The organism is Candidatus Methanoperedens sp. (assembly GCA_012026795.1).
Taxonomy (GTDB): Archaea; Halobacteriota; Methanosarcinia; order Methanosarcinales; family Methanoperedenaceae; genus Methanoperedens.
In genome coordinates, this window is record VEPM01000008.1 from 115,343 (window position 1) to 164,098 (window position 48,756).

52 protein-coding genes and 1 tRNA gene (1 of these 53 running past the window's edge) are annotated in these 48,756 nt (G+C 40.7%); 23 read left to right on the forward strand and 30 right to left on the reverse strand.

The window, feature by feature from the left end; translation table 11 throughout:
• From FIB07_04115 to FIB07_04140, 6 genes are all read right to left on the reverse strand, one after another.
• Positions 1–1,119, reverse strand: the 5' portion of a protein-coding gene (locus tag FIB07_04115; GenBank protein ID NJD52033.1) for a polysulfide reductase. Its footprint begins 60 nt before the window's first position; only the first 1,119 of its 1,179 coding nucleotides appear in the window; its start codon is at positions 1,117–1,119; the stop codon falls past the left edge of the window.
• Positions 1,119–1,910, reverse strand: a complete 792-nt coding sequence (locus FIB07_04120; GenBank protein ID NJD52034.1) for a 4Fe-4S dicluster domain-containing protein — start codon at positions 1,908–1,910, stop codon at positions 1,119–1,121. Before FIB07_04120 ends, FIB07_04115 begins: the two co-directional genes overlap by 1 nt.
• A 12-nt stretch (positions 1,911–1,922) precedes the next feature.
• Positions 1,923–2,372 (reverse strand): hypothetical protein, encoded by a 450-nt coding sequence (locus FIB07_04125; protein NJD52035.1) that lies wholly within the window; start codon positions 2,370–2,372, stop codon positions 1,923–1,925.
• A 49-nt stretch (positions 2,373–2,421) separates the two neighbouring features.
• Positions 2,422–3,375, reverse strand: a complete 954-nt coding sequence (locus tag FIB07_04130) for an ammonia-forming cytochrome c nitrite reductase subunit c552 (protein NJD52036.1) — start codon at positions 3,373–3,375, stop codon at positions 2,422–2,424.
• Positions 3,376–3,521: 146 nt separating this feature from the next.
• The gene (gene asd, locus FIB07_04135; protein NJD52037.1) at positions 3,522–4,550 is read right to left on the reverse strand and encodes an aspartate-semialdehyde dehydrogenase; all 1,029 of its coding nucleotides are present in this window, start codon (positions 4,548–4,550) and stop codon (positions 3,522–3,524) included.
• 1 nt (position 4,551) lies between these two features.
• Positions 4,552–4,725 (reverse strand): 4Fe-4S dicluster domain-containing protein, encoded by a 174-nt coding sequence (locus FIB07_04140; protein ID NJD52038.1) that lies wholly within the window; start codon positions 4,723–4,725, stop codon positions 4,552–4,554.
• 101 nt (positions 4,726–4,826) lie between these two features.
• Here FIB07_04140 and FIB07_04145 point away from each other — a divergent pair, with 101 nt between their 5' ends.
• The 4 genes from FIB07_04145 to FIB07_04160 all read left to right on the forward strand — a co-directional run bounded on the left by FIB07_04145 (position 4,827) and on the right by FIB07_04160 (position 10,077).
• The gene (locus FIB07_04145) at positions 4,827–5,972 is read left to right on the forward strand and encodes an aminotransferase class I/II-fold pyridoxal phosphate-dependent enzyme (protein NJD52039.1); all 1,146 of its coding nucleotides are present in this window, start codon (positions 4,827–4,829) and stop codon (positions 5,970–5,972) included.
• A 152-nt stretch (positions 5,973–6,124) separates the two neighbouring features.
• Positions 6,125–8,104 carry a hypothetical protein gene (locus FIB07_04150; protein ID NJD52040.1) on the forward strand — a complete coding sequence of 660 codons (1,980 nt, stop codon included), beginning with the start codon at positions 6,125–6,127 and terminating at the stop codon, positions 8,102–8,104.
• Between the two features lie 52 nt (positions 8,105–8,156).
• Entirely contained in the window at positions 8,157–8,768 is a 612-nt protein-coding gene (hisH, locus tag FIB07_04155) for an imidazole glycerol phosphate synthase subunit HisH (protein NJD52041.1), read from the forward strand.
• Positions 8,758–10,077, forward strand: coding sequence for a hypothetical protein (locus FIB07_04160; protein NJD52042.1), 1,320 nt, complete (start codon positions 8,758–8,760; stop codon positions 10,075–10,077). Before hisH ends, FIB07_04160 begins: the two co-directional genes overlap by 11 nt.
• 94 nt (positions 10,078–10,171) lie before the next feature.
• Here FIB07_04160 and FIB07_04165 read toward each other — a convergent pair whose 3' ends face one another.
• The 8 genes from FIB07_04165 to FIB07_04200 form a co-directional block, all read right to left on the reverse strand.
• Complete coding sequence (locus FIB07_04165) at positions 10,172–11,419, reverse strand: MFS transporter (GenBank protein ID NJD52043.1); 1,248 nt, start codon at positions 11,417–11,419, stop codon at positions 10,172–10,174.
• A 171-nt stretch (positions 11,420–11,590) separates the two neighbouring features.
• Positions 11,591–12,082: a 3-isopropylmalate dehydratase small subunit gene (locus tag FIB07_04170; GenBank protein NJD52044.1), complete on the reverse strand. Its 492-nt coding sequence runs from the start codon at positions 12,080–12,082 to the stop codon at positions 11,591–11,593.
• Entirely contained in the window at positions 12,079–13,326 is a 1,248-nt protein-coding gene (locus FIB07_04175) for a 3-isopropylmalate dehydratase large subunit (protein ID NJD52045.1), read from the reverse strand. Before FIB07_04175 ends, FIB07_04170 begins: the two co-directional genes overlap by 4 nt.
• Positions 13,327–13,331: 5 nt before the next feature.
• Positions 13,332–15,473 carry a hypothetical protein gene (locus FIB07_04180; protein NJD52046.1) on the reverse strand — a complete coding sequence of 714 codons (2,142 nt, stop codon included), beginning with the start codon at positions 15,471–15,473 and terminating at the stop codon, positions 13,332–13,334.
• Between the two features lie 106 nt (positions 15,474–15,579).
• Entirely contained in the window at positions 15,580–15,798 is a 219-nt protein-coding gene (locus FIB07_04185; protein ID NJD52047.1) for a sulfurtransferase TusA family protein, read from the reverse strand.
• Between the two features lie 78 nt (positions 15,799–15,876).
• The gene (locus FIB07_04190) at positions 15,877–16,308 is read right to left on the reverse strand and encodes a hypothetical protein (protein ID NJD52048.1); all 432 of its coding nucleotides are present in this window, start codon (positions 16,306–16,308) and stop codon (positions 15,877–15,879) included.
• Positions 16,256–16,636, reverse strand: a complete 381-nt coding sequence (locus FIB07_04195; GenBank protein NJD52049.1) for a sulfur reduction protein DsrE — start codon at positions 16,634–16,636, stop codon at positions 16,256–16,258. The genes FIB07_04190 and FIB07_04195 overlap by 53 nt, the downstream gene beginning before the upstream one ends.
• 10 nt (positions 16,637–16,646) lie before the next feature.
• Positions 16,647–17,009 carry a DsrE family protein gene (locus FIB07_04200; protein NJD52050.1) on the reverse strand — a complete coding sequence of 121 codons (363 nt, stop codon included), beginning with the start codon at positions 17,007–17,009 and terminating at the stop codon, positions 16,647–16,649.
• Between the two features lie 428 nt (positions 17,010–17,437).
• On the opposite strand from FIB07_04200, the gene FIB07_04205 reads away from it, so the two are divergent.
• Complete coding sequence (locus FIB07_04205) at positions 17,438–18,553, forward strand: hypothetical protein (protein NJD52051.1); 1,116 nt, start codon at positions 17,438–17,440, stop codon at positions 18,551–18,553.
• A gap of 398 nt (positions 18,554–18,951) precedes the next feature.
• Positions 18,952–19,167, forward strand: a complete 216-nt coding sequence (locus FIB07_04210; protein NJD52052.1) for a hypothetical protein — start codon at positions 18,952–18,954, stop codon at positions 19,165–19,167.
• A gap of 148 nt (positions 19,168–19,315) precedes the next feature.
• Here the strand turns inward: FIB07_04210 and rsgA are convergent, their stop codons facing one another.
• Entirely contained in the window at positions 19,316–20,080 is a 765-nt protein-coding gene (gene rsgA / locus FIB07_04215; protein ID NJD52053.1) for a GTPase RsgA, read from the reverse strand.
• A 136-nt stretch (positions 20,081–20,216) separates the two neighbouring features.
• Between rsgA and FIB07_04220 the strand changes: the two genes are divergently transcribed.
• On the forward strand, positions 20,217–20,870 hold the full coding sequence (locus FIB07_04220; GenBank protein ID NJD52054.1) for a biotin transporter BioY: 654 nt from the start codon (positions 20,217–20,219) through the stop codon (positions 20,868–20,870).
• Here FIB07_04220 and bioD read toward each other — a convergent pair.
• Genes bioD through bioB form a run of 5 tightly spaced genes read right to left on the reverse strand, consistent with a single transcriptional unit; the run spans position 20,867 to position 25,512 of the window.
• Positions 20,867–21,589, reverse strand: coding sequence for a dethiobiotin synthase (bioD, locus tag FIB07_04225; GenBank protein ID NJD52055.1), 723 nt, complete (start codon positions 21,587–21,589; stop codon positions 20,867–20,869). The two genes, FIB07_04220 and bioD, sit on opposite strands and share 4 nt — an antisense overlap.
• On the reverse strand, positions 21,586–22,734 hold the full coding sequence (bioF, locus tag FIB07_04230) for an 8-amino-7-oxononanoate synthase (protein NJD52056.1): 1,149 nt from the start codon (positions 22,732–22,734) through the stop codon (positions 21,586–21,588). Before bioF ends, bioD begins: the two co-directional genes overlap by 4 nt.
• Before the next feature lie 2 nt (positions 22,735–22,736).
• Positions 22,737–23,702: a saccharopine dehydrogenase-like oxidoreductase gene (locus FIB07_04235; protein ID NJD52057.1), complete on the reverse strand. Its 966-nt coding sequence runs from the start codon at positions 23,700–23,702 to the stop codon at positions 22,737–22,739.
• A gap of 48 nt (positions 23,703–23,750) precedes the next feature.
• A complete protein-coding gene (locus FIB07_04240) occupies positions 23,751–24,536 on the reverse strand; it encodes a 6-carboxyhexanoate--CoA ligase (GenBank protein NJD52058.1) in 786 nt (261 codons plus the stop codon).
• Positions 24,529–25,512: a biotin synthase BioB gene (gene bioB, locus FIB07_04245; GenBank protein NJD52059.1), complete on the reverse strand. Its 984-nt coding sequence runs from the start codon at positions 25,510–25,512 to the stop codon at positions 24,529–24,531. The genes FIB07_04240 and bioB overlap by 8 nt, the downstream gene beginning before the upstream one ends.
• A 94-nt stretch (positions 25,513–25,606) precedes the next feature.
• On the opposite strand from bioB, the gene FIB07_04250 reads away from it, so the two are divergent.
• The 4 genes from FIB07_04250 to FIB07_04265 all read left to right on the forward strand — a co-directional run bounded on the left by FIB07_04250 (position 25,607) and on the right by FIB07_04265 (position 29,023).
• Complete coding sequence (locus FIB07_04250) at positions 25,607–26,557, forward strand: Zn-dependent exopeptidase M28 (GenBank protein ID NJD52060.1); 951 nt, start codon at positions 25,607–25,609, stop codon at positions 26,555–26,557.
• Complete coding sequence (locus tag FIB07_04255) at positions 26,554–27,018, forward strand: NOB1 family endonuclease (protein ID NJD52061.1); 465 nt, start codon at positions 26,554–26,556, stop codon at positions 27,016–27,018. The genes FIB07_04250 and FIB07_04255 overlap by 4 nt, the downstream gene beginning before the upstream one ends.
• A gap of 125 nt (positions 27,019–27,143) precedes the next feature.
• Positions 27,144–28,040: a DUF362 domain-containing protein gene (locus FIB07_04260; protein NJD52062.1), complete on the forward strand. Its 897-nt coding sequence runs from the start codon at positions 27,144–27,146 to the stop codon at positions 28,038–28,040.
• A gap of 95 nt (positions 28,041–28,135) precedes the next feature.
• A complete protein-coding gene (locus tag FIB07_04265) occupies positions 28,136–29,023 on the forward strand; it encodes a mechanosensitive ion channel (GenBank protein NJD52063.1) in 888 nt (295 codons plus the stop codon).
• 97 nt (positions 29,024–29,120) lie between these two features.
• Here FIB07_04265 and FIB07_04270 read toward each other — a convergent pair whose 3' ends face one another.
• The 6 genes from FIB07_04270 to FIB07_04295 form a co-directional block, all read right to left on the reverse strand.
• Positions 29,121–29,342: a hypothetical protein gene (locus FIB07_04270; GenBank protein ID NJD52064.1), complete on the reverse strand. Its 222-nt coding sequence runs from the start codon at positions 29,340–29,342 to the stop codon at positions 29,121–29,123.
• Positions 29,343–29,529: 187 nt separating this feature from the next.
• Positions 29,530–30,459, reverse strand: coding sequence for a hypothetical protein (locus tag FIB07_04275; GenBank protein ID NJD52065.1), 930 nt, complete (start codon positions 30,457–30,459; stop codon positions 29,530–29,532).
• A gap of 66 nt (positions 30,460–30,525) precedes the next feature.
• Positions 30,526–30,598, reverse strand: a tRNA-Gln gene (locus tag FIB07_04280).
• 43 nt (positions 30,599–30,641) lie between these two features.
• Positions 30,642–31,121 carry a hypothetical protein gene (locus tag FIB07_04285; protein NJD52066.1) on the reverse strand — a complete coding sequence of 160 codons (480 nt, stop codon included), beginning with the start codon at positions 31,119–31,121 and terminating at the stop codon, positions 30,642–30,644.
• Positions 31,121–32,230 carry an AAA family ATPase gene (locus FIB07_04290; protein NJD52067.1) on the reverse strand — a complete coding sequence of 370 codons (1,110 nt, stop codon included), beginning with the start codon at positions 32,228–32,230 and terminating at the stop codon, positions 31,121–31,123. The genes FIB07_04285 and FIB07_04290 overlap by 1 nt, the downstream gene beginning before the upstream one ends.
• Positions 32,231–32,271: 41 nt before the next feature.
• Positions 32,272–33,294 (reverse strand): methionine synthase, encoded by a 1,023-nt coding sequence (locus FIB07_04295; GenBank protein ID NJD52068.1) that lies wholly within the window; start codon positions 33,292–33,294, stop codon positions 32,272–32,274.
• Between the two features lie 248 nt (positions 33,295–33,542).
• Here FIB07_04295 and FIB07_04300 point away from each other — a divergent pair, with 248 nt between their 5' ends.
• The 4 genes from FIB07_04300 to FIB07_04315 all read left to right on the forward strand — a co-directional run bounded on the left by FIB07_04300 (position 33,543) and on the right by FIB07_04315 (position 38,476).
• Positions 33,543–35,198, forward strand: coding sequence for a thermosome subunit (locus FIB07_04300; GenBank protein ID NJD52069.1), 1,656 nt, complete (start codon positions 33,543–33,545; stop codon positions 35,196–35,198).
• Positions 35,199–35,236: 38 nt separating this feature from the next.
• Positions 35,237–36,376 carry a hypothetical protein gene (locus tag FIB07_04305; protein NJD52070.1) on the forward strand — a complete coding sequence of 380 codons (1,140 nt, stop codon included), beginning with the start codon at positions 35,237–35,239 and terminating at the stop codon, positions 36,374–36,376.
• Between the two features lie 126 nt (positions 36,377–36,502).
• Complete coding sequence (locus tag FIB07_04310; GenBank protein ID NJD52071.1) at positions 36,503–37,567, forward strand: UDP-N-acetylglucosamine 2-epimerase (non-hydrolyzing); 1,065 nt, start codon at positions 36,503–36,505, stop codon at positions 37,565–37,567.
• A gap of 60 nt (positions 37,568–37,627) precedes the next feature.
• A complete protein-coding gene (locus FIB07_04315) occupies positions 37,628–38,476 on the forward strand; it encodes a DUF1616 domain-containing protein (GenBank protein NJD52072.1) in 849 nt (282 codons plus the stop codon).
• 22 nt (positions 38,477–38,498) lie between these two features.
• Here the strand turns inward: FIB07_04315 and FIB07_04320 are convergent, their stop codons facing one another.
• From FIB07_04320 to FIB07_04330, 3 genes are read right to left on the reverse strand one after another with little or no spacing between them, the layout of a single operon-like run.
• Positions 38,499–39,638, reverse strand: a complete 1,140-nt coding sequence (locus FIB07_04320) for a glycosyltransferase family 4 protein (GenBank protein ID NJD52073.1) — start codon at positions 39,636–39,638, stop codon at positions 38,499–38,501.
• Complete coding sequence (locus FIB07_04325) at positions 39,616–40,374, reverse strand: DUF2334 domain-containing protein (protein ID NJD52074.1); 759 nt, start codon at positions 40,372–40,374, stop codon at positions 39,616–39,618. Before FIB07_04325 ends, FIB07_04320 begins: the two co-directional genes overlap by 23 nt.
• Positions 40,371–41,189 carry a CPBP family intramembrane metalloprotease gene (locus tag FIB07_04330; protein ID NJD52075.1) on the reverse strand — a complete coding sequence of 273 codons (819 nt, stop codon included), beginning with the start codon at positions 41,187–41,189 and terminating at the stop codon, positions 40,371–40,373. Before FIB07_04330 ends, FIB07_04325 begins: the two co-directional genes overlap by 4 nt.
• 206 nt (positions 41,190–41,395) lie before the next feature.
• Here FIB07_04330 and FIB07_04335 point away from each other — a divergent pair, with 206 nt between their 5' ends.
• From FIB07_04335 to FIB07_04370, 8 genes are all read left to right on the forward strand, one after another.
• Positions 41,396–42,097, forward strand: coding sequence for a hypothetical protein (locus FIB07_04335; GenBank protein ID NJD52076.1), 702 nt, complete (start codon positions 41,396–41,398; stop codon positions 42,095–42,097).
• The gene (locus tag FIB07_04340; GenBank protein NJD52077.1) at positions 42,094–44,469 is read left to right on the forward strand and encodes a hypothetical protein; all 2,376 of its coding nucleotides are present in this window, start codon (positions 42,094–42,096) and stop codon (positions 44,467–44,469) included. The genes FIB07_04335 and FIB07_04340 overlap by 4 nt, the downstream gene beginning before the upstream one ends.
• On the forward strand, positions 44,466–44,891 hold the full coding sequence (locus tag FIB07_04345) for a hypothetical protein (GenBank protein ID NJD52078.1): 426 nt from the start codon (positions 44,466–44,468) through the stop codon (positions 44,889–44,891). The genes FIB07_04340 and FIB07_04345 overlap by 4 nt, the downstream gene beginning before the upstream one ends.
• Positions 44,888–45,766, forward strand: coding sequence for an exosortase/archaeosortase family protein (locus FIB07_04350; protein NJD52079.1), 879 nt, complete (start codon positions 44,888–44,890; stop codon positions 45,764–45,766). The genes FIB07_04345 and FIB07_04350 overlap by 4 nt, the downstream gene beginning before the upstream one ends.
• 145 nt (positions 45,767–45,911) lie before the next feature.
• Positions 45,912–47,063, forward strand: a complete 1,152-nt coding sequence (locus FIB07_04355) for a glycosyltransferase family 2 protein (GenBank protein ID NJD52080.1) — start codon at positions 45,912–45,914, stop codon at positions 47,061–47,063.
• Between the two features lie 311 nt (positions 47,064–47,374).
• Entirely contained in the window at positions 47,375–47,614 is a 240-nt protein-coding gene (locus tag FIB07_04360; protein ID NJD52081.1) for a hypothetical protein, read from the forward strand.
• Entirely contained in the window at positions 47,562–47,813 is a 252-nt protein-coding gene (locus tag FIB07_04365; protein ID NJD52082.1) for a DUF2283 domain-containing protein, read from the forward strand. The genes FIB07_04360 and FIB07_04365 overlap by 53 nt, the downstream gene beginning before the upstream one ends.
• Positions 47,814–47,936: 123 nt before the next feature.
• Positions 47,937–48,179, forward strand: coding sequence for a hypothetical protein (locus tag FIB07_04370; GenBank protein ID NJD52083.1), 243 nt, complete (start codon positions 47,937–47,939; stop codon positions 48,177–48,179).
• Positions 48,180–48,331: 152 nt separating this feature from the next.
• Here FIB07_04370 and FIB07_04375 read toward each other — a convergent pair.
• Positions 48,332–48,756, reverse strand: a 425-nt coding sequence (locus FIB07_04375) for a group II intron reverse transcriptase/maturase (protein ID NJD52084.1), incomplete at its 5' end; no start/stop codon positions are given.

The following is a 48,756-nucleotide window of genomic DNA, read 5'->3' on the forward strand; positions in this document are numbered from 1 at the left end:
AACTCGCAGTATTATGAATGGAAGCATAAATATTATTATTGCAGGTAAAACTCCTTCCTGGCTGAAGAATTCAGGAACATAAGTAAGTGTTCCTACAAGACTCTTTGAAATTTCCTGGCCTCCGATAACTACATTCCATCTCATGGCAAATACGCCTATTACGACAAAAATGCATGAAACGGAAATCATTATCAATTTCAGCGTATCCCGTTTCTTGATAAGGCTGACCAGGAGCAGAAGAATAAATGGTATAAATATGCCAAGAGTCAGTTGAATACCCCAGAAAGTAAAGCCGATTTTATCCGAAAGCAGCCTGTTAATAATATCGATATCCTCACGCGAAGCATATTTCATGCTTATTATCTCAAGTAATTCCAGTGTTACATCAAGGATCAGGAAGATCCACAGGTAATGTGCAAGTGATTGGAGACATTTATGGTCAATAGCATGTTTCCTGATTTTCATTGCGGCAATATAAAGTAAGATCAACAGGGCGATCCCTGATACTATAGCTGACATAAGGAATATGATTGGCATAAGCGGAGTTGACCACCATGGGTTTGCCTTGATGCCTCCAAATATAAAGCCAACATACCCGTGCAGGAACGCTGCTGAAGGAATGCCGATTATTGCAAGCTTTCTCGCAAACTTTTCATCATTGTGCAATGTTTCTTCAGAAATATCAAATGAAAACAGTGCAAGACTTGAATATAACAATTCTTTCCATCCATGTGAACTCAGGGCCTTTTTGACAATATCTTCCCTGAAAGAAAGCCATATCTCAAGAACCACAATTATCAGATAGAATGAAAATATGTAACCAAAACCCGACATCGCAGATGTAAGATGTGGGGTGAACATGATTTCAATACCACGCTCAGGACGTCCGAGATGAACAAGCAGAGGCATCATTGCGACAAGCAGGAATGACAATGCCGTAAGAAGGGCGAATCTTGCCACAGGCTTGATCTCCTTCTTGCCGAAAACATGGTATAATGATGAAGCAATGAAAGCGCCGGCTACAAGACCCGTAATATAAGGATACAATACGATTAATATACTCCATTGTATTTCAGATTCATTGGGATAAACATAACCCCATATCAGATTGTCTAACATTATCTCACTTCCCGGTCTAAGCCGATATAGAATACCTTGGGTTTTGTTCCAAGATCAGGTTTAAGAAGATTGATCCTTTCTTCGTCAATTATTTTATTCACTTCACTGTTTTTATCCTTCATGTCTCCGAATTTTCGTGCCCCTGTAGGACAGGCCTGGACACATGCAGGTAATAAACCTTTAGTTATCCTGTGATAGCACCATGTGCATTTGTCAGCGGTTCCCTTCTCAGTATTAAAGTACCTTGCCCCATAAGGACATCCCTGAATACAATACCTGCACCCGATACAATATTCATAATCCACAAGAACAACACCATCTTTTGTTGTATATGTCGCACCCACCGGGCAAACCTGGACGCATGGTGGATTGTCGCAGTGATTGCAGATCTTTGGTACAAAAAAAGCTTTTTTGATCTCTTCCGCGGGTATGTCATCCTCGAATCCTTCTATCCCCCCGTCCGGAGAATCGATTACAACTTCTTCTTCCCTTGTTTCAAGTGATGTTTTTTTCACCCTGTATCGTTCGATCCATGTCCTGTACACTTCTTCATCAAATGGTACCTTGTTTTCCAGTTTACATGCGTTGGCGCACCTTCCACAGCCGATACATTTGCGTGTGTCCACGACATAGCCCCAGAAATGTTCCTCCCAATTATACCCACCCTGCACAGGTGAGTTTTCAGCTGCAACGGTGTTTATAATAAAAGGTTCTACAATCGCAGCCCCGGCAGTTGCGCCTATAATGATTTTGCATCCGATCTTAGTAAATTCTCGCCTTGATAAATTCATATTATGCCTCCTTTATACAAACCACGGCTTATGCGGATTATGACAATATACGCATCTTAGATCCTCACCGTGTGTTTCCGGATCGACCTGCGGGAATTCTTCCGGTCTTGCTATCTCCTTAAAGTGGCATTTACCGCAATATTCTCTTGACTCGTTCGCTTTTTCCAATGGTTCCCTGGCATTAAGAACATGTTTTTCAGCAGGACCATGACATGTTTCACAATTTACAGTTTTATGCCTGTCCTTTACCCAGACCGAATAAATTATTTTATGACAATCCTCTTCACCGCAACTTGTCGAACCTGCATAATTGACGCTAAGGTTCCTGATCTCATTTACAGAATCTCCCCTGTACCATCCGTATTGTCCAAATGAGTCGGGGACAAGCAGGGACCTTACGAGAATAAAAGCAATTATTACAAGAGCTAATAATGTGAAAGCTCTTTTTAAATGTGGCTGCATTACTTATCACCTTTCTATAACTGGATATCGTTTCATTGTTTTTTGGCCTTTATTTTTTTCTCAGAATATAGAACACAGCTATCAACGAAACTAGTCCAGTCAAACCTATGAATCCAGGTACCTGGGGCGATTCAGTTCTGGTTGGCAAAGGTGTGGGTTTCACGATATCTTCGGCTTTTTTTACTTCCATATTGGCTGAATCTATTATATCCTCAAAATGTGTGAGATTGAATTCATGCCACATCGGAGCAAGGTCCTGGTATGTTTTCAGGGCATTGTCAGTATATTTTTCTGCAAGTCCTACATCTGTTCCGTTCTTCTTTGCCCAGAAAATATCCTCTCTCGCATTTTCTATATTGAATTTTAACTTGTTTACTTTCCTTAGCATATCCTCTGCCTTGAGCGGTATGTCGTAAGGCGCTACTTTTTTATAAACGGAATGACAGTTACCGCAGGAGTTCCTGAAATCTTCAGGGTTAAGAACTGTGAAAGTATGTGGATGATGGCATGTTGTGCATGTCGGAGCAAGCTCCAATGATTCAAGCTTTTTATAATGTGTACTGTTTTCAAAATTATCAAGTTCTTTTGGATGGCATTTGCCGCAGGTCTTTGGAACATTAGTATAATAAACGGGGCTTTCAGGGTCGGTAATGTTCCTGAAAGTGTGCGCTTTTTCTTTAGTAGCCTGTTTGACGTCTCCTCCATGGCATTGCTCACATGTTACTCCTTTCACAGCATGAAGCGATTCCTGCCATTGCTGGTAATTGGCGGTCGCAAGCTGTCTTACCCTGTCTTCATGGCACTCAAGGGAACACTGGGCATTTCGTTCAAGATGCTGTATCCTTATCTGGTTAAAGCGTTTTTGCTCTTCGATAAAAGGAGTTAACGTTTTATGACAATCAATGCATGAATTTTCAGATGCATTCGCTCCTGAGAGAAATACCGAAATTCCTGCTAAAATTAGTAATACAATTATGATTTTATTAAATAATACTATTCGCATTTTATTCTTACCTTCCGTTTTCAAATTGTTTTTTAATTTATACCCTTTATACCGTTTTAAATCTATCGTTTTTCTAATTTCAACTAACCCGTTATTTCGATATTTATATCTTTTGGTTTTAATTTTCTACCAGATCCAATAAATTTTTAAAGTTTTCCTTTCTTCCTTAGAAGCTCAGCATTCAGGACACTTGCACCTGCTGCGCCTCTTATGGTATTATGGCCCATGCAGATGTATCGTATGCCTGGCCGTATGCGTCCGACAGAAACTGTCATGCCCCCTCCGATATTCCTGTCCATGCGAGGCTGCGGTCTGTCTTTTTCTTCCTTTACTTCGATCACTGGTGTGGGTTCTGTCGGCAATTCGGATAAACCTGGATCAAAATCAAGGAATGCCTGTTTAACGTCATCAATTGAGGGATTATCTGCCATTTCCACCCATACAGCCTCAGTATGCCCATCTATAACCATAACACGATTGCAGCTTGCGCTTACCTTGAATGGTGCATCAATTACCTCACTGCCGTTAAATTCTCCAAGCAGTTTCTTTGTCTCGGTTTCAACCTTTTCTTCTTCCTGGCCGATATAAGGAATAACATTATCAAGGATTGCCATTGATGGAACCCCATCATAACCTGCTCCCGAGATTGCCTGCATGGATGCAAGATATATTTTTTCAATATTAAATCTGGCAAGCGGCCTCAGCGTGACGGCCATCATTATAGTCGTACAATTGGGATTTGTGACAACATATCCGTCCCATTTACGCTTATCCTGCTGAATATCTATCAGGCCAAGATGCCCGGGATTGACTTCAGGAATGACAAGAGGAACGTCTTTCACCATACGTAAAGCGCTTGCATTACTTGCGACAACAAAACCCGCTTTTGCAAATTCAGGCTCGACAGTTTTGGCAAGGTCAGTGGGAAGAGCAGAAAAAACAATATCTGCATCAACCTTCTTTGGATCAACAGGCACAACTTCCATATCGCCGACGTTTTCAGGGATTTTACTTTCAAGCCTCCAGCTGGCAGCATCACCATATTTTTTTCCTGCGCTTTTGTCTGAAGCTGCCAGAGATGTCAATTCAAACCATGGATGTTTGCTCAACAGTTCTATAAATCGCTGTCCTACATTGCCTGTTGCTCCAAGGACTCCTGCTTTTATTTTTTGCATATCATTCCATCGAAATAGCACTGCTCGGGCAGGCATCAACACAGGTGCCGCATTCGGTGCACTCTTCCGGGTCTACTTTTGCCTTGTCATCTTTCAGTTCGATCGCAGTTGCAGGGCATTCATCAACGCATGTTCCACAACCGGTACATTCATCATTGTTTACTTTTGCTGCCATTTAAGTCACCTTTTGCCTACCATTGAATACGTAAAATATAAACATAACGGTTTGACTCAAATGAAAGTCTAAATATACACCAAAGTCTTTTTAAGTGGTCTATGTTAGCCCGCAGAACCGGTTATTTTGTCGAGTCGGTCATTCGAGATATGACACGCCTTTCATTAAAACATAATGCAATCAATCTTGCGCAGGGGTTTCCCGACTTTCCTGCCCCGATTACGCTAAAGCAAGCAGCAGCCACCGCGATCATGGAAGATTATAACCAGTATTCTGTCACCTGGGGAGCAAAAGACCTGAGGGATGAGATATCACGAAAAGCACGGGAATATAATCATATCGAAGCGGACCCTGAAAGTGAGATCACTCTGACTTGCGGGTCTACCGAAGCAATGATGGCATCAATGCTTGCCCTGATAAATGAAGGCGACGAAGCAATAATATTTGAGCCATTCTACGAGAACTACGGGCCGGATGCCGCTGTTTCGGGGGCTGTTCCGAGATTTGTGCCCCTTAATGATGATAACAGCATCGATGAAGATGCCCTTGAATCTGCATTCAACAGGAAAACACGTGTCATAATCCTCAATACGCCCAACAATCCCTGCGGAAAGGTTTTCACAAAAGGCGAGCTGAAAATGATCGCCGACCTTTGCGTTGACAATGATGTCATTGCGGTTACTGATGAAATATATGAACACATCCTTTATGACAACAGGAAGCATATCAGTATCGCGTCCCTTGATGGTATGAGAGACAGGACAATAACGATAAGCGGGTTCTCAAAAACCTACAGCGTCACAGGATGGCGTATCGGCTACGCCCTTGCTGAAAAGAGTCTGACATCCGCAATAAGGAAGGTGCATGATTTTCTCACAGTCGGCGCACCTGCACCGCTCCAGCATGCATGCGTAACAGCATTGAGATACCCTGATTCTTATTATAAGGAGCTTGCAAGTATGTATGACGAAAAACGAAGGTTCCTCCATAGCGCTTTAATAAAAGCCGGATTCAAGTGCAATATGCCCGAAGGTGCATATTACATATTAGCTGACATCCCCGAAGGCGTAAATATGGATGATATGGCTTTTGCAAAATATATGGTAAGTGGAATCGGTGTGGCTGCTGTTCCCGGAAGCAGTTTCTACAAGAGCGAAGCAGGGAAACATAAATTACGCTTTACCTTTTCCAAAAAGGATGAGACGCTCATGGAAGCGGCGCAGCGGCTTGATAAGCTGGAGATTTAATAAAATAAGTGTTTTTAATAGAAGAACATTTGGTTTCTGTTCTTAAAAAAGTTTGTTTCAGAACAGTTCACTAAAGGTTTCTATACTACAATTGTAGCTCGTCAAGGCGCAACTTAATGAACTGCGATTGTTTGGACTCAAAAATTTAGAAACTGATTAATACCATAGAAAGAACACTCATAAGCTATTTGTATAATAATATTAATCTTGTTGGCGTGAAGCTACTTTCATTTGAGATCAAAAATTACAAGTGCATTGAATCGGTTATAGTTCCCGAATGCTTAAATTTGACAAATTTCATTGGCAGAAATAGTGGTGGAAAAACTAGCATTTTTGAAGCTCTTAAATATATCAGGAAAATTCACCAACCTCTTGAAGAAGCTGTCATGAGAGAGATTGTTCATGGAGGTATTGGAAAGTATGATAGTAAATTTATAATTATATCTTATTTATTTGAAATTCCTGAAAACTTAAGAAGGGAATATATCATTCATTTCCTTAACGTTGCTGAAAGTGCTTATACAATCCTTGTTGGTACTAATCTTTTTAAAAAAGTAGAAATTAAAATCAAATTAAGAGTAAGAGGAACCGAAAATCCCCTAACAAGTTTAGATAATATGTTTATATTAGATTCAATGAATATTTCTAATTCAAAAGGTGAATTTGTTCCCATTTTTATAGACTATATTCCAGATCAACAATTGATACGTTTTAGCTTATTTCAATTTATCCAAAATCCACAACCACGTCAGTTAACTTCGGCGATAATTGATAATGAGCTTAGAGAAGCTTTAGGGAAAAAATCTGGAAATAGAATAGATCAAAGATTAGGGAGTAGTTCATCTCTGCAGGGAAAAATAATTCACGAAATTATTAACACTATAAAATCGATCAGTGCAATCAGAGAGAGCAACAAACGAATTGGCATGGAATTTAAGGAAAATGTGGGGGAACGAGGAAGCGACCTTGTTGGATTAATGGATACATTATTTAGAAAAAATCATAATAGGTTTCTTCATATCGTGGATATATGTAAAAAAATCTTTCCCGATATTATCGATATACATCCTGATCCACTCCCAGGTAATCAAGTTAGGATTGTAGTGAAAAAAAGACTTCTTCAAAATGAAATTGATTTGGCACAAGAAGGTTCTGGAATAGATCAGCTTTTTATAATAATCTGGTCAATTGCCACCGCTGAAAAGGGTACTATATGGTTCTTGGATGAACCAGAATTGCATTTACATCCAGGAGCGCAGAAATTATTATATGACTTTTTCCACGAAGAATCTGAAAATGGAAAACAAATATTAGTAGCTACACATTCAATGGTCTTTATTCACAACAGTAAACCCGAAGAAATTTACATGATGGTGGATAACGAAGGCAAAACACAAGCAATTCGAATGTCTGATTTAGTTCCACCTGAACGAAGGACCTCAACAGAGGGTATAAATAAAATTAGAAATGAGATTTATAAAGTTCTTGGTTATGAGCCAATATTTTCATTTGAACCTAAAACTGTCGCCTTCATCGAAGGCTCTGCAGATGAAGGTATTATAAAAGCATTTGCCAAAACATTATTTAATAAAGAGATTGATGAAAATTCATCACGATTTGTAATTGCAGGAAGCTCCGGTGCCTTAGAATCTTATGGGCCGATGCTTGTTTATGCAATGATGGGGAAAAAAGTAATAATAATTAGAGATAACGATACAGCAAAATCGACAGAATTAAAAGATAAAATGCTTCGATTAGAAACACAATATAGAAAACAAGCAAGAATTAATACACCAATCTTATCCGATGAAAACTTTTATTTTTACCCTGATAACGTAAGTTCGATTGAATATTACTTATTAGATGCAAAGGCTATTGTTGAATCATACAATTTACCAGAACCAGAGAGAGAAGTAAAAATTAAAGAAATTTCAGATGAAATAGAGAGAACAAAAAGAACCCCAAGGCAAGGAAAATTCAGGGCGAAAACTTTTTTAGATTCATTATGTAAGCAATATTTTGGCTCATATAAAGAGGTTGATAACGCTATAGCTATTGCTGAGAGGATACCTAAAGAGGTTATAGAAACATATCCAGAACTTGTTACATTAATAAATAGAATATGCAGTTAATTATAATAAAATAACCCTTTAAGAATAAAATAAACTACACAATAGGAACAAAATGAAAACCATTATCATCGACTATGGACTCGGTAACCTTCGAAGCATCGAAAAAGCCCTTCAATACGTTGGCGCAGAGGTTGAAATATCAAAAGAAGCACACGTAATAGACAAGGCCGATGCACTTATTCTTCCAGGTGTAGGTGCATTTCGCGATGCTATGATGCATTTTTCAACGCTTGAACGTGTGGTAAAAGACGCGGTTGATGAGGGAAAACCGCTTCTCGGGATTTGCCTGGGAATGCAAATGCTGGCCACAGAAAGTGAAGAAGGGGGCCTGCATAAGGGCATTGATATAATCCCGGGGCGCGTAACTCGTTTTCCCGCTTCTGAATTAAAGGTACCGCACATGGGATGGAATTCTCTTATCAAAAAGAAGGACATACCATTATTGAGAGGGATTGATAATGGTTCATTCGTATATTTTGTGCATTCGTTCCATGTGAGTACTGATGAAAAGTATGAAGTTGCCATGTGTGACTACGGGCTTCAATTCCCGGCGATTATTGCCAGCGAAGCAGGAAATGTGATCGGGACACAATTCCATCCGGAGAAAAGCGGTGTAACAGGACTTCGGATGCTTCGTAATTTTGTGGAGAATTATGGACATTGAAGGATACGCAAAACGCGGTCTGATTCGTGGTGATAAGTCGTTAAAAGAGAAGCTTATACAAAGGATCCTTGAAATAAAAAATATCTCACAAAAGCATGCCGATGAAATAGCAAGTGCAGTAATAGTTGAGGCCAGAGCTACCCTTGATCCGAAATCTGAAATCATAAAACCCATATATTCCGGTGTAACAATGGGAGATTTCGGTGTGGGCTCACGCGGCATGGGGGATTTCTATACTCATGAGAAGATTGCGGAAGTGATAGGAAAGACCTCGGCTGTTGTGGATTCATCGCATCTTGATGATTCAGGGGTTGTGCGGGCCGCAGGGCAGTATCTTGTGGTCACGATCGACGGGATGCATTCGCGCCTTTCGGATTTTCCTTTCCTTGCAGGATTCCATGTTGCCCGTGCAGCGCTTCGTGATGTATATGTGATGGGCGCGCGTCCTGTGGCGATGCTTTCAGATATACATGTGGCAGATGATGGGGATGTGGCAAAGATCTTCGACCATATTGCCGGAATTACTACTGTTTCAGGATTGACAGGCATTCCTCTTATTACAGGCAGCACTCTGCGAATAGGCGGTGACATGGTGATCGGTGAACGGATGACAGGCGGGGTTGGCGCTGTTGGTTTGGCAGAGAAGCTCACTGCACGCATCCAGGCAAAGCCCGGAGATATCATAATCATGACAGAAGGAGCAGGAGGAGGTACTATTTCTACGACTGCGCTTTATTACGGGATGCATGAGCTTGTGGATGAGACTGTTAACCTCAAGTTCATAGATGCCTGCGAGGCGCTCCTTGATGCAGGATTGGTTGAAAAAATACATGCAATGACCGATGTGACAAATGGCGGAGTACGCGGGGATGCTAAGGAAATAGCAAGAACAGCACAGGTTAAACTCGTTTTTGAAGAAGAGAAATTACGTGCGCTTGTGAATGAAAAAGTGCTTAAGATGCTTGAAAAGCTTGAAATAGATTATCTTGGGGTTTCGCTTGATGCGCTTTTAATAATAGCGCCGCCTGAGTATGCTGATAATATCCTGGAATGCGTGCAAAGAAAAGGTGTTGCTATTGATATTGTCGGAAAAGTCGTGGATGGGGAAGGGGCAGAACTGATAGTAGATGGCAAACCAAATGATTTCACACCGCGCTTCCGGGAATCTGCATATACGCCAATAAAGAAGCTGGTTGGTGAGAAGACCCCGAAGAATTTTGATAAGATGAAGAAAGCAGTAGATGAGGCTGCGGTGCAGGCCATTGAGAAGAAGAAACGTGTTGTGGAAATATTGGAAAATAAAAGATAGATATGTATCAAAATATATATTACTTTATATATTACTTTTACTGTTTTACCAACCTCAAAACTTATGATAGTAATGATTGATTTAATATTGATGATCATACCGTTCTCCCGCCTTTTGCCGACCACACGAACACGCCCGTTATTACGAGCGCAAGCACAAAACTCGCATAAAAGCCGGCAGCGAACCCTGCCACTGTAATGATCATACCGGTCACGAGCGGGCCTGTTGAGTGCCCGATATCCATCGTCGATGACAATGCCCCCATGGATGCGCCGATCTCTTCCCTTCTGGCAATATCGGCGACATACGCGCTTGTAGCTACAGTGGACAGTGAAATGCCAAGGCCTGTCCCGATACTGATCGCGATGAACTGGGGGAAGGATGAAGAGAGAGAAATGGCCCCAATAGATATCCCTGACAGGAGGAGACCTGTGCATATCTGCATGCGCTTATCAATGCGATCAGCGATCCAGCCGAATACTGGTTTTGTGGTTGCGATCAGTAACACCTGCACCGCAAAGATGATGCCTGTTTGATAAGGATCAATACCCCTGGATGCGAGGAATAACGGCAGGAATGTTTCGAATGTTCCGAACGCAAAATAGGTCGCCATATCGACAAGAGCGATCGCACGAAGCCTGCGGTGGGAAAAGAAATTAACAAAGCTCTTCCTGAATACAGACAGGGTGATAACTTTCAGCGGCCTGTCGTTCCTCTCACTGTAGAACAGGGTCATCACAAAGACAGGAACCGCAGCCAGCGTGGCAGCAATATAGACCATCCGGAACCGAAATATACCAGGGTACGCAGCAAAGAATGAAAGGATCATGCCCCCGGCAAGAGGCGCAATAGTCCTGCCAATCAGGGTTGAGGATGCGTACTTACCGAGCATCTCTCCTTTTTTGTCAAAGAACCGTTCAACAATGATAGCAGAGATAACAGGACCCAGGATTGCAGTCGCAGTACCATGGAAGAACCGGACAGGGATCATCCAGAGGGGCGCTTCAATGAACAGGTATAGCAGCGGTGCGGTCATGAATATCGCTCCCGCAGTTATAAGCAGGCGTCGCCTTCCGAGACGGTCCGAGAGGACACCGACCGGAAAGCTGAACAGGATGCCTGCAAACGGTGATATCGCGGAAATCAGGCCGATCACTGCATCGCTTGACCCGATCGATTGCATAAAAAGGGGGAGCACAGGGTTTTTCGAGATCGTGGTTGAAAAAATCGCAAAAAAACCCAGAAGAGAGATGTAGTACATCAATCGGCGGTCGGTGGGTGTTGATGCTTGTGTTTCATCGGGTTCCGGGATTGTATTTGATTGCTTCAATTTAAGACTCATTTTGAATGTTTTTGGCAATTAAGCTTTTTCCTGACAAAGTTGTTTGGATTCAAGTCCGTAATGGCAGATAATCCGCTGGTTAAGAAAAACTGTGATAAAACGCTGATGACACTGATGGCGCGGATACAAACAAAATCTGATATTATTTCTTCACTATTTTTTAGCTATTTTTCATACCACACCAGCTCTTTTCCGGTGTTCCACCAATCCGCCATCAGCCAGTATTTCACGAAGGAAATCAGGAAGTTTCGTTGCAGTATATTCCACGCCCTCATGCACAATTATTCCATTTTCCAGATCTATCTCTATTATATCTCCTTCTTTGCAACCGATCTTAGCTTCAATAATGGGCAGACCCACATTGATCGCATTCCTGAAAAATATCCTTGCGAATGATCCTGCCACCACACAGGCCACTCCCACATATTTTAATGCCAGCGGCGCCTGTTCGCGGGATGATCCGCATCCGAAATTCTCACCAGCCACTATTATATCTCCCTTCTGTACTTTTTTTGAGAACTGCGGGTCTATTCCTTCAAGGACATGTGCTGCGAATATATTCAAATCAGTAGTGCGAAGGTATTTTCCCGGAATAATTACGTCAGTATCTACATTGTCGCCGAATTTCCATACTTTTCCAGTGATTTTATTAATATTCGTCATCTCAAAACCTCCCTCGGATCCGCTATCTTCCCACGCAATGCGCTTGCTGCTGCTGTTTCAGGCGACGAGAGGTATATCAATCCACCTGCGCCCATACGTCCCTTGAAGTTACGGTTGGATGTTGAAAGGCAGGTCTCTCCTTCGCATATCACTCCCTGGTGGGCTCCAAGGCACGGCCCGCATCCGGGTGGGGCGATAACAGCGCCTGCTTTCAGGAGAGCCGCAATTATTCCTGAGTTAGTGGCTTTTATTAGTACTGAACGCGAAGCCGGAAGAACAATTGTCCTGACTTTTACATGCTTTTTGTGCAGGATATTTGCAACAACCTGGAGGTCTTCGTATCTGCCATTCGTGCATGAACCTATGAAAACCTGGTCAAGAGGTGTCCCGGCGACTTCGCCTATATTGGAAACATTATCAACTTCATGCGGTTTTGCGATCTGCGGCTCAAGGTTTGACACATCATAATACAGATCTTCGCAGTATGCTGCGTTGTCATCAGCATAAACAGGCTCGTATTTTTCTTTTGCCTTTCCCTTCAGGTAATCGAACGTTTTCTCATCTGCCGGCACTATGCCGGTTTTTGCCCCCATTTCTATGGACATATTGCAAAGCGTCATGCGCTGTGCTATCGATAGATTACGGATCGTTTCTCCGTAATATTCGATGGCCTTATAATTCGCGCCATCGGTTCCTATGTTTTTTATGATATTAAGTGTCAGGTCTTTTGCCGATATGCCCGGTGGGAGTTTTCCATCAACCGTTATCTTGATCGTATGCGGCACGCGAAGCCAGAGTTTTCCGGATACGAAAACTTCTGCCATGTCAGTTGCACCGACACCTGTTGAAAATGCCCCGAAAGCCCCGTATGTGCATGAGTGCGAATCCGCGCCTATTATTAGTTTTCCAGGCATGGCAAATCCATTTTCAGGAAGCACCTGGTGACATATTCCTTCACCTATATCAAAGAAGTTAGTAATTCCCTGTTCGCGGACCCATTGTCTTATACCCTGATGCAGTTTTGCGCCAGTATCGGTATGAGCAGGCGTATAGTGATCAAACGGCACGATTATCCGGCCTGGATCCCATACTTTTTTTGCACTCATCTCTTTGAAGGCCTTTACGGCAAGAACACCCGTGCCGTCATGCGCCATTGCATAATCAATATTGGCAATCACAAAATCATCTGCAACAGCTTGTTTTCCGGCTGCGCGGCTGAGTATTTTTTCGCTGATCGTTGGCATGGTTATTAACCCTTTCTAAGAATCAGGTATCCTGTCCCAATCAGACCAGCTACCGCGAAAAATATCCAATTCCACTGCTCTGGTAAAGCTGTGGACGTTAATGGTTTTTCGGTCTGCGTTGTCTGGACATTTACAGGGGCAGTGGCGCGTAAGGGCTCAGATACAACTGCCGAACTTGCAGCCGTAGTTGTCGGCTGCGGGGATACAGGCTGCGCTTTTGCTTCAACTTTAGGTTCAAGGATTGAATATTCGAGCAGAGGATAAAACCGCAATGCTGTTGAGCTATCTGCTACCTTGAACTTCAACTCGCCATACAGCGGCTGGACCGAATTCTGGCCGAGGGTTATGGGATTATCCTTGTTGTCAAGAAGCACATAATTTTCATTTGCTTCCTTTACTTCAAATACACCGAACTTATCTCCTGCTTTTATTTCAAGAACATTCCGGGATATCAGCCATGTGTACCTGAGCTGGATAAACGTTGACATGCCTTCTGTACCTGTAAATATGCTTTCCACATAAGTCACGAATACGGGCACACTGGACTCTCCGCCTACGCTTTTCTCAATATAAGTATATACTTCTCCTTCCTTTACAACCCTGTAATCAAGGCTTTCGTTGTCCTTGCTTAAAGAGAGCCATGCTTGCCTTGGATTTGTTGCTGTATCAAGAGATTGAACCGTAAGGTTGTAACCTTCCCCAAGATCCCACGAGGTTCCCAATTTCAATGTCTTCTTTTCTTCTGCCTTCTGTTCTTTTATCAGCTTAGCTAACTTATTTGCTTTCCCGTTCACAGCAACATAGAGATCACCGAACCAGCCAAGCCGCGCATAATAACCACCTGTGGTACCCGGTTTGAAGGTTTTAGCGGTGCTGTTATACTCAAGACCATTCTCTACCTTCCTGTTTTTTTCACTGAATACCTTGAATTTCTGGTCTGAGCGTGTGGTATTGTACTGGAGTTTTTCTTTCTCAATCACCCGGTTATTGACGGTTAGACTTGATGCAGGCTGGTTAATGATCTTAAGACTCTCACTTGATTTTCCTCCACCTGGAGCATACCAGAAACCGGGGAATTTCTGGGCATCCCACTGAAGTGTAGTGTTATAAGTACTTGAACCGGAGTCAAAAACCATTCCGTGTATCTCATATTTCCCGGGTGCAGTCTTTTCAAGAATTGGATAGAACCTCAGAGCTGTCGAACTGTCCGCCACTTTAAAGCTCAAATTGCCAAAGAGTGACTGAACCGAATTCTGGCCGAGGGTTATTGGATTATCCTTGTTGTCAAGAAGCACATAATTTTCATTTGCTTCCTTTACTTCAAATACACCGAACTTATCTCCTGCTTTTATTTCGAGAACATCCAGGGATATCAGCCATGTGTACCTGAGCTGGACAAACGTTGACATGCCTTCCGCGCCTGTAAATATGCTTTCCACATAAGTTACGAATACGGGCACACTGGACTCTCCGCCTACGCTTTTCTCAATATAAGTATATACCTCTCCTTCGTTCACGACCCTGTTGTCGAATGTTTTACCGTCCTTGCTTAGAGAAAGCCATGCCTGCCTCGGATTTGTTGCTGTATCAAGAGATTGGACCGTAAGGTTGTAACCTTCCCCAAGGTCCCACGAGGTTCCCAGTTTCAATGTCTTCTTTTCTTCTGCCTTCTGTTCTTTTACCAGCTTAGCTAACTTATTTGCTTTCCCGTTCACAGCAATATAAAGATCACCGAACCAGCCAAGCCGCGCATAATAACCACCTGCGGTACCCGGTTTGAAGGTTTTAGCGGTGCTGTTATACTCAAGACCGTTCTCTACCTTCCTGTTTTTTTCACTGAATACCTTGAATTTCTGGTCTGAGCGTGTGGTATTGTACTGAAGGTTTCCTTTTTCAATCACCCGGTTATTGATGGTTAGACTTGATGCAGGCTGGTTAATGATCTTAAGGCTCTCGCTTGATTTTCCTCCACCTGGAGCATACCAGAAACCGGGGAATTTCTGGGCATCCCACTGCAAAGTAGTGTTATAAGTACTTGAACCGGAGTCAAAAACCACTCCGCGAATCTCAACTTTCGTGACATTAGCGGCTGTTGCCGGAGCTGCTAATAATAGCATAATAGCAAATACGATTAATATTTTTATCATTTTTATCACACCAGATCAAACAATTTCCCAAAGTTATATAACTATAGAGAAATCAGCAACAATTAACCCAATTACCCCAAAAAACGAATGATTAAGGCAAAAAAAATCAATGTTTTCGTATAGTTACTTTAAAATCAACGCCTGATTCCTCGATCTTGACAATTTCATGTCCATGTTCTTTTATCCATTGAGGAATAGCATTTCTTGCAGTAACGTCATCAGTTAACACTTCAAATTCGTCCCCGGTTTTTAGCCCATCGATATGTTTTTTGGTATAGAACAATGGCAGTGGGCATACTTTACCTCTTGCATCTATTCTGTGCATGTGTAACCACTATGGGTCCTGATATATTTTAAGTTTGTATAAAGGCAAAAAATGTAAGAATTATTCGTTTTCTTAATATCAGAATACCAGTGTCACTTCACTCTCCAGTATCCTGTCCGTGAGTTCATCGATGTTTTGTTTCAAGATCCCTTCGATTATCTCGCTATCGTTCACTCCTCTTTTTTTGAGGTCGGCATCCAGCGCATAGAATTTAACGCTGTCTTTCGCCTTCAGTATGGAAGCCTCAATGCTTGGCACATCTTTCTGCCATACTGCAACATCACCGTAACCTGTCTTCTGTCCTTTTACAGTTGAATGCACGCCTCCGCTCACAAAAGTGATAGAAGGCGAATTCCCTGCCGCAGCCTGCGTTTCGGCAAGGGGTATCGCGCTGTAAGCGTCCTCCTTGCCGTAAGGGGGCTGGGTAACGATTATGTTTACTTTCTTGCTCATGTTCTCATCCCAGTAATATTGTCTTGTCTGATTCTGCTGTCCACTCTCCAAGGTCATAAAGACCGCCGATCACTACACCTTCAGTCTGCTGTTTCGTTACGCCGCGCGCATCAGTGCATTTAATGCATGCTATTGCATCTGTTTTGGGATTTTTGAGCCCTTTTTTGAGAACGGTTCCAAACAGCTGCTCCACAACCGGGAATTCCTTTGGTCCCTGGTCACGATGGCCAATTATCGTTCCGTCAAGGTAGTTGAAAAAGTTGACATTTATCCCTTTCTCCTTTGCGGCATGAGCGAGCCTGACCAGTGTGTATGCCGACTCATCTCGATATGGCCCGTTTATCGATACGATCGTTAATGTTTTGTTGTTTCCATTGTTTGCCATTTTATCACCTTTAGAACCACGCCACCCTGTTACCGTCCTCGATAATATGGTCAAGGAGCGTACCTATTTCTTTAACTTCAACTCCTTCGACGAGCTTTCCAACAAGTCCCCGGGACTGGACGGCTTTATCATCAGTAAGTATCCTGATACCTTTCTTTTTTGCATCCAGCAGCTTATTCCCAAATTCGCTTTTCCGTGCTGCTGTAACCCCATCTTCGACAAGATACAGGGAAACATTGTTTTTCTTTGCCCTGGCATTTAGACCTATATCAAGCACCAGGTTGGGGATTTCGGTTGTATGCGGGTCTTTTGAAAGTACCAGTAATAGATTTGTCATGTTATCGACCTCTGAAATTAATTTCGTGTTTTTCATCTGCCAACTCAAACTCACGCCACTCTCTCAATGTATTGAGGACAGGAGTTTTTTTCAATATGTTGTCTTGTTTAGAGACAAAGACGATTCCTTCTTGTATTGTGACTCATTTTGTATCACCAGCGATTACAATGACAATTAATACTTATATTAGTTCAGAAATCAGCAACAATTGACAGGTTTGTTCCGGGATTGTAAGGATCGCGGCAAAATTATCTGCATTTTTCTTTTCTTTCATGACCATTGCCATGTCGATCATATGGGTATCGGTAAAAAATCTTTATATAACAAAACAACATAAGTATTAATCAGAGGCATATTTGCAGACCAAGGGGAAAAACGTAATTGCAAATTGCTTTCTATAGTTATATTTAATTGATAATAAAAAATTATATCAATTAAATATTTTCAGTTCGGAGGAGATAAGAATGGTAAACAAAAGTAATATTATGAAAGAAGAGAGTGAAGAAAAGCAAGATATTTTCAATACATGGGCTGACAGTTATACAGCAGTTTCCAAAATGTGGGGAGATTCATACGAGAAGCTATACAGGCCATGGCTTGAATCCACTAAAGAGATGTTTGACAAAACAGTTCTTCTTTCAAAAGAAGCGACACCACAGAAATACATGGAATTTTATGATGAATGGATCAACACATATCAGAATACCTTTGGTATATTTTATCCGATCCCTGCGCCACGGCCCAATAAAGAGATACTTGAAAAGTTCATAACAAGAGCCGATGAAACAAATAAACTATTCAGTTCCTGGATTGCCGAGCTTGAAAAAAATACCCGGATGACAAAAGACATACTTCAGGGTGAACAGACTCCTGCAAAATATAAGGAATACTATGATATGTGGACGAAGTCCTATGAAAAAATGTTCGACAGGATCCTTTCAATGCCTTCTGAAGAAAGTACAAAAGAGTTATTCGGGGAATATGGCGGCATGCCTGATTTCTACCTGGAGGGCTTTTTGCAGATGTCAAAATTATGGAGAAAATCATATAAGCAGATTTGCGGGCCAATGAATGATTCCATGATGAAACTTTCTGAGAAGATGGCAGAAATCTCAAGGGGAAAGACAAGCCCTGAAAGTTACAAGGAATTTTATAACTTATGGGTGGATACATATAAAGAAATATATGATAAATATGGAAAATCCACTGAACTTTCCAGGGAGATGTTTGAGAATTTTACAAAGGCCACCGACATTTACCTGAGAATGTATAAGTCATGGATAGCAGCACTGGAAGAAATGTCAGAAAAAGCGCAAGAGCTGTCGAAACAATCCGATCCTGAAACATATAATAAATTTTATAATCTGTGGGTTAAGACCTATCAAAAGGCTTTTGAGAATTTTTTTGAGGATATGCCGGCAGTAGGGTCTATGAAAGAGATCATGGAGCCTTTAAAGATCATAACCAAGATGTATACGGATACATTTACAAAGATGTCAAATATGTGGATGAAATCACAGGTCCGTTCAGCATCAGCATATCCTGGAAAGAATAAAAAAAGAGGGATTCATACGGCTTAAGCCGGAAAATCCATTTTTTTTAAACAAAAAAAGTTTTTAATAACAACGTTTTTAATAGCACATTTTTAATATATTAACCCCCACATCCCCCAACCTGCCTCTAACCCCACTCTATGATTTAAGTAAAACAAATTATTGTTTTACTCTATTACTATCAGAGTAGTAGCACTGATATATAACATGGTGTGAATAGAGTAGTACCGTAGATTTTGAGTGGAAATAAGGGATACAATATGTATTTCTAACTTGTTCATATACATTATTTTAGAGAGTATAATTATCGTAGTAAAAGGATAGCACTAATTCTAATAAACAGCAAAACGTTTTTATAATCATAGGAAGTATTAGCTTTTGTGGATCAGAAATTCCACATATGATTATTTGGAGGAGTGAAATATATGAAATACACATCAGAGATAGTTACAGATTCAAACATGGATACCGCTAAAAAAAAAGTGGTTGATATGAAAAGCGATAAGCGTTATAAATGCCCTAATTGTAAAAATACAATTCCGCTAAAGACTGCGGATTTTATCAAGGGAATTGCTGTTGTATCATGCATGGACTGCGGCAGGGATGCTTTTGCTGTTGAAGAAACCTTGTTGGGGTTATGAAAATGAAAACTGACAGGGAAGAAATACCCCGGGATCTGGAAATAGATGAAGAAGAAGACCTCCGGAGATTCCTTCGCGGTGGATTTGGGGCTAAGTGAATTCTAAGTTTATTAACGAAGTAATAAGGTAAATAATACAGTGTGAGGCACTAAACCAGAAGCAGCCCTTTTTGCCAATCATTGATTATTTTCATAGCCGCTCTTTCTTCATCGACTTCACCTTTCTTCTTCAGGAAGTTACATCCTTTTCCTATGAGTAGAATTACATCATAAGAATCCTGTCCTTCTATTGTGATATGGTATAAGGATTCCAGGGCAGTTTTATTTTCTGCGCAAAGTTTCTCTATAATCTTCATAGCTACCCCGATTTTATCTTTCAGGTGCGTTGCATCCTTCACCCCAAGAAGACCCTGGATATATTCGTCGTTCTCACCAAATGGTATCACACCCGGAGTATCGATGAACATGATTCGTGAACCTGCATCCACAAGCTGGACCCCTCTTGTAAAACCTGATATCGGGGACGTCCTTGCTGAATGCTTTCCTGACACACCGTTTATCACCGATGATTTCCCCGTATTGGGATAACCAATTGAACCCACCAGTATGTCACGCCCTTTTATGCCTGCGATTTCAAGGATTTTGTGTCTTAACAGCGTTGTCCCGAACTTTTCCTTATTGGACACAAAGACTGTGGGTGCGACCTGTGATAATCGGGATTTGTTTTTCTCAAGCGTCTCCCTTGATACAAGATCGCATTTGTTGATGACTATTATGAAAGGCTTATTTGCACGCATTATATCCCGCTCAATCTCGCTATTTCTGGTCTCGTCCGGGAACCTGGCATCAATTACTTCAAGAAGAATATCGGCTTTTTTTATAACATCCTTTACCATCAACTTGTAACTTGCCATGCATGTGCTATTATGCAGGATGATATAAGGATGTATTGTGAATGAGAACTCCGGAAAAATCCGGAAAAAATTCCCATGCGATCAATTTATAAAGGTTGTCTACCTGAAGAGAAAAGAAGTTGACAATGGTGATAATATGTCTGAATTTACAAATAATTTTAAAGATATATTCATAAAATATGAATCCGCGAAATATGATTTCTTTAAATGGAGATTTGAATCAAACTTAGTAAACAAACTTGCCCTGGCATTTATTTTTGCCGGCCTGACAGGAATATTTGCGCAACTGCGGTTCTATCTTCCTTATACACCTGTGCCGGTCACTGGCCAGGTCTTTGCAGTTCTTCTTTCAGGAGTCATTCTTGGGAAATGGTATGGCGGAATAAGCCAGGGATTATATGCAGTATTGGGCGTTGCCGGAGTTCCATGGTTCAATGGGGGAAAAGCAGGTTTAGAAATTCTCACAGGAGTCACCGGTGGTTATATAATCGGTTTTATTTTTGCTTCATTAGTAATCGGCTGGTTCACTGACAGGTATATAAAATCCAGGAGTTTTGCAGGTCTATTCAGCCTGATGCTTCTTGGTATTGCGATAATATACCTTTTTGGCGTTGTTCAGCTATTGTTTGTACTTGGAGTTAATGTACAAAAAGCCATTGAACTCGGGGCACTGCCATTCATTGGTATCGATATATACAAGGCATTGATAGTTTCGGCGATCGCTGCTGCAATCGTACCTGGAAAAGCATTCGGGAATGAAATCGATGCGAAATCCCGAAAAAAGACCTAAAAAGGGAAACTAATAATTCTATCCAGATCAACATTTTTCTCAATGAGGGATACAATATTCCCAGGTATCCCTCTTTCCGAGCATATAGAAGGATCATTGGGAATAACTCCTGATATGGGGATCCCGGTAAGTTCATTTATGATTCCGGGATTTTTGTCTTCAATAATACCGCCCCTGTAATTGTTTATTATTACCCCTATTATTTTAATCCCTGACCTTTTTGCATATTCTATCGTGAGAACTGTATGGTTTATAGTTCCAAGACCTGCTCTGGCAACGACTATGGCAGGAATATCCATATATTTTATTAAATCAGAAATAAGGAACTTTTTCTTTACAGGGACAGCAATACCCCCTGCTCCCTCGACAATTACAATATCATGTCTTTTTTCAAGTTCTATGTAAACATTTTTAATAATATCAATGTCTATGCTTATTCCTTCAATTTCTGCAGCGATCCCTGGCGCCATCGCTTCTTTCAGTAGATAAGGACATGTCAACATCACGTCAGCCTTTATTTCGATCACCTTCATCATGAGTTCGGCATCCGGGGAATAAAGTTTACCGTTTCTTATTCCTGCGCCGCTCTGGACAGCTTTCATCACACCTATGCTATATCCTTTATTTTTAATGGCTCCTGCAAGTCCTGCTGCTATCACTGTCTTTCCCACATTTGTATCGGTTCCTGTAATGAATATCCCGGTCATATTAATTATCATAGATTGAATTTTTCTTTTACAATTTTAATAGCAACAAGTGCATCGCTTATATCCTGCTTACTATGGGTTGCCATCAATGTAGTCCTTATCCTGCCTACACCTTCCGGCACCGTTGGAGGCCTGATTCCCTGGACAAAAATACCCTGTTTTTCAAGCAAAAGAGCAGCTTTCATGGTTGTATCCGTATCTCCTGTTATTATGGGAACGATCTGGGTTTCACATTGAATATTAAATCCCACATCAATAAGCCCTTTTTTATAGATCGCGACATTCCTCCAGAGTTTTGTTGCCGGATTTTCTTCCCGGATAATATCAATGGCAGCAGCGGCAGCAGCCACGGCCGGCGGTGGAAGTGCAGTTGAGAAAATAAATGAACGTGAAACATTTCGAAGATATTCTATAAGCTCGTTATTTCCGGCAACGTATCCCCCGGAGCTTGCAAGGGCTTTGCTAAGGGTTCCCATTGTAATATCAGCATCTACATTGAAATGATCCCCTGTACCCCTGGAATGTTTGCCAAGAACGCCAGTAGCATGGGCATCATCTACCATGACCATTGCATCGAACCTCTCTGCGATCTCTATGATCTCAGGGAGAGGCGCTATATCTCCATCCATACTGAAAACACCATCAGTTACAATTAGTTTTTTGCTGTTTTTCGATGCACCAAGCTCTTTTTCAAGACAGGAAACATCTTTATGGGGATAGACTTTCACATCTGCGCGGCTAAGTCTGCAACCATCGATAATGCTTGCATGATTGAGTTCATCGCTTAGTATCAGATCGCCTCTTTTCATCAAAGCTGATATAGTTCCGATATTTGCCATATATCCCGAGCTGAATACGATCGCATCCTCCGCACCCTTAAAATCCGCTATTTTTTCTTCCAGCTTATTGTAAATGTCAGTGTTCCCGGTAGTCAGCCGGGATCCCCCCGCGCCTGATCCGTATATTTCTATTGTATCAGCCGCAGCTTTTTTCACTTTTGGGTGAGTGGCCAGGCCAAGGTAATTATTAGACGATAGAAGTATGTATTCCCTGCCATCTTTTTTTATCCTTGGGGACTGGGCAGATCCGATCGTCCTGAGTTCCCGATATAATCCTTTACTTTTAATTTGTCCAAGCTCATCTGAGAGCCATTTCATTTTCATTTAACGAATCTTGGCATGAGTTCGGCTGACCCGAACACACCGTATATTCCACGTTTATGGAACTCAAAACCTGCTTTCATCCATCCAAGAGCAGGCCCAACTACATTAGCCGCCATTGTGGTCTCATCACCCAGAATGAACCTGTGGCTTGAAACAGCCCCATCAAATGTCTTTCCTGTAAGGGTCATCGTAGTGCTTACCGGTTTCCTGGGATTCCTGGTATCAACTACTCCGCTAACAGCTACTTTTTCGCGGGATACGATACCGGCTCTCTCAAGAAGCACATCATCTGCATGTTCCATTTTGTGTAATTGCAGAATGCCTTTTCTGTTATCGAGTTCATTTTTTATATGGGCACATGTCATATTTGCCGCTTTTTCAAGATTAAAGCCCTCAAGATGCGCTATATCTTCCCGTATTGTTGCACGATACGATTCCCAGTTTGATACCCCTACTCCGAAATTTATATCGACGTTCGTTACTTCCATAAAAGAATTTGCCGCAATAGCGGCAGCACAGGTAAGTAATCCAGGTGTAGCGCCTGCTCCTGTAATATATGTAATACTGGTATTTTTTATAATATCATCCATCCCAAAGATCATCTCAACAGCCTGCGACCGTTTCATGGCATCCACCATCACACCCTTAAAACCTGCTCTGGCAAACATCGATACAACCTCAGGGATAAAGTTGTTCGTGAGGTTGGGAAGAGCCAGGAAAATACCATCAAATTCCCGGCAATTTTCAACAATGCAGGATATTGCATCATCAGTTCTTATGCCAACATCACCCAGCTCTTTGTTTTCAAGAAGCTCAGGATCTATCCCATTATGATCGATAATATAGCCGGTCTTGTCAGCAATTGCTGCAAGTCTCATTTCCTTTTTCCGCCCAAGTATTTTTGCGGCTGCCATTCCAAGACCTCCTGCACCAAGAACAGCGATGTTTGCGGTTTCATTCATATCTGGTTTTTTTAATTTCATTACCTGTATTTGTTCCATAGTCATTCCTCAAATTTTAATTTGATTTCTAATAAGCTCCACAATTCCGCCGAATTTATTCACAAGGACCGGAGTCTTCTCAATCTCAGTAATATATTTTCCATGGTCGATATCATCCACAAAAAAAACTCGCCCCCCTAATTGGCCACCTTTCTTTTTCAAATGTGATATCCTTATATATCCCATTTTTTGTGAGGCCACATAACCTGCTGTATATGATGGATCATCAGACCAGCAAAGTTCCGCAACTGTGCCTTTGACCGATGCTACTTTTGTTGCAAGTATAAGCGCTTCGCTTATATTTTTAAAATACGATGACAATCCTGAGCCTGAAAGCTCTTTAAAAAGTTCATTTGAAGCTTCGTCTGTAATATCCATACGGGATGCACGGATACCGCGAATCCTGTCAGGTTCAATCCTGTTCCCCTTCAGATCCATGATTATCGCACCCCGCATATTTTCACCATTAGCAGGGCCTTTTTCAAGAAGAGAGATACTTTTTTCAACGCACAAGGCCGGTATTTTGAGTTCCCGGAGTAATTTTCGCGCAAGAATCTTCCCTTCGATCTCATTTTCAACATTCGCCAAAATAAGCGGGAGAGAAGTAACTTTCTTAATAGGAGTTTTTAATGATTCAACGGTTATATTAATAAGATCGGGTTCTCCTTTTTCATGTGATAATGCCCGTTCAACAAGTGCAGAAACGGTTGTCTGGATTTCTGGTATATCAACGAGATTCTCAGCTCCTGATATGTGTTTTTTATTTTTTTCTGCTCTCATCCGAATGCTAAACATGAACACCTCCTGGGATCAGTCCGAGGTCAGTTATCATCTGAATATCATCACGCGGCGTTCTGCCCCCGGTGGTCAGATAATTGCCTAGCAGCAACCCATTTGCCCCTGCTAAAAGGCATAAGCTTTGTAAGTCCCTGAGGTTTTTCTCCCTGCCTCCTGCTATCCGGATATTTTTTTCTGGAAGAATTAGGCGAAAAATAGAAATTGTTTTCAGGATTTCAAAGGGCATTATTGGTTGTTCAATATCAATAGGCGTTCCTTTGATTGGATTTAATATATTGATGGGGATGGAATCAACATCCAGATCCCTCAGGGTAAAAGCAAGTTCCAGCCGATCACGTATCGGCTCACCCATTCCGATAATCCCTCCGCAGCATATTTCAAGCCCTGCATTTTTTGCAATATGAATTGTTTTTATTTTTTGATCATACGTGTGCGTTGTACATATTTTATTAAAAAAGTTCCTTGAGGTCTCAAGGTTATGATGTATTCGTGTAGCTCCTGCACTTTTGAGGGCTAAAGCACGTTTAATTGTAAGCATACCTGAAGAAATGCAGACCGATAAACCAGTTTCAGTCCTTATTCTTCGTATAGAACTTAATATATTTTCAAAATCTTTACCATTTACTTCTTTTCCGCTTGTAACAATGCAGAATCTTGCAGCCCCTTCTTCTTCCATCAATTGCGCCATGTTGAGGATATCTTCTTCATCCATCAAAGGATATGGCGTAATTTCTGTATCGTTATGAACAGATTGTGCACAGAATTTACAGTCTTCGGGGCATAAACCGCATTTTGCATTTATTATGGAACAAAGATCAACCCTGTCACCAAGTTTGGAACGGACATGGTTTGCAAGAGAGAATAGCTCCATGCATTCATATCCTTTTAGCTTCATGAGTTCCAGAGCCTCCAGGAAGTCTATGCTTTCACCGTTTTCAAGTTTTGTTCGCAGTTTTCTTAGCATGATTTGAATGATTGTTAACTTTTTTGCCATAGATGTTGACAATAAATTAATATCTTATGGTCGTGTTTATTGTTGAAAAGTATAGAGTACTACATTATCAAGTATGCCAGTAGGAAAAGAAATGATTCAAAACAAAAATATTTCGTCTATTGTTAAAGAAGTTTCCCTGATTGACATTAAAAGCAATATACAGCACCTGACTGGCTTTTCAACCCGTTTTACATTCTCAGATAAAGCAGCTCTGGCCAGGGAGTGGATATACGGGCAATTTAGCATCATGGGATATTCTGATGTGGAATATCATGATTTTATTCTTTGCGACTCAATACAGAAAAATATAGTCTGTACAAAACATGGGAAAGGAGAACCGGATAAAATCCTTATCCTTTGCGCACATTATGATTCGATAGCAAAATCAACAGTAAATTGGGATTGGCAAACATGTCCCGCCCCAGGTGCGAATGATAATGCAAGCGGTGTGGCTGCCATGGTTGAGATTGCACGTCTCATCAATAATGTAGATATGGATTATACGATCCGTTTTATTGCCTTTACTGGCGAGGAACAGAACCTGTGGGGCTCCAGGGCATATGCAGATCACGCCCTTTCGAGCAAAATGAATATCGTTCTGGTCATAAATCTTGATGAAATAGGATATTCTGATGTAATGTCTAACTGGAAAGTCATTATTGGAGAAGACCAGGGAAATCATATTTTCCCTAAAAATATTGATTCCCATAAATTCGCAGAAGTGATGAAAAGGGCTGCTTCCGGCTATACGAATCTTACTGGCAGATTGTCAGACCTCTGGCATAGTGATCACATGCCTTTTTTATCAGCAGGTTATGCAGTCGTTGGGGTATGCCAGGCAGACAGGTCTCCTCATACACATAAGATAACCGATACATATGACAATATAGACATTAACTATGTAGTTGAAGTGACAAGAATGACAGTTGCATCGATAATGCAAATAGCTGGAATTAAGCATGGGAAGGAAATGGAACCTGACCCTATCCGGTCTTTAATCATTAATCCGGAGATATCAAAATGATCCATATCGCTGATTCTTCCTTATTCATTATCGGGAAAAGGATCGAAGGAAATATAATAACAGTCCCCTCAGTTGTAGATGAGATCAGGGATGAGAGGTCTCGTACAATAATGGAACTAATGAATGTAAGGATCGAGCCTCCGCTTCAAAGTTGTATCATGGAAGTAACAGCGAAAGCCAGGACAACCAGAGATAGTGAAGAACTCTCAAAAACCGATATAGACCTGCTGGCAAAGGCTCTTGAATATGCCCGGAATGAAGATACGATACTTATCACCGATGATTATGCTGTCCAGAATACCGCAATCCAGCTGGAAATAAAGGTCATGCCTGCAGGACAGAAAAAGATAAAGGACGTTCTTCTCTGGGAAAAATTCTGTATAGGATGCAAGCGGCGGTTCCCGCAGGGGGATGACTGCCCTGTGTGTGGTACGCCTCTTAAGAAAATGAGAAAGAAATGATTTTTACAGTCCTGGTAGTTCTGATAGTCAGGGATTAAATACAGGATAAAACCATATGCATTTACAGGAAGGAACCCGTAAATGAAATATCCAATGGGGAGGGAACGCGCATGAAAAGAGGGATCATTTCAAAAGTATATATAATAAAGACAAACGAAAGAAGTTCGGGAATAAAAGAGCTATTGAAATATTTCGATTTAGACAAATATTCTGGCAAAAAAATTTCGCTCAAAGCGAACTTCAATAGCCCGGATCCATACCCGGCATCCACACATCCTGATACTATATCAGCGATGATTGATTCTTTCAGGGAAAAAGGAGCAAGTATCGTAATTGCTGAAAGAAGCGGTATGGGAGAAACCGAAAAAACGCTGGAACACCTGGGGATCATGACACTTTCAAAAAAGCATGGGTTTGGTGTAGTTATCCTTAATGATTTGAAAGGAAGTGAATGGATACAAGAAAAGCCTGCAAATAGCCACTGGAAAAGAGGCTTCCTTTTTCCAAAATTATTCCGGGATGCTGATTTCATAATCCAGACCTGCTGCCTGAAAACCCACAGGTTTGGGGGTCATTTCACACTGTCTCTTAAAAATAGCGTGGGCATGGTTGCCAGGTATGATCCTGAAGATAACTATAATTATATGTCTGAACTCCATTCTTCAAAATACCAGAGACAGATGATAGCGGAAATAAATACAGCTTACGAACCTGATATCGTAATAATGGATGGGATTTCAGGATTCTCAAAAGGCGGGCCGGAAGAAGGAACGCTAATCAAACCCGGAATCATGATCGCAAGCAATGACAGGGTAGCTCTTGATGCTGTGGGTGTAGCGATTTTGCGTATTTATGGCACGACAGGGGAGGTTGAAAGAGGCAATGTTTTTGAGCAGGAACAGATTGCAAGAGCTGTGGAATTGGGTCTTGGAGCATCAGGGCCTGATGAGATCGAGATCGTCGCTGTAAATAACGAAGCCAGGGAAATATGCGATAGCATCAGGAAAGAACTTACAGGATAATAAAGAAATAATCCAGTGAGGTCTCAAATAACTGTATTTTCAAATATTTTTCATATCAGAAGCATTTTTAAAGAAAGAAAATAGATTCTAACCCGATGGTTGGAGGCAATATTTTTATAGGCAATGTAACCTTAGAAGATTTTTTGATATTCATATTTATTTTCCTTCTTACCGTGATCTTAGCTAACATATCATACGCTTTATTGAGAAGATTATTAGATGACAAGCTTTCATTAGGTAATTCGAAATTAATAGCCATAACCATACAATATGCCATTTACTCACTGGGATTTTACTATGGCGTGCGTTATGTACTTAATTTAGATTTAAATGCATTAATTGCATCACTTGGCATATTTAGTATTGCAATTGCTTTCGGGGCTCAGCAAATAATCCAAAATTTCATAGCCGGAGTATTGATTTCAGTAGTAAGACTTATCCAGATTGATGACTGGGTTGAAATTGGTGATACAGGAATAAGCAATATAAAGGAAATTAAGCTGACTCGCACGGTTTTAAGAAATAGAAATGGAAGATTGTTTTATGTACCAAACTCGGTCATGGTCTCTACTGTTGTTATTAACTATACAAGGTCAGGTTTTACAGAGGTTCCGATACTATTATCAATACCTTATTCTTACGATTTTGAAAAAGTCAAAAATATCGTTAAAGAAGTTACAAATAAACATCCAAAAGTACTTCCTAATGTATCCCGGATAGAAAAAGGTATTATCTCCCAATTATTTGAGTTATCCAGCTTTAAAATGTTATTTAAAGATAAATTGGATATGGGAGTGTTCGAGCCGAAAGTCTTGATCTCTGATATTTCGGATTCCAAAATAACGTTCAGTATAAGAATCTGGATAAGAGAAATTGATAAAAAAGATGAAATAGTTTCTGAGTTGTTAGAAAATTTATTGGCGAAACTAAAAGTAGAAAAAATTGAACCAATATCAGGAACGCCTATAAAAGTACCTGGATAATGCTAAAAAAATCCTTCTATCAATAATCAGGTTCTATTCCCGCAGGTCTTGCTCAGTTCTCCCTCTAAATGATATATGGGATTCTTTGTTCGTCCTTTCATATACAGGTAGGAGCCAGCGCCTCACTGAATTTTGCATCAGTATTTTTTGTTGTTTTACTTTGGGCCTCATCTAGCATTTTTTCTAACAATTCGCTGGTGGATAGTAAATAACTTACCCTCTCAAGATCAATTTCTGAAATATCTTTATAATTTCTCATTTTTTCACCTCTCTGGTAATCCATTAGACTATCTACTGAAATATATAAGGCATCAGCCATTCTCAAAAAATGGAAATGATATTCCCGAATAAATGAACTAAACATTAATGAACTGCCACGCTACAAGCAGCAGGTGGCGGTTCACTGTGAATCATTCTATTCATTGACTCTATACTTATTCAAAAGTTGGAGTATACTCCACGAATTTTGATACTGCTATTTTCGCTTTTTTAAATTACAATCCCTATCAATATCCTCCGCTTGTAGCCGTTGCAACGGGAGATGATGTAACTCCTCCTGTGGCAACAGGAGATGATGTAACGTTCGTTGATGCAATTGTAGTATTAAGTCCTACGACGAACCAGGTATTATTCACACCCTGGCCATTTGTATCCCCGCGTTTTGTATCGTTAGCATAGTAGTATAGTGGCATTTGTTTATAGGTTGTTTGCTCGAACCCATAGCTATTGGTAATAAGACCGAAATTAGAACTATTCATTATAGATGGCCCAACGATATTCTCACTATAGAAAGCAGGCCATATCTGCGAACAATTCCCTATACAATTGCTTACTCCGGGCCTATCTTTAGTAAAAAGATAAAGAGTATTTCCCTTCGCGTCAACGATGAATTTCAGACTGTTTTTATCTGCGAGAAAAACTGTATAATCTGATCTGGCGATAAACCACCTTCCGTTCATCCCATCTCCCTTAGTATCACCTGGATTTACATCATTAGAGAAATAGTATAATGGCCAGCCTTTATAGGTTGTTTGTTCCTTTCCATCACTCCTTGTAATTGTTCCAAAATCAGAAGAGTTAAGTCCGGAAGAGACAGTTATACCCTCTTGATAGAAACTAGGCCAACTATTAAGACAGGTACCTGTGCATTTACTATCTCCCATAATATCGCTTGTAGACATGTATAGTGTTTTTCCTTTACTATCAACGATATAATTTCCAGCAGAGACTGTAACCGTTGATGGCCCTGCTGTAGGCTGTGCTACAGGCGTTGCTATAGCTGATGTTCGCTGTACAGCTGTTGTTACAGATGGTGTTGGTTGTACAGACGCTGTTACAGATGGTGTTGGTTGTACAGTTGTTCGTTGAGTGCAACCACTAACGACTAATAGTGCTAATATCCCAAATAATACTACTAAAGAAGAATTAATCTTCATTCATATCACTCCAATAAATAATTGACAATACTATATATTAAGTTTATGTATGCAAAAAAGGTGGGATAGTCCCGGGCGGATTCGAACCGTCGTCTCCGGCTCCAAAGGCCAGAAGGATTGACCACTACCCTACGGGACTAAACCCTAAATCGCAACTAAACTACTTATTCTTTATGGGGATTTTATAAGTACGCCCTTGTGAGCCTGTCCTTATGTTCCTTATATTTCCTTCGAAAAGAAGTATCATCCATCATCAGATCAACCTGCTGCTTAAGTTTCTGCTCAAGCTGGGCCTGTTTACTTGAGAGATGTTCCTTACATAGAAGATTGGATGAATCGGAAGAAAAATTCTGTATCCCTGCCATTATTACTGAAATTTTCCTGTCAATTGGAGTAACAGTCCCGAAAGGCACAGGAGACCCGTTTTTCATTATTTTTTCAAGATCGTCATCAAAATTTGATACTTTCATGCCAACAGCTATGGATTCTCCCGGGCTTACCTCTTCCGATTTTACCTGCCATAATTTTTTATCGCCTGCAATGAAGGTGTCATTATATTCGCGGTTAATGCCGCTTAATACGCGCCATTCCGATTTATTTTTGCTCTTATCGTAAGTTTCTTTTATGTTCCCCATCAGGGAACTTACGCTCTTTATCGCCATTATGCGAACATACCTCTTGGCGGTTCTGACCTTTTGCAAAACGATTCGGAAAGCGCTGACTCAAAATGTGCCATTGTTACTTTGCCGCCCTCCAGTATGGCTTTATGCAATGCGTTCTTTAGCAATTTTTCGACAAGATCCCTGCCGGAAAAACCCGGTGTGAGTTTTGCGAGCGCTTCAAGATCCACATCTTTTGCCAGTTTCTTCGGGAACGTTCCAGTATAGAACTTCAATATTTCAATCCTTTCCTCAATCGTTGGCAGGGAGAATCCGATTTCCTCTTCAAAACGGCTGCGTATTGCGGAATCAAGCGTATGGAGCATGTTTGTGGCTGCAATAGTGCATATCCCTTCATGTTCATCTATCCCATCCAGTTCGGTGAGGAGCGAATTTACAATTTCAGATACATCACCGCGGATCTCCTGGTAATTCCTGTTAAGCGCAATAGCATCAAATTCATCAATAAATATAATGCATGGCGCCATCTCCTCAGCTTTTTCATATAGCTGGTGGATCTGTCGCGCCCCGTCACCAACGTATTCCCCGATGAGTTTCGTGGCGCGTACTGGCAGGAAAGTGACATCGGTGGAGGTTGCCAATGCCTTCGCCATCATGGTTTTTCCTGTTCCTGCAGGTCCGTGGAACAAAATATTCCTGGGTACCCATGTACCGAATTTCTCAGGGCTTTTAAGATAGCTCTCAATAAGCTTACATTTCTGTTTTGCTTTCTCCTGTCCTATGATATTCTTGAAAGTAACTTCTTTTTTCATTTCAGGGACGAAGAAATCAGTATCATAATCTTCAACAGTGAATTTTGTATTTTCTCCTATCTCAGAATTATCAGGTTCAACTTCAATTACTTTAAAAGCAAAATCCGGGAACATTCTCCTGTCAAACAGGAAGTCTCCTTTTTTTATTATGAATCCATTCCACTGCTCTCTTGCATAGAACTCAAATACATCAAGCTCCGAGGTTTCAGGATATTCATGGAACATTCCTTTCAAGGGGTAACCGGCAGGTTTTACTTTTACTGTTTTTGCTCCTTTACATTTAATGCCGGGCTCGTATTTTGCGCCTTTTTTATTATTTACCCGTTGTTTTGCTCGCATAATTCAAATATTGTCACTCATCTATTAAACGATTGCCCTGTTTATTGATTCTTCCGGAATTCTTTTATACCTGCGCCTGTGTTTTTCAAAAGGTTTGATGCCAATTCCTGGGATGGCCATGAACCAAGCCCGCAGTCAGGACCTGCATATTTGATCCTGTCTCCGAATATCGAATATGCCTTTTCAAGCCTTTTTGCGATAATCTGAGGTGTTTCCATCTGTGTTGTAATTTCGTCTAACTTTGCAGGTTCTTTCCAGACATTCGTGTTGTATTTTTCATTAAGGACCGCGGCCATTCCGAAAATATCAGTACGCGAAACCCCTACCCTTAAGAATTTGTCGTAATCCCCGAGGTCTTTTTTATCAATAAGGTCAAGATACGATGGATTGGCAGCAGATTCAACACCGATTATCCCGATTGATGGCACCCTGCATACGAGTTTATAATGAAGGGGGGAATGAAGATGGATTTCCGTATCGATTTTATTTAAACCTGATGTTTTTGTGGCAAGGGTAAGAGCCTCTATCATATCAGCATCATTGAACATGATCTGCGGGTTTATCCCTATACTTGGCTCATCTATCGAGATAACCGCAATCCGGAATTGTTTTGCATTATCAATGGAATTATTGACAAAGCGGTCAATACTTGTTGCGAATGCATCCAGGACATCTTTGTAGGCTGTCCCGCCGAATTGCTTTAAATATAATTCTATCGGACCTGTAACGCAAAGCCTTACATTTAATTTCTTTCCGGTTTTTTTTAAATATTGTGCGCCTACGTCTTCCATTGCCGAAAGTTCCATTATTCTTGCCCTGTCCATTCGGACAATGAGCGGCCCTTCCTGGGCAGATTCATCATTTATGATTTCAAGGAACATCTGGTTCATGTCCCGGAACTGGGGATATGTGGGAACATCCACGCCAGCATCGATTTTCTGCTGCATCGCACTTTTAAGGATGTCTGGTAATTTCGGATCATTGCCTTTCTTTGCCTGCTCTACCCATTCCCTGCTTATGCCTTTTGGCAGCGGGAAACTTCCGATATCATCAAAAAGTATCATATGACTATTGATTTCTTTCTATCAGTTTATAGTTATTGAATCTATAAGTTTAAAGTTATTGATTTCATGATATCCAGGCAGAAAGAGAAGCCGATTACAGATCATGTAATAATACCAAAATTTTATTTTATAAATAATATAATATCACTAAACGAAATGCTTATATAGAATTACAAACAACGAGAATCCCTCGTACAATCACTTGAATTTGTACAGATTATCAGATAAAATTTTAACGGAGGCTTATTATGGCAGGACAATTAGGAGGACAGCCAATCTTTATTTTAAGAGAAGGCAGTCAAAGAACAAAAGGAAGAGAAGCACAGAATAATAACATAATGGCAGCTAAGGCCGTAGCAGCAGCAGTAAGGACCACCCTTGGACCAAAAGGAATGGACAAAATGCTCGTTGACTCTATGGGAGATATCGTAATCACCAATGACGGCGCAACCATTCTTAAGGAAATGGATATCGAACACCCGGCAGCCAAAATGATCGTTGAAGTCGCAAAGACCCAGGATGATGAGGTCGGAGACGGCACAACCACAGCCGCAGTTCTTGCAGGTGAATTCCTGAAGAATGCAGAAGAACTACTGGAAATGGGAGTACATCCAACAGTTATCGCAAGCGGATACAGGCTTGCTTCAATAAAGGCAAAAGAGATCCTTCAAACGCTTGCAAAAAAAGTAACAAATGAAGATAAAGACTTATTATTAAAAATCGCAGCAACTGCAATAACCGGAAAAGGCGCAGAAGCATCAAAGGATGTTTTCGCAAACCTTACAGTAGATTCCGTATTAGCTGTAGTTGATAGTGAAAACGGCAAGAAAAAAGTTGATGTCGATGATATAAAAGTCGAGAAGAAAGTAGGCGGAAGTGTTGAAGATTCAGAATTGATCGAGGGCATGGTAATTGATAAGGAAAGAGTCCATACCAACATGCCAAAGAAAATCACTGATGCCAGGATACTGCTCCTGAACGAAGCACTTGAGATCAAGAAGACCGAAGTTGACGCGGAGATCTCAATAAAATCACCCGACCAGCTCCAGTTATTCCTTGACCAGGAAGAGCAGATGATACATGACATGGTCACAAAGGTAATTGACTCAGGCGCTAACGTCCTGTTCGTGCAAAAAGGAATTGATGATATTGCCCAGCATTATCTCGCAAAAGCCGGAATATATGCAGCAAGGCGTGTAAAGAAGAGCGATATGGATAAACTTGCACGCGCAACAGGCGCCAAGATCCTGACAAGCCTCAAAGAAATAACTGATTCCGATCTTGGAAAAGCAGGTCTTGTCGAGGAAAAGAAGATCGGCGACGAAGCCATGACATACATAACAGAGTGTAATAATCCGAAAGCAGTCTCAATAATCCTTCGCGGCGGAACAGAACACGTAGCCGATGAAGCAGAGCGTGCATTACATGACGCACTTCGCGTTGTGGGCGTTGCAATAGAAGATGAGACACTTGTAGCAGGCGGAGGCTCACCTGAAATTGAACTTGCACTGCGCCTGCGTGAATACGCAAGCACCTTGAAAGGCAGGGAACAGTTAGCAGTTGCCAAGTTCTCTGAAGCGCTTGAAGTTATCCCGAGAACACTTGCAGAGAATGCGGGTCTTGACCCTATCAACATGCTTGTTGAAATGAGAAGCCAGCATGAAAAGGGCAATAAGACAGCAGGTCTTAATGTGTTCACAGGTAAAGTCGTGGATATGTGGAAAGAAGGCGTTGTAGAGCCACTCAGAGTAAAGACCCAGGCTATCAGTTCCGGCACTGAAGCAGCCACCATGATCCTTCGCATTGACGATGTACTGTCCAGCAAATCCACGCCAGGAGGCGGCATGCCACCAGGCGGACCCGGAGGCATGGGTGATATGGGCGGTATGGGCGGAATGGATTAAAAGCGGGTATTTCCCGCTTTCTTTTTTTAGTGGTTCTTATGGATATTCTTGATACTTCTGCACATTCCAGGGAAGAATCAGTGAGGATTCTCTCCAGAGAACTTGAAAAAAATCCTATTTTAATGTTAACGGGTCCCCAGGGAGGAGGAAAGACCACTCTTGCTATAAAATTACTTTCGGAGAATGTCGGGGCTTATCTTGAAGGGAGAGGCCGGGCGGCCCAGCCTGTTGTTCTTATAAGGAAAGACCTTGTTGAAAAAATGAAGGGTGAGCTTTATGAAAAAAGAAAGCTTCCCATATTTGAAGGGGATGAGCCTGTTTACGTTGATGTTTCTGTTTATGACCAGATAAAATTATTAGTTGAAAATATTTTTGATGTAATGGAACTTGGGGAGCCAGAACTTATCAGGGAGATTACCCTGCTAACTAAAAAAATGGGTATTGTTCCAAAGGCGATCGAGCTTGTGGCAAGTGATGATGAGCTTGTTAAAAGAAGACTTGCAAGGCATCTTGATGCAAAGGAACGTCTTTCTACCCTGATCGAAAAAGAGAAAAAGTATGGTATCGAATCAAATCTCTGGGGAATCCAGGGAGCAAAAATCACAGACGTCATTAATCGTGAAGGTGTGGCAGATTATGATGAAGACCAGATATCAAGGACTGTCAGGGATTTTGACAGGATAATCCCTACAAAAGATCTGACTCTGGAAGATTGTCTCCGGAAGATGATCGAAATATCAAATAATGAAAATAAAGAGAGTGGTTTTCTTGTCGAACACTCGGATAAAGAGGATAAAATAATAAGCGACCTTATAGTGGGAAAAGGTGCTAATTCCATAATTGGGGTAACGCTTCTTGAAATATATGTGGGTTTTCGCCAGAACAGGTCTCTTTATCGTGCTTATAAACATGCAAAAGAAGGAAAACTTGAAGTCATTCATTCATACACACCAGCGCTTCAGGAATTAGAGTACAATGCAAATCCCTGGAATCCTCCTTTAAGTATTGAAATCCCGGTATTATCCACGGCTGATCTTGCGGCTTCGGAAAGGTTTGACATAATGGTTTCTGTGATCAGGCCAGATGGGGTCGTGGAATCCTCAAGCAAGAAAAGGAAAAAAGAGCTGGAAGAGATCATTGAAGGGATTTTTGGGGAAGAGGATTCCTCTACGGAATAACACTTTTCCCACCATCGTAATGAATAATGTAGCAAAATTTATTAACTATAATAAGGTGTTTAAAAAAAAGGTGTATCAAGAAATGCCATCTTATTTATTATGTATTATGCCTGCCGGAAGGCGGGTATGATCGCCATTATCCTGGGGACGCGGCCTGAGATCATCAAGATGAGCCCTGTGATAAGGGAATTACAGAAACAGGATACTGATCATTTCATTCTGCATACCGGCCAGCATTATTCTTATAATATGGACAGGGTATTTTTTGAGCAGCTAAATCTCCCCGAAGCGAAATATAATCTTGACGCAGGATCAGGGATGCATGGTGAACAGACAGGGAAGATGCTTGCAGGGATAGAAAAAGTGCTTATAAAGGAAGAGCCCGAAGCAGTACTTGTGCAGGGTGATACTAATACAGTCCTGGCAGGCGCTCTTGCTGCCTCGAAACTTCACATAAATGTAGGGCATGTGGAAGCAGGACTGAGAAGCTACGACAGTCGAATGCCAGAAGAGATAAACAGGGTACTGGCCGACCATTGTTCTGATTATCTGTTTGCGCCTACCGAGAAGTCAAGAAAGATACTTTTGAATGAGGGTATAAGAGAAGAGAAGATCTTTGTGACCGGAAATACAGTCGTTGATGCTATTAACCAAAACCTTGCGCTTTCAAAAAGTAATTTGATGAGGGATATTGGATTGAAGACAAAAAAGTACATTCTTGTAACTGCCCACCGCGAGGAAAATGTTGATGATCCCAGAAGATTCAAGGGAATCATGGAAGGCGTAAAAATTGTTTCAGAGGAGCTTGATATGCCTGTTGTTTATCCCATCCATCCGAGATCCAGGAAGATGATGGGAAAATTCGGTTTGAATCTGAATGGTGATAGCAAGATCATCGAACCGCAGGACTATCTTAATTTTCTCCAGCTTGAGGCGAATGCGAGACTGGTATTGACGGACTCAGGTGGATTGCAGGAGGAAACATGTATCCTTGGTGTGCCCTGCGTGACATTAAGGGACAACACTGAGAGACCTGAGACTGTTGAGGTTGGGGCTAATTTGCTGGCTGGCACTGAACCTGAGATGATCGCAAAATGTGCACGGAGCATGCTTGAAAGGGGCAATGGATGGATGAATCCTTTTGGGGATGGGAGGGCAGCAGAGAGGATCATACAAAAAATGATAACTTAAGTTGAAGCCCTCATGCTGACAACAGAAAGATAATAATGGTTTAAAGCCCTACTAAGGGACATGACAAGATTCAGTGATCTTAAGGTAGTTGTATTTTTACAAATCATGATGGTTTTGTTCGTGCTGCTTCCTCCTCTGGATATGACCCCCATCAGAACAATACTTGGAGTTCCGGTAATCCTGTTTCTTCCAGGCTATGCCCTGATCGCTGCTCTTTTTCCAGGAAAGAAGGATCTTGATGGCATAGAAAGGATCGCTTTAAGTTTTGGCCTGAGTATTGCCGTAGTCCCGCTAATAGGTCTGATATTGAATTTTACCCCTTTCGGAATACGACTATTTCCTGTTCTTATCAGTATCTCTTTTTTTACCCTGATAATGTGCGTGATTACTTATTACAGGCGGTCGAAATTACCTGAGGACGAAGTTTACGGATTTAACTTCAAGAGTATTTACCCCATGGCTAAAGAGATGTTAAATGGAGATACAAAGCTGGATAAAATCCTCTCGGTAATACTTGTTCTTTCAATTGTTGTTTCGGTAATCATATTGGTCTATGTGATCATTTCCCCGATACAGGGAGAGAAATTTACTGAATTTTATATTCTTGGAAATGAAGGAAAAGCTGACAATTATCCAACTATCATTACATCAGGAAATAACAGTAGTCTGATAGTTGGCATAGTAAATCATGAGTATAGTCCTGAGAATTATACTCTTTTAATCACACTTGAAAATAATACTTTAAGCAGAAAAGATATACGACTTGTACATAATTCTACATGGGAGGAAAGAACATATTTTACACCGGAAATAAAAGGCAATAACCTGAAACTTGATTTTTTGCTTTATAAAGGGGATAATTTAACAGCACCATATCGGGATTTGCATCTATGGGTGAATGTGACCTGAAATATTTGAGTCCAAATTATACTTATATCCTCAGGTATTCGCCTTCCACACACTCTGCAATCTTATCCCACGAATGATTTTCGATAATATATTTTCGTGCATTTATCCCGATCTCATTTAACTTCTTTTTATCCAGGAGAAGTTCCACGATCCCTTCTCCAAGGCGATCAACGTTTGCTATTAAGCCATTTTTTCCATTAAGTATCTCTGAAAGTCCCCAGGCGCCTGTTGCAACGACAGGTTTACACATTGCCATCGCTTCAAGCATAAATATGCTCGAAGCTTCTACTATACTGGGCAATACCGCGAGATCTGTAATTGCAATGTATCCTGCAATATCTTTATGAGGTATGGAGCCCAGAAATTCAACATTGTTTTCTATCCCAAGTTTTTTAGCCATATCCATTAAATTACTGCGTTCCGGACCATCGCCTATGATAAGAAGCCTGCATTCAACATTCCTGAGTATATATGGCATAACACTTAGAAGCCTGTCCAATCCATTTTTCTTAACAAGCCTTCTTGCCGATAGTATTACTGGAAATGGGTAACCTGGAACAGTCTTTTTTATCGCGGGATTAAACTCCTGGCAATCCACACCATTATATATTACGCGGATCTTCTTTTTATCAGCCCCCCAGCTGATGACCTGTCTTGCGAAATATTCTCCCGTGTGGATCTGCAAACCGGATAAATGAGCAAGTGCAGGGGCTAATATGCGTTCTGCGCTCTTATATAATAAAGCAGACAGAGGATTTACCAGTGAATCCCATTCAGGGTAGTAAGACCCATGGATAGTATTGACAGCAGCCCCGTTATATTTTCGTGCAAGGATATTCGCTGCTATCCCTGATGTATAAATATGTCCGTGATATATGTCATAGCCTTTTAGATCTTTTGAAAGCACAACAGGAAGAAACATGGCCTGCCGTGTTAATGACAGGCCGTCACGAGAGTGTATTTTTTTAATAACATTTCCGATATCCAGATAGATGAACTTCACACCATCTTTTTTGATTTCTTTGCAGGGGGAATCTGCGCCCGAGATGACTGTTACCTCATGTCCTCTTTTTACAAGGTGGCGTGATAGTTCAAAGATGGCAGTTTCAACCCCTCCAATACGGTTTAATGGGTCAAGTTCATATATCTGAAGAATTTTCATATATCTCCGAGAGAGTTTTTGTGCCTCCGACAAACTTCAGGATTATTTCAAAAAGGTTCTTTCTGAATATGGGATCACATGACGGATGAATGTAAAAAACAGAATATTTCCCGCCGCAAATTTCTTTTATCCTGCCAAGTATTTCATTCCCGTCACCTGGCAATTCGCATAGTGAGGGCAAACTAACAGGTACCTGGGGAGTCTTTTGTTTATGATTCTTTACTTCCGGATAAAATATCCTGTTACCATAAAAGTCACTTGAATAATCAAACCCGAACTCATCAAGCGCGATAAGAAACAGGTCGCTGGTTTTAAAACCGGGGGATGCAAAACATCCTGGTTTGTATCCAAATTCATGCTCAAAAAGATCACTACCTTTTGAGATCATACCTGAAATATCCTCTTTGCTTTTCCGGTCAAGGAAATTCATCCATTCGTAATGCATGTATCCATGAAGCCCTATTTCGTGGCTGCTATCAAGCAGTAGCTTCAAATTGCGGTGTGCTTCCACATGTTTTTTTAATATGGATTGGCAAAGACCCGGAATGTATCTTTTTAAGGGTATCTTGTAAATATTTTTGCCTGAGTAATGAAAAGCATTCCGAAGTGTTTCGTCAGGACCTGTGGTAATAAAAAATGTAGCCTTTGAATCGTATTTCTCAAGAGTATCGAGAAGGTCGGGGATAGCAACCGCATCAGCAATACTATCAATATCGATTCTGAGCCCTACATTCATGCCAACCACTTAATAATATACGGATATAAATATGGCATTATTGATACAAGTATCACGTTATTTATAGCATGCATAGATATGGGACCTACGATGCTCTTTGTTTTATAATAAAAAAACCCAAGAATAATACCTGCACCAGTTGTGAATAATATTTCAGGGGAGGAACGCCATGTCATATGCATAATACCAAATATAAGGCCCTGTGCAATTAGCGCTTTTTTCCAGTTGAATAATCTTTTCAGGTCATTGAAAATAATACCCCTGAATAGTATTTCTTCAGCGAGTCCCACAAAAACCAGCATGTATAAACTATCGCGGAGCAAATATCCTGTATCGAAAAAGGGGACTGCGGGCAATGGCTTCAATATTAAATATTCAATAATCCCGGTGGGAATTGCGAATATTACACCCATCAGGGCATATTTGAGAGCATTTTTTTTTATAAATCCCAGTTCTTGAAAATCAATATCATGTTCATAGATATGCCAGAAGCAAAGAGCAAGGACCAGAGAGTAGACCGCTGGTAAAAGGTACTGTTGATCAAGAAAGAACCATGGCAGGGACGATGTGAAGAGAACATAAAGAGGGATGAGGGCAAGAGATTCTGCCGACCTTACAAAATCAGCTTTCATTCCGACCAATGAAACTGTAATATAAATGAGCATTGTTAAAAAAAGGGAAATGACTATACCATAACTTATATTCTTAAATGTAAATATATATTGTGAGATTGCGATAGTAAGGAAAATGAGGAGAATGAAAACAACTGACATATTATGATTGAATTCAATTCTCTTATTAGTCAAATGTAACATATCGCGTAAATATTGCGCTTAATATAATAAATGATCTGTCATATGTCGGATTTTAAGGGCAATCATAATAATAAGCATTATTATTCTACTAACAATTATATTTACTTTACAATAGATTTAAATACATTGACATCTTCCAGATGAATTAAATAATTCTTCCCTTAAAAAGGATGATTTCAAATACTATATAGGTGGTAAGCAAATTTATGGTGGTTCAAAAAAGGATAATATTTAAAATAATTATTTTGTGGCTGGTGATTATTTTCCTTGCAAGTTTTTCTACGAGTTTACGAGCGAATTCAGATCCGATCTCAATACAGGTAATTCCACAGGTTCCGAGAGAGAATGAATCAATTATTGCGACATTCTCAATAAACAATCCGTCGGATGAAAAAAATAGGATAGATTATTCCTTTTATGCTAATGGAAAGGATATCATGAGCGGGAATGTTGTGCTTGACCCCGGTACTGGCAGGCAGTTCCAGTATATATATAACAATCCATTTAAAATTGGCGACCAGGTAACATTCCATGCAACAACAAGATCAAATAACCTGGTTTCAGAAAAATCCCTGCAATTTCCGAGCTACGCCCCCCAGATATGGAGCAGCTTCGTTTCATTCGCATCTTTTTCGTCAACAATGATGAGTTCAATGTCTATGAGCTCGATGACATATTATGATGACTCTTTCGGTACAAACAGAGCGCTTAATTCAGGCCTGATCTTTAGCATCGTCCTTATCCTTCTTCTGATATTCCTTGAACTTTCAGAACCCCTTCTCGCTGAGAAAAGCATACCTGTAATAGGCAGATTGCGCATCAGGTTCACAAGGCTTACGGCCGTTCTCTTCATAATTTTCGTTGGTATGGTGTTCACTCAGGTAGCATTGATCATCGGAGGGGTATGATGAAATCCAGATTGAACCTGATAATTGCAGTGCTCGCACTTATCCTGACGGCCGATGGGGCTCTGGCAAATAAGTTTGTTTTCACGGAAGGTGAATCCCAAACATTGAACGTAGGGGTAGTTTCGACTAAAATAACAATAGAGAGACAGACAGATAGCGGCGTTCCCCTTACTTCCCCGGCCCTGTATAATATCGTATTATCATCCACATCAACTGGCGGAAAGTTTTATTCAAATGCCGCTGGCACAACCCAGATATATCGTATCAATATAGCAAATGGCGCAAGCAATGCCAGCTTTTACTACAGGGACACAAAAGGCGGGGTCCCGGCGTTGAGTGTATCATTAACAGGCTGGACCCCGGCTGCAACAACGTTTACTATCAATCCTAATAAATTAGTTTTCACGGCAGGAGAAAACCAGATTCTTGACGGTGGTGAAGTGTCTTCATTAATTACTGTCCAAAGGCAAACAAGCGATGGTGCGCCAATTACCTCTCCTGCTCTTTATAATGTCATATTATCATCAACGTCAACAGGCGGAAGATTCTATTCAAATGCTGCAGGCACAATCCAGATATACAGTATCAATATAGCGAATGGCGCAAGCAATGCCAGCTTTTATTACAGGGACACAAGGAGTGGAAACCCAACGTTGAGGGCATCAATAACAGGCTGGACTTCAGCTGCAACAACGTTTACTATCAACCAGAACAAATTAGTTTTCACAGAAGGGACGAGCCAAACGCTTGATGGGGGTGAAGTGTCCTCATTAATTACTGTTCAAAGGCAAACAATCGACGGAACACCAATTACCTCTCCTGCTCTGTATAATATCGTATTATCATCCACATCAACAAGCGGAAAGTTCTATTCAAATGCCGCAGGTACAATCCAGATATATCGCATCAACATCGCAAATGGCGCAAGCAATGCCAGCTTTTATTATAAGGATACGGCTGCCGGTACCCCGACCTTAAAAGCCTCCCTGGCAGGCTGGACTCCTGCCAGTACACAGTTTACTATTAATCAAAACAAGTTAGTTTTCACAGGAGGGACGAACCAAACGTTGAATTCAGGGGAAGTGTCCTCATTAATTACTGTTCAAAGGCAAACACTCGACGGAACACCAATTACCTCTCCCGCTCTGTATAATATCGTATTATCATCCACATCAGCAGGCGGAAAGTTCTATTCAAATGCCGCAGGTACAATCCAGATATATCGCATCAATATTGCAAATGGCGCAAGCAATGCCAGCTTCTATTATAAGGATACGGCTGCCGGTACCCCGACCTTAAGAGCCTCCCTGGCAGGCTGGACTCCTGACAATACAGTATTTACCATAGGACGGGATAAATTGGTCTTCATGGCAGGGGTACCTCAAACTCTGGATACGGGGGAACTCTCATTTCCAATAACAGTCCAGAGGCAGAAATCCGACGGCACACCAATCATCTATCCAACCCTGTATAATATCCAATTATCAACCTCATCAGCAGGCGGAAAATTCTATTCAAATGCTGCAGGCACGACATTGATCAACCATATTGATATTTTATATGGCGCCAGTACTGCCAGCTTTTATTACAGGGATACAGTTGCTGGAAATCCGGTATTGACGATATCCAGAACAGGCTGGACATCTGATACCACACCCGCATTTACCATCAATCCCGCTGCCGCAAAGAAGCTGGCATTTTTAACACAACCTGTTACAACAACCGCAGGGCTCTCTATCACTCCGGCAGTGGAAGTTGAAGTGCAGGATGCCTATGGGAACCGCGTCACAAGCAGCACGGCTTCGATATCAATTGTAATGGGCTTAAATCCCGGAGGCGGAGTATTGACGGGCGGAGAATCTGTAAATGCTGTTGATGGTATAGCTACATTCGATTCATTATCCATTAATAAAGATGGCCTGGGATATACACTGAAAACTTCGAGCCCCGGTTTAACAGGCGCAACCAGCAGCTTGTTCAATATAATTCCCGTTTATACGCACAGCATTACAAATGCAACCGGAGGAATTGTAAATAGTGTGGGCGGGATAGCAAGAGATACCGTTTCGTCGTCTTCAATCTCAGGAACCACTATGAATTTTACCTGGATAAGGCCAAATAGTTCTATTGCAAAAAAAGCGATAAGCCCAAGATATATGAATAATTATACTGATACCTCTCTTGTAGATCTTGACGGCACCTGGACTATCAACACGATAGAAAAGAAATGGGGAAATATACCTATAGGGAATAGTTCAACAACTTTTTCTGTGATTGCAGCTCCTGAATTCGGCAAATTCGGAGCACTGCTTCCTCTTATTGCAGCAGGTCTGATATTTATGAATTTCCGAAAAAAAATACTCAGGAAATGACCGAAAAATTAAAACATGTTTATGTTTTGTTCCTTCTAATAGTCGTCATCCTGCTAGTTTATCTTGTCCAGGGTATTTCATATAAGGGAACTGTGATAACTAAAGAAATTGAATTCAATCGCGTGGATGGCTACAATGATATGCTGGGAAATATAACCCAGATATCGATTTTAGTAAATAATAAAGATATGATTAATCATAATTATACAATTTCTGTTTTCACAGATTCTGATTTTTTTTCAAATGAGACCGTGGAAGTCTTCCCGAATATGCCATTTACCTACTCAGCAACGATCCCTCTGGCAAAAAAATTTAATGCAGATAACGAACTGGTTAATGATCCGACTCACAGCGTCAATTTCACGATATATCGTGATTATTCTGAAAAACCTATTGACTCAATAGAATTCAAATTTGAATGAAAAACCTCTTTTCCGGAACTTTAATGAAGAATGTCAATTCTAATTTAAACAGGCGGATTCTTCTGTTTCTTATATTAGCTATTATTTTAGCTATCAAACTTACACCGCTGGAATCATTATCAAATCTTTCACTGGAATATCTTACCTTTAACGGCGCTTACCCCTGGGCCGTACTCTTCCTCTGTATTGTTTTCCTGATCGCAAAAAGACATGAGAATCCAATAAGTGAGACATCAGTCATATTTATCACATATGGGATAGTGATTGTTATACTCGCTTTCTTCTTACCTGCTGTTGATCCGGAGTTCATTGTATTCAGGTTGTTACTTGCAGGGGTAGGACTGGCTTTTATTTTTTTCGGAAAAGCTGCCATAATTCCCACCATCCTCCTCTGTATTTATGGTTTCGGGATTTCATTTCCAAAACTTATGGATATTTATGCAGGGGTCATAGCAGCCAGGTATACTGCATGGGTGGCATACCAGATCGGTCATATTTTTCTTCCAATCTCTTCTGGTGATTCATCTATCTTTATTCTGGCACCAACAGGTGAAAATGTCGTCCTGCTTATCAATGCAGCGTGTTCAGGCGCTGCTTCAATGTCCGTTTTCCTTGTCATCTTCATGCTGATGTCACTTGATATGCCATTGCCGCGCAGAGAATGGGTATATATGCTAATTTTTGGAATAATGGGTACTGTAGCCCAGAATATAGTGCGTATTGTGGTGTTATTGTTCGCAGGTTATTATTTCGGGCCATCTGCCCTGAAGGATGGTGAAAGTATTGCAGGATATATAATATTTCCTTTGTGGTATATCATGTTCGCTTTTGTGTATATGAAATACGTAAGCATCGGATTATCTCATAAAAAATGAACATAATCATTATGCTTACAATTAAATCTGTGAATTTGAATAATTCGAAACATATATATACGTCTATTTCATCTTAGATGCTCAGGCAGTTAATCCATTAAACGGGTGGATTTTCAGAGAATATAGATTATAAGGTGGTATAAAAATGAGTTTGTGTATTTCTAATAAAATAGATTCCTTTGAACCTGATGACTGCAATTATAATGAAGCTGACAGAATAACGGATAATATTGATTATATTGTTCACAAGAAAAGATCAGCAGTCAGTCGCAAAGGAGTAATTGCGATACTTCCTGCCTTTAATGAGGAGATATCTATCGGCAGCATGGTACTTCATGCAAGAGAACATGCTGAAAGGGTGATCGTTGTCGATGACGGAAGCTTGGACAGGACCGCTGAGATCGCCAGGTTCGCCGGTGCGGAAGTGATCAGTCATACGAAGAACATGGGGAAGGGGGCAGCTCTTAAGACTGGCTTTGATCTTGCGGGACAGAACGGATCAAAGGTCATTGTGACAATGGATACAGACGGCCAGCACAACCCTGCGGAAATACCAAAACTTGTGTCTCCAATACTTCAAGGTGAGGCTGATATGGTGAATGGCAGCAGGTATATGAACGGAAAGGATAAGAATACGCCATTTTACCGGCGCATAGGCCAGAATGTACTGGATAAAGCCACTAACTTAAATAGCGGACTTCACATTACGGATACACAAAGCGGTTTTCGGGCTTTTGCCAGACATACACTGCCTGTTTTCAGATTTAAATCAAATGGTCTTGCAATAGAAAGCGAGATGTTGAAGGATGCATCAAATGCAGGATTGAATATAAAAGAAGTGGAAATTGGTGTAAGATATGATGTTGACTGTTCAAGTGAGAATCCTTTGAGCCACGGGATAAAAGTCCTGATAAAAGTGCTTGAGGATATCGAATTAAACCGCCCTCTTTATTATTTCACTGCGCCGGGAATGGTACTATCAGCAGTTGGACTGGCAATGGGAATGAAATTTCTCCAGGATTTCTATTACGGAAGAGGATTGATGTTCGGACCCACTCTTTTAATGATCATTTTAACGCTTCTGGGAACGTTCCTGGCTTTTACAGGGATAATTCTACACTCAATGGCAAGGTTGTTCAATGAACATAAAAAAGGGATATCCAGAAATAACGAACCTCCCCAAAGCAGAGTTGTTTTGCATAAGCCTGATAAGGCAAATGAGTTTGCTCTTCCAACACCACAGATACCTAATCGAAACATATCTGCAGAGCCTTCTTCAAATAAAAATGTTTCATAACTCAGACGCCAATAATGATGGACTTTATTCATTCATTTTTTTAGATATATGTCAACGGCGACGGGGTTGCGACCCCAGACCCCGCATATGCGCCGCCTCTGGCGGAGTTTAACATAGATACCTGTTTCTATCCTGGGAAACCTGTACCTTTGCAAAATAATGATAATGCTGACAAATGCTCATTAACATGTTAGAAAAAATTTACGTATCAGGGAATGTTTACCTGAATAAATTAATAAAAGATATGAAAAAGATAACAATTGAATTTGAAAAATCCTTGAAGGTGATCTGAGATTATGAACAAAAAGAATATGTCTATAGTTAAATCTCAAGTTTTTACTAAAGGGAAATATATAGAAGTTCTTCTTTTTGCGGATGAGATCATCAAAGGACATGGGGGACGTTTTATAGCTCATCGGAAATTGGATCGTTACCTTGCTAGGGTTGTTTATGAACATGATATGGATAATATTACGGTGGTAACTTTTTATATTTCTTATGCTGATAGATACTTTAAAGGAGGAATTTATGAAGATAAAATACTACGCTGATGCAGATGCACTTGTGATGAAGGTAAGTGATGAAAAACCCGATCATGGAGAACAAGTAAGTGAAGAAATTATAATTCACTTTACAAAGGACAATAAGCTCGTTAAAATAGAAATACTCGACGCTTCAAAGACCGTCTTGGATATGTTGAAGCCCATACTCAGCCATAAATCAATCGTACAAGCATCTGCAGTTGCATGAATAGCAATAGAAATAATGGAATCTCAGGTCTTAAATAACCAGGAAGCAAAAATATATATTAACAGTCTAAAAGAAATGATCTCCGAAGAAGAGTATTATTTAGCATTGAGAGAGGTTGATTAAATGGAAACAAGGAAAATACTCCTTACTGATGATCTAATAAAGGGTGTGTCATATACGGCGAAGATGGAAGGTGTGGATGAATCCAGCGCTCTAAGCCAGTTATTGAAGCTCGGTGTTTTGTGGTACGCTACCAATCTTTATAAGCTTGGAAAAATAACTCTTGCTGAAGCAGCAGATAAAAGCTATAGATTATGCAAAAAAATTCAAATAAAACATGCAAAATATCAAAAAACCGATTTTTGACGCCGAATAAGAAAGAGCGATTACTCGCTCTCCCTCTTCTAAGAACCGTACGTGCGACTTTCACCGCATACGGCTCAAGCCTTTCATAACCCTTTCTGTATCGGGCAGCAGTTATAAGTTTGGTGCATTCAGTTTTTTTTTTTTTACAATATTCATGCTATAATCATTTTACTTGAAGATTTGTTAACCTTTTTGCGAGTAGCTATTTTATATCTTCTTAAATCGAAGTATTCCTTATCAAGATAGGGGTTCATACCCATTTTTAAATTGGGATGCCTAACAATCTTTGTATCTGAAAAGGATTTAAGTATATTCCCTTCTTTTGAAAACATCCATTCTCTCAATCCTGTTTTATGCCAATATTTATCGGCAATCCACGATTTGGATTTGTCGGGGTGTCTTCTTTTAGCCCATCTCCAAAGCATACCCCACAATCTATTATCCAGATTGCTGAATATATCTTTAGATACCACTGATTGATGATAGTTCGACCAGCCAGTGATGATAGGATTAAGTATGGAAATTAGTTCTTCCTGTTTCCATGCTTTTCCACGTTTGATAATATCACTTATCTTCC

Coding starts and splice junctions, on each gene's coding strand:
- FIB07_04370 (NJD52083.1), top strand. CDS start 47,937: ATGGAAACAAGGAAAATACTCCTTACTGATGATCTAATAAAGGGTGTG.
- FIB07_04360 (NJD52081.1), top strand. CDS start 47,375: ATGTCTATAGTTAAATCTCAAGTTTTTACTAAAGGGAAATATATAGAA.
- FIB07_04335 (NJD52076.1), top strand. CDS start 41,396: ATGGTGGTTCAAAAAAGGATAATATTTAAAATAATTATTTTGTGGCTG.
- FIB07_04290 (NJD52067.1), bottom strand. CDS start 32,230: ATGCGAGCAAAACAACGGGTAAATAATAAAAAAGGCGCAAAATACGAG.
- FIB07_04270 (NJD52064.1), bottom strand. CDS start 29,342: ATGGCTGATGCCTTATATATTTCAGTAGATAGTCTAATGGATTACCAG.
- FIB07_04175 (NJD52045.1), bottom strand. CDS start 13,326: ATGCCAACGATCAGCGAAAAAATACTCAGCCGCGCAGCCGGAAAACAA.
- FIB07_04160 (NJD52042.1), top strand. CDS start 8,758: ATGGACATTGAAGGATACGCAAAACGCGGTCTGATTCGTGGTGATAAG.
- FIB07_04180 (NJD52046.1), bottom strand. CDS start 15,473: ATGATAAAAATATTAATCGTATTTGCTATTATGCTATTATTAGCAGCT.
- FIB07_04310 (NJD52071.1), top strand. CDS start 36,503: ATGATCGCCATTATCCTGGGGACGCGGCCTGAGATCATCAAGATGAGC.
- bioF (NJD52056.1), bottom strand. CDS start 22,734: ATGAAATGGCTCTCAGATGAGCTTGGACAAATTAAAAGTAAAGGATTA.
- FIB07_04120 (NJD52034.1), bottom strand. CDS start 1,910: ATGAATTTATCAAGGCGAGAATTTACTAAGATCGGATGCAAAATCATT.
- FIB07_04350 (NJD52079.1), top strand. CDS start 44,888: ATGAAAAACCTCTTTTCCGGAACTTTAATGAAGAATGTCAATTCTAAT.
- FIB07_04195 (NJD52049.1), bottom strand. CDS start 16,636: ATGGCAAACAATGGAAACAACAAAACATTAACGATCGTATCGATAAAC.
- FIB07_04145 (NJD52039.1), top strand. CDS start 4,827: ATGTTAGCCCGCAGAACCGGTTATTTTGTCGAGTCGGTCATTCGAGAT.
- FIB07_04130 (NJD52036.1), bottom strand. CDS start 3,375: ATGCGAATAGTATTATTTAATAAAATCATAATTGTATTACTAATTTTA.
- FIB07_04125 (NJD52035.1), bottom strand. CDS start 2,372: ATGCAGCCACATTTAAAAAGAGCTTTCACATTATTAGCTCTTGTAATA.
- FIB07_04200 (NJD52050.1), bottom strand. CDS start 17,009: ATGAAAAACACGAAATTAATTTCAGAGGTCGATAACATGACAAATCTA.
- FIB07_04210 (NJD52052.1), top strand. CDS start 18,952: ATGAAATACACATCAGAGATAGTTACAGATTCAAACATGGATACCGCT.
- asd (NJD52037.1), bottom strand. CDS start 4,550: ATGCAAAAAATAAAAGCAGGAGTCCTTGGAGCAACAGGCAATGTAGGA.
- FIB07_04275 (NJD52065.1), bottom strand. CDS start 30,459: ATGAAGATTAATTCTTCTTTAGTAGTATTATTTGGGATATTAGCACTA.
- FIB07_04315 (NJD52072.1), top strand. CDS start 37,628: ATGACAAGATTCAGTGATCTTAAGGTAGTTGTATTTTTACAAATCATG.
- FIB07_04305 (NJD52070.1), top strand. CDS start 35,237: ATGGATATTCTTGATACTTCTGCACATTCCAGGGAAGAATCAGTGAGG.
- FIB07_04220 (NJD52054.1), top strand. CDS start 20,217: ATGTCTGAATTTACAAATAATTTTAAAGATATATTCATAAAATATGAA.
- hisH (NJD52041.1), top strand. CDS start 8,157: ATGAAAACCATTATCATCGACTATGGACTCGGTAACCTTCGAAGCATC.
- FIB07_04300 (NJD52069.1), top strand. CDS start 33,543: ATGGCAGGACAATTAGGAGGACAGCCAATCTTTATTTTAAGAGAAGGC.
- FIB07_04340 (NJD52077.1), top strand. CDS start 42,094: ATGATGAAATCCAGATTGAACCTGATAATTGCAGTGCTCGCACTTATC.
- FIB07_04185 (NJD52047.1), bottom strand. CDS start 15,798: ATGCACAGAATAGATGCAAGAGGTAAAGTATGCCCACTGCCATTGTTC.
- FIB07_04345 (NJD52078.1), top strand. CDS start 44,466: ATGACCGAAAAATTAAAACATGTTTATGTTTTGTTCCTTCTAATAGTC.
- bioD (NJD52055.1), bottom strand. CDS start 21,589: ATGATAATTAATATGACCGGGATATTCATTACAGGAACCGATACAAAT.
- FIB07_04165 (NJD52043.1), bottom strand. CDS start 11,419: ATGAGTCTTAAATTGAAGCAATCAAATACAATCCCGGAACCCGATGAA.
- FIB07_04235 (NJD52057.1), bottom strand. CDS start 23,702: ATGAATGAAACCGCAAACATCGCTGTTCTTGGTGCAGGAGGTCTTGGA.
- FIB07_04240 (NJD52058.1), bottom strand. CDS start 24,536: ATGTTTAGCATTCGGATGAGAGCAGAAAAAAATAAAAAACACATATCA.
- FIB07_04285 (NJD52066.1), bottom strand. CDS start 31,121: ATGGCGATAAAGAGCGTAAGTTCCCTGATGGGGAACATAAAAGAAACT.
- FIB07_04140 (NJD52038.1), bottom strand. CDS start 4,725: ATGGCAGCAAAAGTAAACAATGATGAATGTACCGGTTGTGGAACATGC.
- FIB07_04295 (NJD52068.1), bottom strand. CDS start 33,294: ATGATACTTTTTGATGATATCGGAAGTTTCCCGCTGCCAAAAGGCATA.
- FIB07_04170 (NJD52044.1), bottom strand. CDS start 12,082: ATGACGAATATTAATAAAATCACTGGAAAAGTATGGAAATTCGGCGAC.
- FIB07_04265 (NJD52063.1), top strand. CDS start 28,136: ATGGTTGGAGGCAATATTTTTATAGGCAATGTAACCTTAGAAGATTTT.
- FIB07_04250 (NJD52060.1), top strand. CDS start 25,607: ATGCCAGTAGGAAAAGAAATGATTCAAAACAAAAATATTTCGTCTATT.
- FIB07_04365 (NJD52082.1), top strand. CDS start 47,562: ATGCTGATAGATACTTTAAAGGAGGAATTTATGAAGATAAAATACTAC.
- FIB07_04320 (NJD52073.1), bottom strand. CDS start 39,638: ATGAAAATTCTTCAGATATATGAACTTGACCCATTAAACCGTATTGGA.
- FIB07_04205 (NJD52051.1), top strand. CDS start 17,438: ATGGTAAACAAAAGTAATATTATGAAAGAAGAGAGTGAAGAAAAGCAA.
- FIB07_04330 (NJD52075.1), bottom strand. CDS start 41,189: ATGTTACATTTGACTAATAAGAGAATTGAATTCAATCATAATATGTCA.
- FIB07_04255 (NJD52061.1), top strand. CDS start 26,554: ATGATCCATATCGCTGATTCTTCCTTATTCATTATCGGGAAAAGGATC.
- FIB07_04325 (NJD52074.1), bottom strand. CDS start 40,374: ATGAATGTAGGGCTCAGAATCGATATTGATAGTATTGCTGATGCGGTT.
- FIB07_04355 (NJD52080.1), top strand. CDS start 45,912: ATGAGTTTGTGTATTTCTAATAAAATAGATTCCTTTGAACCTGATGAC.
- FIB07_04190 (NJD52048.1), bottom strand. CDS start 16,308: ATGACCTTGGAGAGTGGACAGCAGAATCAGACAAGACAATATTACTGG.
- rsgA (NJD52053.1), bottom strand. CDS start 20,080: ATGGCAAGTTACAAGTTGATGGTAAAGGATGTTATAAAAAAAGCCGAT.